At 34.3% G+C, this 55,075-nt stretch carries 68 protein-coding genes, 6 tRNA genes and 1 rRNA gene (2 of these 75 only partly in view); 34 read left to right on the top strand and 41 right to left on the bottom strand.

The features are described 5' to 3' along the window. The 5 genes in view from ACQY2P_RS09535 to ACQY2P_RS09515 are tightly spaced (at most 56 nt apart) and all read left to right on the top strand, a layout consistent with a single transcriptional unit that may run on beyond the window. Window positions 1-303, top strand: partial view of a Rieske (2Fe-2S) protein gene (locus tag ACQY2P_RS09535; protein ID WP_428326368.1) — the 3' portion only. Its footprint begins 6 nt before the window's first position; 303 of the gene's 309 nt are visible here — the last part of the coding sequence; its start codon lies off the left edge, out of view; its stop codon occupies window positions 301-303. A 34-nt stretch (window positions 304-337) separates the two neighbouring features. After that, on the top strand, window positions 338-607 hold the full coding sequence (locus tag ACQY2P_RS09530; RefSeq protein ID WP_428326367.1) for a UPF0147 family protein: 270 nt from the start codon (window positions 338-340) through the stop codon (window positions 605-607). A 25-nt stretch (window positions 608-632) separates the two neighbouring features. Then, a complete protein-coding gene (locus ACQY2P_RS09525) occupies window positions 633-1,394 on the top strand; it encodes an SAM-dependent methyltransferase (protein ID WP_428326366.1) in 762 nt (253 codons plus the stop codon). 40 nt (window positions 1,395-1,434) lie between these two features. Continuing rightward, window positions 1,435-1,782, top strand: coding sequence for a hypothetical protein (locus tag ACQY2P_RS09520; RefSeq protein WP_048069737.1), 348 nt, complete (start codon window positions 1,435-1,437; stop codon window positions 1,780-1,782). Between the two features lie 56 nt (window positions 1,783-1,838). Further along, complete coding sequence (locus ACQY2P_RS09515; protein WP_428326365.1) at window positions 1,839-2,225, top strand: hypothetical protein; 387 nt, start codon at window positions 1,839-1,841, stop codon at window positions 2,223-2,225. Window positions 2,226-2,282: 57 nt separating this feature from the next. On the opposite strand, the gene ACQY2P_RS09510 is transcribed toward ACQY2P_RS09515, so the two are convergent. Beyond that, window positions 2,283-2,354: transfer RNA gene (locus ACQY2P_RS09510), tRNA-His, on the bottom strand. Window positions 2,355-2,635: 281 nt separating this feature from the next. On the opposite strand from ACQY2P_RS09510, the gene ACQY2P_RS09505 reads away from it, so the two are divergent. Then, complete coding sequence (locus ACQY2P_RS09505) at window positions 2,636-3,658, top strand: magnesium transporter CorA family protein (RefSeq protein ID WP_428326364.1); 1,023 nt, start codon at window positions 2,636-2,638, stop codon at window positions 3,656-3,658. A gap of 66 nt (window positions 3,659-3,724) precedes the next feature. After that, the gene (locus ACQY2P_RS09500) at window positions 3,725-3,985 is read left to right on the top strand and encodes a hypothetical protein (protein WP_428326363.1); all 261 of its coding nucleotides are present in this window, start codon (window positions 3,725-3,727) and stop codon (window positions 3,983-3,985) included. A gap of 54 nt (window positions 3,986-4,039) precedes the next feature. Here the strand turns inward: ACQY2P_RS09500 and fsa are convergent, their stop codons facing one another. From fsa to ACQY2P_RS09485, 3 genes are read right to left on the bottom strand one after another with little or no spacing between them, the layout of a single operon-like run. Then, complete coding sequence (gene fsa, locus ACQY2P_RS09495) at window positions 4,040-4,708, bottom strand: fructose-6-phosphate aldolase (protein ID WP_428326362.1); 669 nt, start codon at window positions 4,706-4,708, stop codon at window positions 4,040-4,042. After that, entirely contained in the window at window positions 4,705-5,679 is a 975-nt protein-coding gene (locus tag ACQY2P_RS09490) for a transketolase family protein (protein ID WP_428326361.1), read from the bottom strand. Before ACQY2P_RS09490 ends, fsa begins: the two co-directional genes overlap by 4 nt. Continuing rightward, entirely contained in the window at window positions 5,676-7,343 is a 1,668-nt protein-coding gene (locus ACQY2P_RS09485) for a ribulose-phosphate 3-epimerase (RefSeq protein WP_428326360.1), read from the bottom strand. Before ACQY2P_RS09485 ends, ACQY2P_RS09490 begins: the two co-directional genes overlap by 4 nt. A gap of 163 nt (window positions 7,344-7,506) precedes the next feature. Here ACQY2P_RS09485 and ACQY2P_RS09480 point away from each other — a divergent pair, with 163 nt between their 5' ends. The 4 genes from ACQY2P_RS09480 to ACQY2P_RS09465 are packed head-to-tail and all read left to right on the top strand — an operon-like array spanning window position 7,507 to window position 9,946. Beyond that, window positions 7,507-7,818 carry a CxxC-x17-CxxC domain-containing protein gene (locus ACQY2P_RS09480; RefSeq protein WP_428325559.1) on the top strand — a complete coding sequence of 104 codons (312 nt, stop codon included), beginning with the start codon at window positions 7,507-7,509 and terminating at the stop codon, window positions 7,816-7,818. 41 nt (window positions 7,819-7,859) lie between these two features. Then, window positions 7,860-8,255, top strand: coding sequence for a hypothetical protein (locus tag ACQY2P_RS09475; protein WP_428326359.1), 396 nt, complete (start codon window positions 7,860-7,862; stop codon window positions 8,253-8,255). A 44-nt stretch (window positions 8,256-8,299) separates the two neighbouring features. Then, complete coding sequence (locus tag ACQY2P_RS09470) at window positions 8,300-8,446, top strand: hypothetical protein (RefSeq protein ID WP_428326358.1); 147 nt, start codon at window positions 8,300-8,302, stop codon at window positions 8,444-8,446. Between the two features lie 33 nt (window positions 8,447-8,479). Beyond that, window positions 8,480-9,946: a leucyl aminopeptidase gene (locus ACQY2P_RS09465; protein ID WP_428326357.1), complete on the top strand. Its 1,467-nt coding sequence runs from the start codon at window positions 8,480-8,482 to the stop codon at window positions 9,944-9,946. Between the two features lies 1 nt (window position 9,947). On the opposite strand, the gene ACQY2P_RS09460 is transcribed toward ACQY2P_RS09465, so the two are convergent. Both ACQY2P_RS09460 and rrf read right to left on the bottom strand, forming a co-directional pair. Continuing rightward, window positions 9,948-10,076: a hypothetical protein gene (locus tag ACQY2P_RS09460; RefSeq protein ID WP_428326356.1), complete on the bottom strand. Its 129-nt coding sequence runs from the start codon at window positions 10,074-10,076 to the stop codon at window positions 9,948-9,950. A gap of 44 nt (window positions 10,077-10,120) precedes the next feature. Next, a 5S ribosomal RNA gene (rrf, locus tag ACQY2P_RS09455) occupies window positions 10,121-10,240 on the bottom strand. Window positions 10,241-10,332: 92 nt separating this feature from the next. Between rrf and ACQY2P_RS09450 the strand changes: the two genes are divergently transcribed. Next, the gene (locus tag ACQY2P_RS09450) at window positions 10,333-12,120 is read left to right on the top strand and encodes a ribosome biogenesis/translation initiation ATPase RLI (RefSeq protein ID WP_428326355.1); all 1,788 of its coding nucleotides are present in this window, start codon (window positions 10,333-10,335) and stop codon (window positions 12,118-12,120) included. A 5-nt stretch (window positions 12,121-12,125) separates the two neighbouring features. Continuing rightward, on the top strand, window positions 12,126-12,953 hold the full coding sequence (locus tag ACQY2P_RS09445; RefSeq protein ID WP_428327293.1) for a class I SAM-dependent methyltransferase: 828 nt from the start codon (window positions 12,126-12,128) through the stop codon (window positions 12,951-12,953). A 1-nt stretch (window position 12,954) separates the two neighbouring features. On the opposite strand, the gene ACQY2P_RS09440 is transcribed toward ACQY2P_RS09445, so the two are convergent. Further along, window positions 12,955-13,173, bottom strand: coding sequence for a transcriptional regulator (locus ACQY2P_RS09440; protein WP_428326354.1), 219 nt, complete (start codon window positions 13,171-13,173; stop codon window positions 12,955-12,957). 37 nt (window positions 13,174-13,210) lie between these two features. After that, on the bottom strand, window positions 13,211-13,708 hold the full coding sequence (gene rimI / locus ACQY2P_RS09435; RefSeq protein ID WP_428326353.1) for a ribosomal protein S18-alanine N-acetyltransferase: 498 nt from the start codon (window positions 13,706-13,708) through the stop codon (window positions 13,211-13,213). 73 nt (window positions 13,709-13,781) lie between these two features. Here rimI and ACQY2P_RS09430 point away from each other — a divergent pair, with 73 nt between their 5' ends. Next, window positions 13,782-14,888, top strand: a complete 1,107-nt coding sequence (locus ACQY2P_RS09430) for a site-2 protease family protein (protein ID WP_428326352.1) — start codon at window positions 13,782-13,784, stop codon at window positions 14,886-14,888. On the opposite strand, the gene ACQY2P_RS09425 is transcribed toward ACQY2P_RS09430, so the two are convergent. Next, window positions 14,880-15,962, bottom strand: coding sequence for a transcriptional regulator (locus ACQY2P_RS09425; RefSeq protein WP_428326351.1), 1,083 nt, complete (start codon window positions 15,960-15,962; stop codon window positions 14,880-14,882). The genes ACQY2P_RS09430 and ACQY2P_RS09425 overlap by 9 nt on opposite strands. 50 nt (window positions 15,963-16,012) lie before the next feature. Here ACQY2P_RS09425 and pyrE point away from each other — a divergent pair, with 50 nt between their 5' ends. Continuing rightward, window positions 16,013-16,618 carry an orotate phosphoribosyltransferase gene (gene pyrE / locus ACQY2P_RS09420; RefSeq protein WP_428326350.1) on the top strand — a complete coding sequence of 202 codons (606 nt, stop codon included), beginning with the start codon at window positions 16,013-16,015 and terminating at the stop codon, window positions 16,616-16,618. 110 nt (window positions 16,619-16,728) lie between these two features. Here the strand turns inward: pyrE and ACQY2P_RS09415 are convergent. Continuing rightward, window positions 16,729-16,802, bottom strand: a tRNA-Ile gene (locus ACQY2P_RS09415). Window positions 16,803-16,843: 41 nt separating this feature from the next. Next, entirely contained in the window at window positions 16,844-17,476 is a 633-nt protein-coding gene (locus ACQY2P_RS09410; protein WP_428326349.1) for a TenA family transcriptional regulator, read from the bottom strand. Between the two features lie 80 nt (window positions 17,477-17,556). On the opposite strand from ACQY2P_RS09410, the gene ACQY2P_RS09405 reads away from it, so the two are divergent. After that, window positions 17,557-17,650, top strand: a tRNA-Glu gene (locus tag ACQY2P_RS09405). Between the two features lie 47 nt (window positions 17,651-17,697). Next, window positions 17,698-18,549 carry a polyprenyl synthetase family protein gene (locus ACQY2P_RS09400; RefSeq protein WP_428326348.1) on the top strand — a complete coding sequence of 284 codons (852 nt, stop codon included), beginning with the start codon at window positions 17,698-17,700 and terminating at the stop codon, window positions 18,547-18,549. Here the strand turns inward: ACQY2P_RS09400 and ACQY2P_RS09395 are convergent. Genes ACQY2P_RS09395 through ACQY2P_RS09345 form a run of 11 tightly spaced genes read right to left on the bottom strand, consistent with a single transcriptional unit; the run spans window position 18,539 to window position 28,893 of the window. Then, window positions 18,539-20,023, bottom strand: coding sequence for an NADH-quinone oxidoreductase subunit N (locus tag ACQY2P_RS09395; protein ID WP_428326347.1), 1,485 nt, complete (start codon window positions 20,021-20,023; stop codon window positions 18,539-18,541). The genes ACQY2P_RS09400 and ACQY2P_RS09395 overlap by 11 nt on opposite strands. Window positions 20,024-20,035: 12 nt before the next feature. Continuing rightward, window positions 20,036-22,114 (bottom strand): NADH-quinone oxidoreductase subunit L, encoded by a 2,079-nt coding sequence (locus ACQY2P_RS09390; RefSeq protein WP_428326346.1) that lies wholly within the window; start codon window positions 22,112-22,114, stop codon window positions 20,036-20,038. 1 nt (window position 22,115) lies between these two features. Beyond that, window positions 22,116-23,669 (bottom strand): complex I subunit 4 family protein, encoded by a 1,554-nt coding sequence (locus ACQY2P_RS09385; protein WP_428326345.1) that lies wholly within the window; start codon window positions 23,667-23,669, stop codon window positions 22,116-22,118. After that, window positions 23,669-23,974: an NADH-quinone oxidoreductase subunit NuoK gene (gene nuoK, locus ACQY2P_RS09380; RefSeq protein ID WP_428326344.1), complete on the bottom strand. Its 306-nt coding sequence runs from the start codon at window positions 23,972-23,974 to the stop codon at window positions 23,669-23,671. Before nuoK ends, ACQY2P_RS09385 begins: the two co-directional genes overlap by 1 nt. Further along, the gene (locus tag ACQY2P_RS09375) at window positions 23,955-24,467 is read right to left on the bottom strand and encodes an NADH-quinone oxidoreductase subunit J family protein (protein WP_428324824.1); all 513 of its coding nucleotides are present in this window, start codon (window positions 24,465-24,467) and stop codon (window positions 23,955-23,957) included. Before ACQY2P_RS09375 ends, nuoK begins: the two co-directional genes overlap by 20 nt. Beyond that, window positions 24,460-24,957 (bottom strand): NADH-quinone oxidoreductase subunit I, encoded by a 498-nt coding sequence (locus ACQY2P_RS09370; RefSeq protein ID WP_048069014.1) that lies wholly within the window; start codon window positions 24,955-24,957, stop codon window positions 24,460-24,462. Before ACQY2P_RS09370 ends, ACQY2P_RS09375 begins: the two co-directional genes overlap by 8 nt. Then, window positions 24,957-26,255 carry an NADH-quinone oxidoreductase subunit NuoH gene (gene nuoH, locus ACQY2P_RS09365; protein WP_428326343.1) on the bottom strand — a complete coding sequence of 433 codons (1,299 nt, stop codon included), beginning with the start codon at window positions 26,253-26,255 and terminating at the stop codon, window positions 24,957-24,959. The genes ACQY2P_RS09370 and nuoH overlap by 1 nt, the downstream gene beginning before the upstream one ends. Further along, the gene (locus ACQY2P_RS09360) at window positions 26,256-27,392 is read right to left on the bottom strand and encodes an NADH-quinone oxidoreductase subunit D (RefSeq protein ID WP_428324826.1); all 1,137 of its coding nucleotides are present in this window, start codon (window positions 27,390-27,392) and stop codon (window positions 26,256-26,258) included. A 1-nt stretch (window position 27,393) separates the two neighbouring features. Further along, a complete protein-coding gene (locus ACQY2P_RS09355; RefSeq protein WP_428326342.1) occupies window positions 27,394-27,996 on the bottom strand; it encodes an NADH-quinone oxidoreductase subunit C in 603 nt (200 codons plus the stop codon). Then, complete coding sequence (locus ACQY2P_RS09350) at window positions 27,996-28,520, bottom strand: NADH-quinone oxidoreductase subunit B (RefSeq protein WP_012214660.1); 525 nt, start codon at window positions 28,518-28,520, stop codon at window positions 27,996-27,998. The genes ACQY2P_RS09355 and ACQY2P_RS09350 overlap by 1 nt, the downstream gene beginning before the upstream one ends. A gap of 40 nt (window positions 28,521-28,560) precedes the next feature. Continuing rightward, window positions 28,561-28,893, bottom strand: a complete 333-nt coding sequence (locus ACQY2P_RS09345; protein WP_428327292.1) for an NADH-quinone oxidoreductase subunit A — start codon at window positions 28,891-28,893, stop codon at window positions 28,561-28,563. Between the two features lie 156 nt (window positions 28,894-29,049). Between ACQY2P_RS09345 and ACQY2P_RS09340 the strand changes: the two genes are divergently transcribed. Then, window positions 29,050-29,514, top strand: coding sequence for a redoxin domain-containing protein (locus tag ACQY2P_RS09340; protein ID WP_428326341.1), 465 nt, complete (start codon window positions 29,050-29,052; stop codon window positions 29,512-29,514). Window positions 29,515-29,528: 14 nt separating this feature from the next. Here ACQY2P_RS09340 and ACQY2P_RS09335 read toward each other — a convergent pair whose 3' ends face one another. The 6 genes from ACQY2P_RS09335 to ACQY2P_RS09310 all read right to left on the bottom strand — a co-directional run bounded on the left by ACQY2P_RS09335 (window position 29,529) and on the right by ACQY2P_RS09310 (window position 35,790). Then, window positions 29,529-30,041, bottom strand: a complete 513-nt coding sequence (locus ACQY2P_RS09335) for an acetyl-CoA carboxylase biotin carboxyl carrier protein subunit (RefSeq protein ID WP_428326340.1) — start codon at window positions 30,039-30,041, stop codon at window positions 29,529-29,531. A gap of 6 nt (window positions 30,042-30,047) precedes the next feature. Continuing rightward, window positions 30,048-31,535: an acetyl-CoA carboxylase biotin carboxylase subunit gene (locus ACQY2P_RS09330; protein WP_428326339.1), complete on the bottom strand. Its 1,488-nt coding sequence runs from the start codon at window positions 31,533-31,535 to the stop codon at window positions 30,048-30,050. Between the two features lie 5 nt (window positions 31,536-31,540). Further along, window positions 31,541-33,088 carry an acyl-CoA carboxylase subunit beta gene (locus ACQY2P_RS09325; RefSeq protein ID WP_428326338.1) on the bottom strand — a complete coding sequence of 516 codons (1,548 nt, stop codon included), beginning with the start codon at window positions 33,086-33,088 and terminating at the stop codon, window positions 31,541-31,543. Between the two features lie 106 nt (window positions 33,089-33,194). Beyond that, the gene (locus tag ACQY2P_RS09320) at window positions 33,195-33,506 is read right to left on the bottom strand and encodes a hypothetical protein (RefSeq protein ID WP_428326337.1); all 312 of its coding nucleotides are present in this window, start codon (window positions 33,504-33,506) and stop codon (window positions 33,195-33,197) included. Continuing rightward, entirely contained in the window at window positions 33,503-34,660 is a 1,158-nt protein-coding gene (locus ACQY2P_RS09315; RefSeq protein ID WP_428326336.1) for an AAA family ATPase, read from the bottom strand. Before ACQY2P_RS09315 ends, ACQY2P_RS09320 begins: the two co-directional genes overlap by 4 nt. Before the next feature lie 8 nt (window positions 34,661-34,668). Beyond that, entirely contained in the window at window positions 34,669-35,790 is a 1,122-nt protein-coding gene (locus ACQY2P_RS09310) for a hypothetical protein (RefSeq protein ID WP_428326335.1), read from the bottom strand. A gap of 82 nt (window positions 35,791-35,872) precedes the next feature. Here ACQY2P_RS09310 and ACQY2P_RS09305 point away from each other — a divergent pair, with 82 nt between their 5' ends. The 3 genes from ACQY2P_RS09305 (at window position 35,873) to ACQY2P_RS09295 (ending at window position 37,858) form a co-directional block, all read left to right on the top strand. Further along, window positions 35,873-36,673: an inositol monophosphatase family protein gene (locus ACQY2P_RS09305; RefSeq protein WP_428326334.1), complete on the top strand. Its 801-nt coding sequence runs from the start codon at window positions 35,873-35,875 to the stop codon at window positions 36,671-36,673. Window positions 36,674-36,758: 85 nt separating this feature from the next. Then, a complete protein-coding gene (locus tag ACQY2P_RS09300) occupies window positions 36,759-37,601 on the top strand; it encodes an FAD-binding oxidoreductase (RefSeq protein WP_428326333.1) in 843 nt (280 codons plus the stop codon). 89 nt (window positions 37,602-37,690) lie between these two features. Continuing rightward, window positions 37,691-37,858, top strand: coding sequence for a DUF1059 domain-containing protein (locus tag ACQY2P_RS09295; protein ID WP_428326332.1), 168 nt, complete (start codon window positions 37,691-37,693; stop codon window positions 37,856-37,858). Between the two features lie 5 nt (window positions 37,859-37,863). Here the strand turns inward: ACQY2P_RS09295 and ACQY2P_RS09290 are convergent, their stop codons facing one another. From ACQY2P_RS09290 to ACQY2P_RS09280, 3 genes are all read right to left on the bottom strand, one after another. Beyond that, entirely contained in the window at window positions 37,864-38,940 is a 1,077-nt protein-coding gene (locus ACQY2P_RS09290; protein WP_428326331.1) for a glutamyl-tRNA reductase, read from the bottom strand. A gap of 12 nt (window positions 38,941-38,952) precedes the next feature. Then, complete coding sequence (locus ACQY2P_RS09285) at window positions 38,953-39,672, bottom strand: hypothetical protein (protein ID WP_428326330.1); 720 nt, start codon at window positions 39,670-39,672, stop codon at window positions 38,953-38,955. A gap of 126 nt (window positions 39,673-39,798) precedes the next feature. Beyond that, window positions 39,799-39,876, bottom strand: a tRNA-Asp gene (locus ACQY2P_RS09280). 96 nt (window positions 39,877-39,972) lie between these two features. Between ACQY2P_RS09280 and ACQY2P_RS09275 the strand changes: the two genes are divergently transcribed. After that, a tRNA-Lys gene (locus ACQY2P_RS09275) sits at window positions 39,973-40,046 on the top strand. Window positions 40,047-40,063: 17 nt separating this feature from the next. On the opposite strand, the gene argH is transcribed toward ACQY2P_RS09275, so the two are convergent. Beyond that, window positions 40,064-41,521 (bottom strand): argininosuccinate lyase, encoded by a 1,458-nt coding sequence (gene argH / locus ACQY2P_RS09270; protein WP_428326329.1) that lies wholly within the window; start codon window positions 41,519-41,521, stop codon window positions 40,064-40,066. A 49-nt stretch (window positions 41,522-41,570) separates the two neighbouring features. Between argH and ACQY2P_RS09265 the strand changes: the two genes are divergently transcribed. Beyond that, entirely contained in the window at window positions 41,571-41,894 is a 324-nt protein-coding gene (locus ACQY2P_RS09265) for an iron-sulfur cluster assembly protein (protein WP_048069465.1), read from the top strand. Here ACQY2P_RS09265 and ACQY2P_RS09260 read toward each other — a convergent pair. Genes ACQY2P_RS09260 through ACQY2P_RS09245 form a run of 4 tightly spaced genes read right to left on the bottom strand, consistent with a single transcriptional unit; the run spans window position 41,891 to window position 45,133 of the window. Then, the gene (locus tag ACQY2P_RS09260) at window positions 41,891-42,640 is read right to left on the bottom strand and encodes a succinate dehydrogenase/fumarate reductase iron-sulfur subunit (RefSeq protein WP_428326328.1); all 750 of its coding nucleotides are present in this window, start codon (window positions 42,638-42,640) and stop codon (window positions 41,891-41,893) included. The genes ACQY2P_RS09265 and ACQY2P_RS09260 overlap by 4 nt on opposite strands. Before the next feature lie 2 nt (window positions 42,641-42,642). Continuing rightward, window positions 42,643-42,987: a succinate dehydrogenase gene (locus ACQY2P_RS09255; RefSeq protein ID WP_428326327.1), complete on the bottom strand. Its 345-nt coding sequence runs from the start codon at window positions 42,985-42,987 to the stop codon at window positions 42,643-42,645. 1 nt (window position 42,988) lies between these two features. Continuing rightward, entirely contained in the window at window positions 42,989-43,420 is a 432-nt protein-coding gene (locus ACQY2P_RS09250) for a succinate dehydrogenase (protein WP_428326326.1), read from the bottom strand. Beyond that, window positions 43,421-45,133, bottom strand: coding sequence for a succinate dehydrogenase/fumarate reductase flavoprotein subunit (locus ACQY2P_RS09245; protein WP_428326325.1), 1,713 nt, complete (start codon window positions 45,131-45,133; stop codon window positions 43,421-43,423). Between the two features lie 94 nt (window positions 45,134-45,227). Between ACQY2P_RS09245 and ACQY2P_RS09240 the strand changes: the two genes are divergently transcribed. Both ACQY2P_RS09240 and ACQY2P_RS09235 read left to right on the top strand, forming a co-directional pair. Continuing rightward, complete coding sequence (locus ACQY2P_RS09240; protein WP_428327291.1) at window positions 45,228-45,737, top strand: PadR family transcriptional regulator; 510 nt, start codon at window positions 45,228-45,230, stop codon at window positions 45,735-45,737. 80 nt (window positions 45,738-45,817) lie between these two features. Then, a complete protein-coding gene (locus tag ACQY2P_RS09235) occupies window positions 45,818-46,666 on the top strand; it encodes an isocitrate lyase/PEP mutase family protein (RefSeq protein WP_428327290.1) in 849 nt (282 codons plus the stop codon). Window positions 46,667-46,691: 25 nt separating this feature from the next. Here ACQY2P_RS09235 and ACQY2P_RS09230 read toward each other — a convergent pair whose 3' ends face one another. Further along, a complete protein-coding gene (locus tag ACQY2P_RS09230; protein WP_016939700.1) occupies window positions 46,692-46,979 on the bottom strand; it encodes a DNA-binding protein in 288 nt (95 codons plus the stop codon). A 115-nt stretch (window positions 46,980-47,094) separates the two neighbouring features. On the opposite strand from ACQY2P_RS09230, the gene ACQY2P_RS09225 reads away from it, so the two are divergent. After that, window positions 47,095-47,634, top strand: a complete 540-nt coding sequence (locus ACQY2P_RS09225; protein ID WP_428326324.1) for a HEAT repeat domain-containing protein — start codon at window positions 47,095-47,097, stop codon at window positions 47,632-47,634. Here the strand turns inward: ACQY2P_RS09225 and ACQY2P_RS09220 are convergent. After that, window positions 47,635-47,708, bottom strand: a tRNA-Ala gene (locus ACQY2P_RS09220). Window positions 47,709-47,832: 124 nt separating this feature from the next. Here ACQY2P_RS09220 and ACQY2P_RS09215 point away from each other — a divergent pair. Together ACQY2P_RS09215 and ACQY2P_RS09210 are read left to right on the top strand one after the other, a co-directional pair. Next, window positions 47,833-48,678, top strand: coding sequence for a ferredoxin--NADP reductase (locus ACQY2P_RS09215; protein ID WP_428326323.1), 846 nt, complete (start codon window positions 47,833-47,835; stop codon window positions 48,676-48,678). Window positions 48,679-48,729: 51 nt separating this feature from the next. Further along, window positions 48,730-49,335, top strand: a complete 606-nt coding sequence (locus tag ACQY2P_RS09210; protein WP_428326322.1) for a hypothetical protein — start codon at window positions 48,730-48,732, stop codon at window positions 49,333-49,335. Here the strand turns inward: ACQY2P_RS09210 and ACQY2P_RS09205 are convergent. After that, on the bottom strand, window positions 49,332-49,712 hold the full coding sequence (locus ACQY2P_RS09205) for a response regulator (RefSeq protein ID WP_428326321.1): 381 nt from the start codon (window positions 49,710-49,712) through the stop codon (window positions 49,332-49,334). The genes ACQY2P_RS09210 and ACQY2P_RS09205 overlap by 4 nt on opposite strands. A gap of 52 nt (window positions 49,713-49,764) precedes the next feature. On the opposite strand from ACQY2P_RS09205, the gene ACQY2P_RS09200 reads away from it, so the two are divergent. From ACQY2P_RS09200 to ACQY2P_RS09175, 6 genes are read left to right on the top strand one after another with little or no spacing between them, the layout of a single operon-like run. Then, entirely contained in the window at window positions 49,765-50,694 is a 930-nt protein-coding gene (locus ACQY2P_RS09200; protein ID WP_428326320.1) for a phosphate/phosphite/phosphonate ABC transporter substrate-binding protein, read from the top strand. A gap of 1 nt (window position 50,695) precedes the next feature. After that, window positions 50,696-52,075 carry an ATP-binding protein gene (locus tag ACQY2P_RS09195; RefSeq protein WP_428326319.1) on the top strand — a complete coding sequence of 460 codons (1,380 nt, stop codon included), beginning with the start codon at window positions 50,696-50,698 and terminating at the stop codon, window positions 52,073-52,075. A 39-nt stretch (window positions 52,076-52,114) separates the two neighbouring features. Then, complete coding sequence (locus ACQY2P_RS09190; RefSeq protein ID WP_428326318.1) at window positions 52,115-53,032, top strand: branched-chain amino acid transaminase; 918 nt, start codon at window positions 52,115-52,117, stop codon at window positions 53,030-53,032. Continuing rightward, window positions 53,033-53,968, top strand: coding sequence for a Gfo/Idh/MocA family protein (locus ACQY2P_RS09185; protein WP_428326317.1), 936 nt, complete (start codon window positions 53,033-53,035; stop codon window positions 53,966-53,968). It abuts the gene before it with no gap. Next, window positions 53,965-54,234, top strand: coding sequence for a Trm112 family protein (locus tag ACQY2P_RS09180; protein WP_428326316.1), 270 nt, complete (start codon window positions 53,965-53,967; stop codon window positions 54,232-54,234). The genes ACQY2P_RS09185 and ACQY2P_RS09180 overlap by 4 nt, the downstream gene beginning before the upstream one ends. Before the next feature lie 3 nt (window positions 54,235-54,237). After that, complete coding sequence (locus tag ACQY2P_RS09175) at window positions 54,238-54,714, top strand: acyltransferase (protein ID WP_428326315.1); 477 nt, start codon at window positions 54,238-54,240, stop codon at window positions 54,712-54,714. Here the strand turns inward: ACQY2P_RS09175 and ACQY2P_RS09170 are convergent. Next, on the bottom strand, window positions 54,711-54,941 hold the full coding sequence (locus ACQY2P_RS09170) for a hypothetical protein (RefSeq protein ID WP_428326314.1): 231 nt from the start codon (window positions 54,939-54,941) through the stop codon (window positions 54,711-54,713). The genes ACQY2P_RS09175 and ACQY2P_RS09170 overlap by 4 nt on opposite strands. Then, window positions 54,938-55,075 carry the 3' end of an MraY family glycosyltransferase gene (locus ACQY2P_RS09165; RefSeq protein WP_428326313.1) on the bottom strand. Its footprint extends 855 nt past the window's final position, so the window shows 138 of its 993 coding nt (coding positions 856-993); its start codon lies beyond the right edge, outside the window; it ends in the stop codon at window positions 54,938-54,940. The genes ACQY2P_RS09170 and ACQY2P_RS09165 overlap by 4 nt, the downstream gene beginning before the upstream one ends.

Raw genomic sequence — 55,075 nt, 5'->3', positions numbered from 1 at the left:
AAAATTATTGCAGGAAAAACATCAGACATCCCTCCTGGAAAAATGGTCAAAGTATCTATTGATGGAAGAGACATACTAGTTGCAAATATTGATGGAGAGTATTGTGCAACAGATGATTCATGTACACATTCTGGTGCAAGTCTTTCAGAAGGAAAATTAGATGGATGTGTTGTCACATGTGGATGGCATGCTGCAGAATTTGATTGTAAGACAGGGAAACTAGTAAAATTCCCAGCAAAAATTAGGGATTTAACATCATACAATGTTACAGTTGAATCAGATAGTGTATTTGTAGAGATGTAACTATATACTTCTAATTTTTAAGAAAAGGTGGAAAATGGCTGACGAGACACAAAACAAAGAAGCAATGAAAGAAGCAATCGATACATTGAATCAGATTATTGCCAGTAGTTCAACCCCTAAAACAATAAAAAAATCCATTACAGATTTGATTGCTGATTTGAATAATGATGAATATTCATTGTCAGTAAGAGCTGCAAACACAATTAGTTTGCTTGATGATGTAACCCAAGATCCCAATATGCCTTCATATGTAAGAACCCAGTTATGGCAGGCAGTTTCCAAATTAGAAAGCATAAGAGAATAAATTCTCGTTTTTAAAACAAATATTATTGAAAATTGATGAATATCTAGAAACACTTCCTGAAAATTTACTAAGTGGGGAGGATGTACAATTACCAGAAAAATCTCTAAGAGAAATTTTCAAATTTGTAGGATTAGAGAAAGATGATATTTTTTATCATTTAGGATGTGGAAATGAAAAAGGAATTGAAATTGCAGTAAAAGAGTTTCAGGTAAAAAAAGCTGTAGGGATAGATAATAATAGTGAAAAAATTGAAAATGCCAAAAAGAATATGGTAAAAAAACAAATTCAAGCAGAATTAAAATGTCAAGATGTTTTGGATTCAGATATTTCTGAGGCAACAATAATTTTGTTTTGGTTTACAGATGAAAATATTACAAATCAGATGTTAAAAAAATTTGAAGGTCTAAAGTCAGATACAAAAGTAATTACTATTTGGGGACCTTTACCAGATTGTATTCCAGATAAAGTAGACTTTCCATACATCATAAACAAAGTACCATTTACAAAAGCAAAAAACATGCAAGAGCAATTGCTAGCAATATTTGGTGTAAAATGTGTGGATTTTGTTACAGCATGGGAATTTGCAGAAAGATACACAAAGGCAATTGGATCACCTGAAATCAAAAACGATCGATTTCTTACAATTATTCAGACTCTAGTAATATGGATTAATGCAAAAAAATTAGGAGTTGCGTGTGGAGATGAAATTCCAGAGTCTATTCAGACATACATAAAACTCATGAAAATGAATTTTGACATAGATTTTGAACCCATGTTAAAAGAATAATTCGTGTAATCCTTTTATTTTGTTTTTACATAAATCAACCATGGATGGAAGAATGCACATTAATGTATCAGCAGTAGATTACGACAAAACCAGTAAAGCTCTAACTAGACAATTATCACTATTAGAAGAAATGGTTCATAGTGAAGAAGATTTTGTCATGACAGATTCAGAATTTGCGTTTGGGTGGCATTTTTTTGTACTAAGTGTGAATAAATCACTCATTCAAAAGTTAGTAGATATGATGGGACCTGATTTTGAAAAATTAAAGGGTAAAGGTACTGAAAAGAAGTTTCTAACATGGTTAACCAATAATTTAGAGAACAAGTCACCCAGATTCAAGTTAGCCATAAAGGAAGAAATGGAATCAAGCAAATTTGGAATATTCTAAAATTGTCTAAAATGGGAAATTCAAGATATGTATTTTAGGGATCAAAGGGGAAAAAGATGGTGGAAGATTACAAGAGCTTTTTAGAAGTTTTAATGGTGTCAAACAAAAATATCAGATTTTCAGCCATTTGTAGTTTAGAGGGAGAGTTATTATTTCAAAAACGCCGTGATGATATTAGACAATTATTTTCTCTAGAAGAAACTAAAGAACAATTGAATCGAACAATAGAATCATGGAAATCACGTGTAGAAATCAAAGACAGAGTTGGAAGTCCTCTATACTCAGTTACATCATACGAGAAGATTAAGAGGATGACCATTCCTATTGATGAAGAGCATTTACTCTTCATTAGTATGGATAACAAAGATGACGAAGTAGAGATGTTCAAAAATATCAATATGAAAAATATCTCAGCTCTGTTAGGTATTGGACCTACAAAATGATAGTTCTGTTATTAATAATCCGTTTAGAAATAATCTAAGATCATAAAATAAAAGGAGGGCCCTCGAGGGGAATCGAACTCCTGTCCGAGGATCCACAATCCTCTATACTAACCACTGTACTACGAAGGCCACAAATTAGAAAAAGAGATTATCCAGTAATAATCTTTGATTTTTTATGAAAATCAGACTGTAGATTTATTATTAACTATGTGAAATTTCTATTATGAGATTTTGGTGGGTTGCAATGGCCATTACAATCGGACTAACATATTACGGCGGAATGTACTTACTTCCATACAAGTAATAAAAGCCTAAAATTTTAGCATAATTCTTTATTTCATATCCACTATAGATTTTGTGTAGGCTCTTAACGATCGCTTTAAATTTGTTGTATCAGAGTACTTTTCGACATGAGAAAAGGATTCATCTCTAATAGATTACGTTCAGGTAGAAAAACCATAGAGAATTCTATTGAGAGAAAAATTAAGACCATACATGCAGAGAAATTTGCATGGGTTGATCTACAGAATCCAGATAGAAATGATGTTGAAGAATTAGCTAAAAAGTACAATTTCAATGCTTTAAACATTGAAGACTGTATGACAAAATTTGAGCTTCCAAAATTAGATAGTTATGATGATCATTTTTTCGTAATTCTTCATTTTCCACCACTTACTCAGAAAGTTGGAATTTCAAAAAATAGTCAATTATCAATATTCATAGGAAAGGATTTCCTAGTAACAGTTCATCAAGGAGATCTCAAACCACTTGTAGAATTAGTAGATATTTGCAAATCAAATTCAGATGAGCAGAGAAAAAATAGAATATTACAAAAATCTTCAGGGTTTTTGCTTCACGAAATCATAGATGTGTTAGTAGACGATCTTTTACATACTTCAAGAAAAATTATTGCAAATTTGGATGAAATCGAAGACAGAGTGTTTGATGAAACAAAGCCAGTAGCAAGAAGTATTGCATTACTTAGAAGAGAAATTAACAGACTAAGAAGAATAGCCACACCATTAAAGAAATTTGTTTTGGAAATTACAAAAAATGTAAAGAAATTCTCTGAGAGAGACGAAGAGGATCTTTCATTGTATTTTGATGACGTAATTGACCATATTGACAAAGTAATTGAAACCTTGGAAGAGTCAAGAGAAACAATGGAAATTTACAAAGATACAGATTTTGTGTTAAGTACAGAAAAAACAAACAAAGTACTTGCAGTTTTGACGATCATATTCACATTAGCCATTCCAGCAACAGTGATTGGAACATTTTATGGAATGAACGTAAATTTGCCAGGAGGAGTTGGAGAAAATCCAATGTTCTTAGGACCATTTACAACTTTCATAATTGTAATTCTTGCATCAGCTATTCCAGCAATTATGATGTTTACATATTTCAAAAAATTAGGCTGGATCAATAACTAAAGATAGTAAAATCAGATCTTATTCAAAAATGAGCTTAGATAAATACCAGATAATTTAACTAATTTCATGGGCAAAATCAGAATACGAACTGGAAGGGGAACAGGAACTATTGAAGTTGATAACGATCCCAAAAAATGGTCCGGTGACGAATTTAAAAAAATTCAAGAGGCAAGAAAGAAAGCTGCAGGAAATACTAGAGTGACATCTGGTAGAGGAACCGGCACAAGAAAACTTAGCGATATGCCTGATCCAAAATCTCGTCCAGATACAAAAGGAATGACTAGAAGTACGGGTAGAGGAACTGGTTCAAGAAAAAGTAGAGGTTAATAAATTCCTCTCAAAATTTCATTTTTGTAATTTTATTTGTATAAAATATCAGTTTTAGATTTTGACGTCAGGATTTTCAGATTTAACTTTTTCCCAATCTTTTAGGAAATTTTCTAAACCAATTTTTGTTAATGGATGTTGAAGCATTTTATCTAAAACACCAGGTGGCAAAGTTACCACATCGGCTCCAATCTTTGCAGCTTCAACTACATGCATCGGATGGCGAACACTTGCCACCAAAATTTCAGTTTTTAGATGAGGATAGTTTTTGAAGATATCTTTAATGTCTTGAATTAGATTCATGCCATCTTGACCAATATCATCTAATCTTCCAATAAAGGGACTAACATATTTTGCACCAGATTTTGCAGCAAGTAAAGCTTGATTTGGTGAAAAAACCAACGTAACATTTACGGGAATGCCTTCTGAAGAAAGTGACTTACAAGCTTTTAATCCATCAGGAGTCATAGGAACTTTAACAACAACATTATCTCCATATTCACGTAGTCGTTTTCCTTCTTCTATCATTCCAGAAAATTCAGTGCTAACAACTTCTAGACTTACATCACCTTTGATAATTTTTGTAATCTCTTCCATCGCATCTTTAGGATTACCTTTTTCTTTTGACATGAGGGAAGGATTTGTAGTAATTCCGTCAAGTAATCCCATGTCATTGAATTTTTTTATTGATTCTAAATTGGCAGTATCAAGAAATATTTTCATAGTTTTTTGCTCCTAATTTCCTTGACTTGTTTTACCATATTAAAAGATGTTATTCCATGCTTTTCTAAAAGTAAAGGAATTTCCTTGTCTCTAGCAGATTCACCAAACATATCTTGAGCACCGATTCTCTTTATGGGCACAGGGTATGATTCAGAAACAGATTCAGCAACTGCAGAACCCATTCCACCAACAATATTATGTTCTTCAGTAGTAACAATACATCCAGTTTCACGAGCGGCTTTTTCTAAAATTTCATGATCAATTGGTTTTATAGAAAACATATCCAAAACTCTACAAGAAATTCCTTCTTCTTGAAGTGTTTCGGCAGCTTCTAATGCCATTCTGACAGTAATTCCACATGCAGCAATTGTACAATCAGAACCATCTCTCAAAGTTATTCCTTTTCCGATTTCAAAGTTTTGAGAGTCTGAATGAACCAAAGGTGTTTTGGATCTTGCCATTCTCATGTAAAATGGTCCATATTCATTTGCCATTAAAGATGTTAATTTAGAAACTGCAATTGTATCTGCAGGAATAAAAACTCGGAAATTTGGAATTACTCTCATTATTGCAATATCTTCAATCTGTTGATGCGAACCACCATCAGGTCCAACTGAAAGACCACCATGTGAAACAACAAATTTTACATTAAGACCTTTTTTTCCAGGAGGGGAAGGATAAGCTACATTATTTCGGATTTGATCAACTGCTCTACCAGGTAAAAATATCGCATAAGTACTTGCAAAAGGTATTTTCCCAGATACTGCTAATCCAGCAGAAGTTGTGACAAGATTGGCTTCGGCAATTCCAACATTAAAAAATCTATTTGGAAATTCTTTTCCAAAACTAGACGTTTTTAGTGAATCAGTAGTATCAGCTCCCAATACAACAATGTTTGGATTTTCTTTTCCAAGTTGAATTAAAGATTTTGAGTATTCTGAACGCATGTCAGTCATTACGGGTTCATTCAAAGATACCCTCTCTCCTGTGCAATTTTTTTAATTTGTTCTTGTTTTTCACCAACAACATGTAATCCAATCCATTTATTCACTAATTCAGTTCCACCTAGTTCATTTGCTTTATCAAGCAATTGTTGTCTTCGAGAAGATAGTACCTCAGTTCTGAAATCTCTAATTGCAGCACGTACATCTTGTTGTCCAATTATGGCACCTCCACCAACAAATGCACGAGCACCATCTGCAAAAATTGAGCCGATATTTTCAAGATTAACACCTCCATCAGCCTCAATATATCCTGAGAAATTATGTTCTCTTAGTATAGTATTCAGTCTAGTCATTTTTGCATGTGTTTCTTCAATGTATTTTTGACCAGATTTTCCAGGAACTACAGACATTACAATAAGTTGATCAAGGGAAGACAAGAATTTGTAAGACCATTCAGGTAATTCAGTATCAGGGTTTATTGCAAAACCAACACCAACTTGATTTTGTTTTAACACATCATGAATTTCTCCGAAACTTGATTCATCAGTTACTTCTGCATGTACAGTGACAATATCACTTCCAGTATCAATGTAATCCCTAACATGTTTTACAGGATCATTAATCATCAAATGGGAATCAAATGGTATTACAGTAAGCGATCGTAGTTCTTTGATTTTGGTATGATCAAATGTTTTGTTTGGAACAAATTGACCATCCATAACATCTAGATGAATATAATCGGCTCTTCCAGAAACACATCTTTTAACTTCATTTTCAAGATTTGTCATGTCACCGGCAATAATCGATGGTGCAATCATAAACTGAGAATCTAATTCCATATTGATAATTGGAACAACATCAGAGTCTGGTGCTTTTCCATGCCATGCAGGATTGTCTTCCATATGCTCAACAGCTTTTCCTTTGACTGTTCTGGAGATAATTATGGTAGGCACACCTTTTGTTGCGTTTGCTTTTTTAATAGCTGAATCAATCTGTTCAACTCTATGACCATCAATTTCAATTACATTCCAACCAAAGGATCTCCATTTATCACCAGTTTTCCATCTAGAAGCATCTTTCCACATTTCAGAAAGATTATCATTGTCTAATTTTTTGTCAAGAGGCATAATTTTTTCAGTATAGGAATCTTGTTGGATAAAGTTTCTATCAAGAAAAACAGTAAGATTATCAACCTTGTATTTTGCCGCAGTCATAGCAGCTTCCCATACTTGACCCTCATCAGATTCACCATCACCAATAATTGTGTAAACATGGAAATCTTTTGAATCAATTTTTCCTGCAAGTGCAATTCCAACAGAATAGGATAAACCAGTGCCTAACGAGCCACCACAAAATTCAACTCCAGGACATTTCAAATCAGGATGGCCTTGCAATTTACTACCAAATTTTCTCAAAGTTTCAAGTTCTGATTCTGGAAAATATCCTGCAACAGCCATGTTTGAAAACAAACCTGGAGCTGCATGGCCTTTTGATAACACTAATCGATCTCTATCTTCCCATTGTGGATTTTTAGGATCAAATTTTAGATATTTGTTAAATAGACAACCCAAAATCTCGGCCATTGAAAATGAACCACCAGGATGACCAGAACCAGCAGTATTTGTTGCTTTGATAACTAATTTTCGAGCTCTAAGAATATTCTTCTTAATTTGATAATAATTGAGCCCCATATCGATCGTTTTGACTTCAAATTTAATAAAAATCTACTTCTAAAACACATTTACAAAAAATTCTGGAGATAATCAAATAATATCAAAATTTGAACAGTCATAAAAATTTCATAGAATTTACAATAGTTTAATTACAGTATAATCTTTCAAAATTTTGAAAGATATGTCCTTTGGCGAAGAAAAAGAGATGCACACAGCAACATGCGGTGATTGTGGAAATGAATGCCAAGTACCATTCAAGCCTAAAGAGGACAGACCTGTTTATTGTAGAGAATGCTTCCCAAATCACAGACCTCAAAGACGTAGTGGAGACAGATTTGGGGGAAGATCAAGATTCAACAGACAAAGAGAGATGCACACAGCAACATGCGGTGATTGTGGAAATGAATGCCAAGTACCATTCAAGCCTAAAGAGGACAGACCTGTTTATTGTAGAGAATGCTTCCCAAATCACAGACAAACCCCTAGTGTTTAGAATTAGGAAGAATTTTTAATTAAATTTAACGTAAATACAGTATGAAAATTGATTTGGATTTTCCAATAGTTGTTTTTGATAATCAATGTTATTTGTGCGTAAAATTTGCAAAAGTTGTAGATTTTTTTGCTAGAGGTAAAATGAAGATGATAGGGCATTATACGAAAGAGGGTGAAAACATCAGAGAGAAAATTCTGAATGAATCTGCACTAGAAATGTTTTGGTTTATTGATCAAAAAAAAGCATACGGAGGGAGATCTGCGTTACTACCATTGGTAAAAACAATTCTTTTAAACAAATCAAAAAAATTTCCAAAAGTGGAAACAGATAATCAATGCACGCAAGATTGTAAATCAGTTAAAGCAGTTTTTCTTAGATCAGCAAGTTTGATTTCCAAAAGTGGAATCATAAAACATTGTGATGAAAATAATATTTGAATACTAAAAATAGACTTTTAAACACAATATTTGGAATTCATACCATGGCAGAACGTAGAACAATTATGATTGATGATGATGTTGCAAAAAAAGTAAGGAATCTTCAAGCAAAAAAAATCAAAGAAACTGCCGGAACTGTAAGCTTCTCTGCAGTAATTAATGAAATGTTAAGAGAATACAATAAATCATAAATCTAAATAAGACTATGAAAATCATACATACGTATGAAGATCAAAATACAAAATACTCCAAAGAAAACACAATTACTTTGTGGATTTGCATTAGAGAAATCAGATAAAGTTTTAGGATTACCAAAATTAGATGCCAAAACATCATTTGCAATTAACCAATCTCTCAAAGATATAGAAGGTAAATCAGGCAAATTAATAGTCATTCCATCTATAGGGAAAAAACAATTTCAGAGAATCCTGATTGCAGGAATTGGTAAAAAAGAAGACATTACAAATGATCTTTTTAGACAAATTTCAGGCAGAATTGCTCAAAAAGCACGTGAACTAAAATTAAAAGAATTTTCGATAATCACACCTCCTACGTTTGTTATTGATCAGGTTTCATCAACATCACAAATTGTGGAAGGAGTAAAGATGGCATTATACAAATTTGAAAAATTCAAGGCTGAAAAAGAAGAAAACTCTCCAGATATGACAATAATTGTTCCAAAATCAAACAAGGTTTTACAAGCAATAAAGACAGCAGAAGTTGTTGCAGAGGGGGCAATATTCACAAAAAGTATCGCCAATTTACCTCCAAACGAATGTACACCATCAACATTAGCAAATTTTGCAAAAACTATTTCCAAGAATAAAATGAAATGTAAAATCATTTCAAAACCAGAACTGAAAAAGAAAGGTTTTGGAGGCATTACTGCAGTAGGACAAGGAAGTAAGAACGAACCAAAACTGATCATTATGGAACACAATCGTGGTTCAAGAAACGAAAAACCAATTGTGCTTGTTGGAAAAGCCGTAACATTTGACACTGGAGGAATTTCATTAAAACCTGGAACAAATATGGATGAAATGAAATTTGACAAATGTGGAGGGTGTACAGTATTAGGAATTATGAAGGCAGTTTCAGAATTAAAATTGCCAATTAATGTAATCGGAATTGTCCCATCTGTTGAAAATATGCCAGGTGGGGAATCATATAGACCAGGAGACATAATCAAACTATACAATGGAAAAACAGCAGAAATTCTCAATACAGATGCAGAAGGAAGATTGATTTTAGCTGATGCGTTAGCATATGGGGAAAAACATTACTCACCTAAAACAATAATTGATTTTGCAACATTAACAGGAGCTTGTATCATTGCATTAGGTACCAATGTAGCAGGAATGGTTTCAAATAATGAAAAATTATCAAAGAAAATTTTTGAATCATCAAAAAATACTACAGAACAAATTTGGGAACTCCCATTAAATCAAGAATTTATGGACATGATAAAATCAGATGTGGCAGATATGAAAAACATGGGCATAGGAAGAGCAGCTGGAACAATAACTGCTGCAGCATTTTTGAGAAATGCAATAGAAGACACTCCATGGACGCATTTGGATATTGCAGGCGTAGCTTGGACACAAACAGCAACAAAAGAAAAATCATACAATCCAAAAGGAGCAACAGGTTTTGGAGTCAGATTGATTTTAGATTATTTACAAAAGTTGTAAATTAGTAACCTCTGCTGTTTCTGTCAGGTTTTCCAACATTTGGATTTCTCCAACCATGTTTTTCCATCATGTGATTCATCAATCGAATGTCATTATCACACATTTCTCCACAAACAGAGCAATTTGGCATGTAATATTTTGATTAATTTCATTATTAATAGATTGTAAATTAGAAAATGCCAGCACTGTTGCTTCCCAAGGGCTCTCGCATCTTAGTAGCACAACAGCGACGTCAGGTTTGACTTCCAAGTTCGGAAAGGGATTGGGTCGCACCCTAACGCTATGGCCGGCTTGAAAATCAATGTTAAAATCTCAATTATTAACGTAACGAAATCGGATAATGGCTTCAAAATAGGTATAAAACGAAGAGATTACCGCTCTAGCACATGACGCATAGAGTCGGGGTTTTAGATCATGAGCTCTGTCAGCCTAAAAAATGTGGTTTAGAGTGCATAAAATACTGCCCAGTAAACAAATCGGGTGCAGATTGTATCGTACTAAATGAGGAATCAAAAAAGGCTCAGATCGACGAGGATATTTGCAATGGATGTGGAATATGTGTTAAAGTATGTCCATTTGATGCAATTACAATAGTAAATTTAGCAAGTGAATTAGCTACTGACAAAATTCATCAATATGGGCCAAATTCATTTCGATTATACAAATTACCAACACCAAAAAAAGGAGAAGTTGTAGGTTTGCTTGGAAGAAACGGTATGGGGAAAAGTACTGTTGTAAATATCCTGTCAGGGAATCTAAAACCAAATCTTGGAAGATATGAAGAACCTCCTGTATGGGATGAGATTCTAAAATACTATAGTGGGACTGAATTAAAACAACATTTTGAAAAAATTAAGCAAAATCAAATTCGTGCATCAATTAAACCTCAACAAGTACATCATATTGCACAAGCATTTGACGGAACGGGAAAAGAACTAATTGAGAAATACGATGAGCGAGGAGTATCAAGAGAACTAATCAAAGAGTTAGGATTACAAAATTCTGTTGATCAAAGTTTAAAGGAGTTAAGTGGGGGAGAACTACAAAGAATTGCAGTAGCTGCTGCAGCTTCTAAAGATACAGAATTTTACTTTTTTGATGAACCATCATCATACAATGATGTTTTTCAAAGAACGGGTGTTGCACGAGTGATTCAAAGTCTTGCAAAACTTGGAAAAAGTGTAATGGTTGTAGAGCATGACTTGACATTACTTGATTTTCTCAGTGACTATATTGAAGTACTATATGGAGAACCATCAGCATATGGCATTGTATCAAATATTCTTTCAACCAAAGTTGGAATCAATGTTTTTCTTGATGGATACCTGCCAAATGAAAATGTGAGATTCAGAGACAAGGCATTTTCCTTTGACGTATCATCTACATCTACAGATGAATTTCAAGAAGGAAGTGAAATTGTAAACTATCCAAAATTAACAAGAAAATATCCTTCATTTTCAGTTGAAATTGAGCCTGGCAGGGTAAGAAAAGGAGAGGTTTTAGGTATTATGGGTGCAAATGCACTTGGAAAAACTACAATGATGAAAATGATTGCAGGTGTAGAAAAACCAGATTCTGGAGAAATTGATAAAAAAATCAAAATAGCATACAAACCACAATATCTTCAAAATGATATTGATGTAGAAGTTGTCGCATTACTTGACAAAGCAAATGGAAGTCCAGTAGAAGGAAGTCTTGAAGAAGAACAAATTCTTGACCCACTAAAAATTAAGAAACTCTACAACAAATCAGTAAAGAATCTTTCAGGAGGAGAACTACAAAAAGTAGCAGTTGCATCTTGTCTTTTACAAAAAGTAGACTTGTATGCACTTGATGAACCATCAGCATTTTTGGATGTTGAAGACAGAATTGCTATTGCAAAATTCTTACAGAAATTTGTTCGCTCTTTTGGCAAGTCGGCAATTGTAATTGACCATGATTTACAGTTAATGGATTTAATTTCAGACACCATGGTAATTTTTGAAGGAGAATCAGGTGCTGCAGGAAAAGCTACATCGCCACTACCAAAAGCAGATGCAATGAACAAATTCCTAAGATCACTAGACATGTCATTTAGACGAGATGAAAAGAGTCTTAGACCAAGAGTAAACAAATTAGAGAGTAGATTAGATAAAAACCAAAAATCATCTGGAAATTTCTATTACAAGAATTGACTCGAATGCTAAAAAAATCACTTGAAAGTGTACTATCTCCAAAAGAAAGTGAAGAATTAATTTCAGCTTTTGATCAGATTGGAGAAATAATTATTGTAAGAATCCCAGATTCACTTTTAGATAAGAAAAAAATTATCGGGGAAGCCCTGTTGAATGATGTAAAGATTGTCAGAAGTGTATTTTATCAGGCATCAGCAGTAGAAGGAGATTTTCGTACACGAAATCTGGAAATTATTGCAGGAGAAGACAATACTGAGACAGAATATAGAGAATTTGGTTGTAAATTCATCGTAGATGTAGAAAATGCATTTTTTTCACCTAGATTATCTACCGAAAGAGACAGAATTGCAAATCTCATTCAAGAAGGAGAAATTATGACAAACATGTTTGCAGGTGTTGGAATGTTTTCTATAATAGCTGCAAAAAAGAAAAAATGTACAGTTTACAGTCTTGATATCAATCCAATTGCATCAAAATTATGTGAAAGAAACATCAAACTAAACAAACTTGCAGGAGAAGTGGTTTCAATTAATGGTGACGCAACACAAATAATCAATGAGCAACTAGTAGACAAATCAGATAGAACGTTAATGTTACTACCAGAAAGATCTGACGAATTTTTAGAATCTGCAATTAAAACAACTAAAGACGAAGGGGTAATCCATTACTATTCGCACATACATGCAGATAAGAAATCAGACGCAGGGAAACTTTCTGAAGAACACTATCTACAGGTAACACCAGTGAAATCAGAAATACTAGGATCAAAAATTGTAAGACCAGTAGGTCCTAGATATTATCAAACAGTTGTAGATGTGAAAATTTTCAAGTAAACTAATCATCGGATGTAATAGATGCAGGAGAAGGTTTTGTTGTTGCCATTACATATCCTATCCAAGCAACAACTCCGAGAATTCCACCTGCAATCATCAACACAGATAATTGCAGTACGATAGGACTCCACTCAGAAAGCATGAGCAAATAAGCATAAAGGAAGAATCCACCAATACAAAGAAGGAAGATGGTAATGCCCATTCCCTTACGTTTGTCCATGGCGGAGAATTTTTCGGGAGTTATTTATTGGTTTTAACTAATTTAGTTCAATGGCCATAAGATATGCATCTTCACCATCACGATAATAGGCGTTAAGTTGTTGTCTAATTACAAATCCAAGTTTTTCATACAATCGTACAGCCTCATTATTACTACATCTTACTTCTAAATAGAATTCATCACATTTTCTAGATTGTACTCCTTTTACTGATTCTTCAACTAGTGCGTTTCCAATTCCTTTCTTTCTATAATCATCAAGAACTGCAATCGATACAACATGACCTTTCTTTACAAAACCTAGTTTCTTAAAATTTGAAAATCCATATTCTGTTTTACACATTATGTATCCAACATGTTTTCCGCCTATCTCAGCTACAATAAACGCCTCCGGAAGTTCTGCAAGTAAACTCTCATAGAAATAATCAGAATAATGTTCAGGGAGTGTTTTTAGATTAATCTCCATAACAGGAATAAGATCGCTTGGTTCAGCCCTTCTAATATTACAATCACCTAATTGTCTTAGAATTACTTGCATACTTGAGATTAAAACTATCAATATTTAATTTTAAACCAAAAGACCATTTAATGGAAAGAGTTAGTCATAAAGAATGGAAGAGCATTCTCAAGATGACATAATTTCTTTAGTGAATTCCATATTTGATGTAAGTGATTTTATAAAAACAGAATTTTCCATGGAGTTTCGAATTGAGGATTTTGAATTCAAATCGAAATTTGAGCAGTTAGCAAGAAAATTAGAAGGCATGAGTTTTGCATGCAGGTTAGAACAAAAAGATGGCGGAAAATTTGTTATTATTCAAAAATTTGCAATAAAAAAACAAAGAAGATGGATGAAGTCGTCATGGACTCCTAGAGCTTTATTTGCAATTGTAATTACATTTGTTATGATTGATGGCTACCATAGAACATCTGGAACAAATTCAATTGTCGAAATTGGAGATCCTCTTGAAATGGCTGCAGTCTATACATTATCACTGTTAGGAATTTTGGGAATTCATGAGCTTGGACATATTGTTGCTGCCAAAGTTCACAGATTAAAAACAACATGGCCATACTTTATTCCAGGTTTACCAGTCATAGGAATTCCAACATTTGGAGCATTTATTCAATCCAGAGGATTAACCATCAATAGAGAGATTTTATTCGATGTTGCAATAGCAGGACCAATTGCAGGATTAGTTATTGCAATAATTGTTTCAATTTATGGAGCATATACTGCACCAGTTTTAGAGGCAGATGTTGTTGCCGAATTTATTGATGATCCTAGATTTAATGAATGGAGTATGGGAGAACCATTGTTAATGACTGCAAGTCTTGCAATGTTTGGTAAAGGCGGTCCTGGACATGAGGTAATTATGACTCCAATAATGTTTGCATCGTGGATTGGATTTCTAATCACATTTTTGAATTTACTTCCTGCATGGCAATTAGATGGAGGACACATGGCAAGAACATTACTTGGTCCAAAATTACACAGATATGCAACTTTTGGAAGCATAGCAATTCTAGTTTTGTTAAATTATTGGCTAATGGCAATTTTAATTCTAATAATGAGTTCAAAAAATCCTAGTGCAATGCCATTAGACGATATTTCACCACTTTCACGAAATAGAAAACTAGCATACATTGGGATTATTGGATTAGCAATTTTATGTGCGCCGCTACCATCAGATTTTTTGCCTAGTTTTCTACCTTAGTAAAAGTCTAGCACCATCTGAAACTACAGCAACTTTTTGTCTTGCACCTTGGGTCTTTAAGATATAATCCATAGAATATTTTATTCCAGGTAATGAAATCATGTTTAGTTTTTTTGCATAAAATTCAGGCAAAATAGAAACGAGTCCAATTTGAAAATTCTTTTGTATTTCTGAAAGAAACAAGAGATCCTCCATACCAGTAATGTATTTTGTGGGATTTCGTAATTGTTCCAAAGTTAATCGATCTTCAATGTATTGTTGAATTGCATCAGAACCTAATCCTCCCTTACATTCAGCAACTAAAATTGCAAGACCATCTTTTTTGATTGCATTAGAACAATTCCATAATGAAGAGAAAGATTTTCCAAGATTATCATTACTTGCATCTTTACCAGTACTAATTATCATTGTTTTATGTTGACCGACATCTTTGATTGAGTTTGACTCTAGAATTTTTGTATTTGAGATAGTTTCTGATGGATGTCCAACTGAAAAATCAATTATACCCTGAGAATTTGCAACAATTTCAATTCCTTGAATTTCAAAGTTATCAGAAAATTTCTTTGCTTCTTGAAGACTTTCAGGATATTGTCCTGGAACAGGAAGATTGCCTTGTCTTTTTGCATATGCTGAAAGCATAGATTCTAAACCGAATTTTTTGATAAGTCTAGTAGAAATGGTCTCATAACCAAAAAGACCATCAAACTCCATTTCACTCATAAATACAAGATTTGAGTTTGGGTTTTCCATATTATCAAATTCATTAATTGAGCTGCCTTCTGGAAGTCCTGCTTTGACTTGATTTAGGATTTTTTTATCAGTAAGAATTTTTGGGAAGGGTTTGGATTTTTGTTCACATAATGTAAACAAAGATGAAATTATTTTTTGAATAGATTTTGAATTATGTAAAACCACAAGTTCCATTGGTTTTGACAAATCGATGGTACTGAGTTTTTCATTGATCGCTGAATCATCTAAAACTTTACCATCAGAATCGATTTTTTGCTCTAAATTCTCGGCTCTTATGTCCAATACAACGTCTGTAATACCATAATTTAACCAAATTTCAGGCATAATTCATTCATAATACAAACCAAAATAAATCCAGTGTAGTTAATTTTGGTATGGAATTTGTAAAAGAGTTTGCAACCTTTTTGTATCAAAAAGGCATCATAAAATTTGGAGATTTTACACTAGCCAGTGGAAAAAAGAGTTCATACTATGTAGATTTAAGACTGGTTCCAAGTTACCCCCATGAATTTAGAAAAATGGTCAAATATCTGGAAAATGAAATTGCTCAAAATATAGGATTGGGCAAATTTGATTCAATAGTTTCAGTACCCACAGGGGGTTTAGTTATTGCATCAGCATTAGCAATTGAAACTGTGAAGCCATTGATCTATGTTAGAAGTAAACCAAAAGATTATGGAACTTCAAAATCAGTTGAAGGTAAAATTCATGATGGAATGGAAGTAGTTATGATAGATGATGTTGCAACAACTGGAGGTTCGGTTGTAAATGCAATCAAATCATTAAAAGAAGTAAACATAGTGATAAAAGATGCATATGTGATTGTTAATAGAATGGAGGGAGCTGAAGAAGCCTTGGAAGAATTAGGAGTTAAAATGCATTCAATTCTAAACATTCTACAAATTACAGAATCATTGCATGAACAAAATCTAGTAGATGATGAAATTTTAGAAAAAGTGAAAAATCAAATTGGCAAATAAGTTTGGCAGCTCAGACAAATGCCTTCCAATCATCATTCAGATATAACTCTGATTCTTCATTGCAGCCAGTGAAATTTGATTTTGCTTATTTTAAAACTAATTGAAAATAATGGGCCCGAAGGGCTTCGATCCCTTGGCTCACCGGTTATGAGCCGGTTACTCTACCAAGCTGAGTTACGGGCCCTAAGCAGATGAACTTTTTCTCAGGTATAAAATGTTATGAGATTAACAGTATTCTTCAAAACAACTGTCCAATAACAAATTTTGTGCAGAAATAGATTTTTCGGCAACTTCAATTAATTTGTCATAATCAGTTGAAGATTTTTCCAGAATGTTTCTCCATGATGCTGCATGTCTAATATCAGCTTCTGTATGTAGTTTGAAATATTCAGTAGCCTCTTCACTAGTCATACCATAGAATTCTGCTAAACCATCAAGTTTTGTTTGACTGATTTTTGGAATTTCTTTTTCAAATGCGTACATTGCACATGCACCATTTTCAAAAGTATCCATTAATTCATTCAAATCAGATACAGCTTTTCTTGTTTTTGGTAAACCGGAATAAGATAGTAATTCTTCTTCAGAAATTCCAAGTTCACCGGCAAAAGCAATCCATGGTTTGATATGATCAGATTCTTCTTGTTGATTTTCAACTAATTCTTTTACAACTGATTCTGGGGCTTGTTCTATAATTGGAGCCATGAAAGATGGAACCTCTTTTACTAATTGGAAATATTCTTTTGAATATCCAGTTAGAGATTCTTTTGTTAATTTTCCATCAGACCATGCTTGGTAAAAAGGATGTTTTAGTAAACTTCTTTCTTCAATCATTTCATCAATTTTTTTAATTATGTTCATGATTTGACTCCAAATCTGCCAATAAAAAAATCTTTGTGGTTTACAAAAGATTTTATGGTCAAAATACAGAATTTTCTTGGGTTCCAGTGGTGTAGACCGGTCAAGCATACTGCCCTTTCAAGGCAGTGATCCCGGGTTCAAAATCAAACGATGAAAATCCCGGCTGGAGCACCAAGATTTAATTAACAATGAGAAAATTTTTTCAATAGAGGCCCAGCATCTTGGACAGAAAAAATATCGAGATTAATCCTTTACTTGAAACATACGGAGAATATATCAAAAAGATTGATCAGGCATTAGATAAAGAACTAGATCTCTATTCAGAGTCAGAATTCATCGAGCCTTTGAAATATTCACTAGAGGGAGGAAAACGAATCAGACCCATTATTCTCACTTTATCAGCTGAAAGTATTGGAAAAACTGATGATAATACATTTGCAGCGTCTTGCGCAGTAGAATTTTTGCATATGGAATCTATAATTCATGATGATATTATTGATAACGAAACAATGAGAAGGCAAAAAGATCCATTCCATATCAAATATGGGTACAATACCAGTGTACTTACAGGAGATTTTGTTTTAGGATTGATTTTAGCAATATGTTCTAGATTGGATAATCCTAGAATAACAAAAGATTTGGCAACTACTGCAATGTTAATGAGTGAAGGTGAGATGATTGAAAGCAGACTAGAAACAAGTGAAGATGTTACATTTGATGATTATCTCAAAGTAATTGAATACAAAACTGCAACTGCATTTGAAGTAGCAGCTAGAACAGGTGCAATCATTGCAAATGGTACAGAAGAGCAAATTGAAGGATTAACTGAATATGGAAAAAATATTGGAATTGCTTATCAAATTAGAGATGATTTGTTAGATTGGAAAAATGAAGATAAGTTGTTTAACACATTGATTAAGAAAAGTTCAGACCCAAGAGATGTTTTTAACAAAATGGAAGAATTACTAAAAGAATATTCTGAAAAAGCCAGAACTAGTTTAAGAAAAATTCCAGATAACGATGCAAAAATAAATCTAGATAATTTGATAAAATTTACTTCGTTTAAGGCATAAGTCCTAAACTAACTATTGGTGTTGCAAATTCTACAAACTTGAGAAGTGGTTCTGGATACACACCGAATCCTACCAAGAAGATTATAGAGAATATCATTACTGCTACAATGGATTTTGGTTCTGAGACTCTCTTTTCTGTTTCACCTTCAAAGTACATCTTTCTAGTAATCCAACCATAGTAAGCAAGTGATAATGCACTGTTAAGAACACCTGCAATTGCAAGCCATGGAGCCCACCATAATGCAGAACCAGCATCTAATGCACTTCCAAATAACATCAATTTACTCCAAAATCCTGAAAGTGGAGGAACACCTGCAAGGGCAAATAATGAAATCACCATGCCTAAAGCAGTGATAGGCATTCTTCTTCCAAGTCCTTTTAATTTATCAATATGAGTCACTGCAAGAGTGGTTACAATTCCTGCAATTGCAATAAAGGCAGCACCTTTCATCACTGCGTGATTGAATATTTGATACAAAGAGCCTTGCAAGCCAAGAGAACTGTATGGGGCAACTGCCAATCCAATCAAAATGTATCCAGCATGTGCAATACTAGAATAAGCCAGCATTCTTGAGAGATTCTTTTGCATAATTGCTGCAACGTTACCAATTGTCATGGTCATCACTGCAATAATTCCTAGAGCTAAAGTCCAATCAAGGTTAAGAGCAACCATTCCAAGAACTATAATTCTAATGGCAGCAGCAAATCCTGCTTTTTTAGTTGCTGCAGCAAGAAGTGCAGTTACTGGAGAGGGTGCACCTTCATAAGTATCTGGAAGCCATTGATGGAAAGGAACAAGTCCCATCTTGAATCCAAATCCTGCAATAAACATTCCAACTGAAAGTAATGCTAATGGCAATAGTGAAGGGTCAAGTGTTGAATAGCCTTCAATAACTTCGCCAATGTTTGTAGAACCAGTTAATCCATAAGATATTGCAATTCCGTAAACGATTATTGCAGAAGATAATGCACCAAATAAGAAGTACTTTAATGCGGCTTCATTTGAACTTGGGTTCTTTTTCATAAATCCAACCAAGATGTAAGTTGGAATACTCATGAGTTCCCAAGCGACAAACAGCATCACAAGATCAGTTGAATATGCAACAAGAATCATACCAATTGTTGCAAGTAAGATTAACGAATAGTAAACAGCAGGAGAGTTGTGTTTTCGCATATAGTTGAAGGAGCCAACTGTTGTGAACAATGCAACAATTAACATTGCAATTGCAAAGAATCCACCAAATGCATCATCTACAAGTACATCATCAGAGAAGAGAGCCGATGCAGCGACATTATCATTGATGAATTCATAGCCAACATAGGCCATAGAGACGATTAATGCAGCAAATGCAATTACGGCATAAAATGAGTTAGAGCCTTTTTCTTTTCTTGCAATACTGATTATTGGAAGAAGAACTCCAACAGTTCCTAAAATTGCAATTAGTATTAATGGTGTGGAAGTGATTTCTAACATTTCATATCTCTCCTACATCAACAATATCAGAACTACGAATAGTAATCCTGCTCCAAATACGAATAGATATGATTGGGAAACACCAGTCTGAGTTCCTTGGACAACTTTTGCACCCCAGGCAGTTGCTTTCTGGAATCCATCATTCATACCATAATCGATAGCTGTCTTTTCAAAGTATCTGAATACACCTCTAGCTAACCATAATGGTGCTACTACAAAGCACCAATACACTATTGCATTGAGATACCATCTGCTTAAGATAACTTTGTGAATTGCGTAAAAGAAAATGTTAGAGTTTACAAATTTGACAGGATCAACCCATCTACCAATATAGAATATGTATCCTAATCCAATTCCTATTGCAAATGCAACAAGTGAAGCACCAAGTGCCACTGGGTTGATACCTTGTAAGAAGTCTGGCAATATTGAGGATTCAGCTTTTACATGTTCGGTGTGAATACCAAATGAATCTTCAAGATATACTTCAAACATATGATGTAAGCCATGTTCTGTAGATAATCCAATTAATCCAATTCCGATAGTCAAAACTGCAAGAATTCCGTATGGAACCCACATTGATAGTGATGCTTCATGTATATGATGTCCTTCTTCTTCCATCTTTTGGATGTGTTTACTCTTGTTTCCAAAGAATACCATACCAATCATTCTTGTGGTATAGAATGCTGTAATTATTGCAGTTAATACTGCAATTGCAAATAGTGGTAATGCCCATTCATTTCCTGATGTATAAACTGCTGCAAAGATTGCATCTTTACTCCAGAAACCTGTTGTGATAAATGGTGCTCCCATTAAACCAAGACCTGCAGCCCACATGAAAGCATACGTCTTTTTCATTTGTTTTCGTAAACCACCCATATCAGTCATAAATCGAGAACCAACAATATGCAGCAAAGAACCTGCTGCCATGAATAATGATGCTTTGAACATTGCGTGAGAAATTAAGTGGAAGAATCCAGCAGTATAACCATCAACATATTGATGAGATAGTCCTGCAACACCTAATGCCATCATCATGTAACCAATTTGTGAACCAGTTGAATATGCAAGGACTTTCTTAATTTCTGGATTAACCATGCCTTGTGTTGCAAGTAACAATGCAGTTATCGCACCAACCCATGCAACAATCTCAAAGAATTGATCTGCCATAATTCCTGCTGCACCTAATGCAAAAACAATTGGACCTATTCTTGCAACCAAGAACACACCAGCTTTAACCATTGTTGCTGCGTGAATCAATGCAGAAACGGCAGTTGGACCAGTCATTGCTTCTAAGAGCCATTCGTTTAATGGGAATTGTGCAGATTTACCTACTGCACCACCAAATAACAACACAAAGGCAGGAACCAATAGACCCTGAGCATTCATAGCAATAGCCCATTCATGATCTCCCATCAGTTCCTTGAAACCAAATGTTCCAGCGAATAAGAATATCAAAAGCATACCAGCAATCATCATCACATCACCAACTTTGGTCATGATGAATGCCTTCATACCAGCGTGTGTTGGAGCATAGTAATCTAACAGACCAAGAACAGTACGCCCTTCTTGTCCAACATGATCTTTCTTTTTATCACGATACCAGAAGCTGATTAATGCATAAGATGCAAGACCTACACCTTCCCATCCAAAGAAGACTTGTAGTAAGTTATCAGATAACACAATTAATTGCATTGAACCAATAAAGAACATCATCCAGAACCAAAATCTTGTAATATCTTTATCGCCTTTCATATATCCAGTACTGTAAATCATAATCAAGAATGAAATCCAAGCAACAACATTTGCCATAATTACTGAAAGGGGATCAGCTAATACACCGCCCTTCAGACCAATTGCTTCAATCCACATAACCTGTTTGTGAATTTCACTTCCTTCAACTGCAAGAGGTAACAAAGATGCTGCAGATAATGCACTCATTAATGCAAATCCAACTGCAACGTATCCTGTTGTTCGTTTTGAGAATTTTCCAATACCTGGCATAATTAGTGCGGCAGCAAATGGTAAAATCCAAACAAGCCATGCGGCGGCAGATGTTGCTTCAAATGGTAAACCAATAGCTTCAGTTGCCATATTAAACTCCCAACACTCCATTCATGTAAGGCATAATTGTGTTCAAGAAGATGTCTGGATAAATTCCAAGTACGACAGTAAATCCAGCTAGTACCATCATTGGTGCTGTCATGTACCAACTTCCTTCTTTGACTTTCTCTAGATGTTCTGGTGTTTTACCAAAGAATATTCGTTTCAGCATCCATAACATGTAAGACATTGTAAGTGCAGTTGCTACAAGTCCAAGACCAAATGTTACTGCTCTAACTGTGGAACCTTCTTCAATTGCAGTTTCTAATGCACCGTAAAAGAGAATCCATTCTCCCATAAATCCACTGGTTGGTGGAACACCCATAATTGTAAGTGCACCAATAACTGCACATACTGCAGTAATTGGCATTTTTCCAGCAAGACCACCAAGTTTTGAGATACTACGTGTACCTACTTTAACAATAATAATTCCAGCCATCATGAAGAGAATACCTTTTCCAAGTCCGTGAGTGATATACATCATCTCAGCACCTGCAAGACCCATTGCAGACATTGAACCGATACCAAATAGTAAATAGCCCATCTGGCTGATACTAGAATAAGCAAGTAGACGTTTTATGTCATCTTGCATTAATGCCATCGCACCACCATAGATCATTGTAACAAGACCCCAAATGTGGAACCAAATTGAAAGTTCTGCAAAAGTAGATGGTAAGAATTCAACAATTAATCTAAAGATACCATATGCACCAATTCCGATCATTGCAGGAGACAAAAGTGCACTAATTGGAGTAGGTGCTGAACCGTGGACATAAGGTAACCAAACATGGAACATAAAGACAGCCAGTTTTACTCCAAGACCAATCGCAATTGCAATTGCCGAGATCATTACAATATCTTGAGGAATTTCAGATTCTTTGATATCAGCAAAGTCAAAGCTGCCAATAGTCAATCCAATCATCAAGAATCCTAATAGTAAAATAACTGCACCAGCATGAGTCCAAAAGAGGAACATTAAACCAATCTTTCTTCTTGGACCATCACCCCAAAGAGCAACTAAGAAGAAACCAGGAATTAACATAACTTCAAAGAATATGTAAAATTCTATCAGATTTGTTGACATGACGGTTCCAAGCATTCCCATTGCAAATACAAGATAAAGTGCAAAGTAAAGACCAGATTTTGCATTTACATAATTAGAAAGAGCAGATGATTCAACAACAGAACTTTGTCCACTTGAAGAAGAATTGATTTTTTGTTCTTCTTCAAATTGTTCATGGAATTTGTGAATCATGTATGGTTTTGAATAGAGTACCAAAATTGTGGACAATACATAGATGATTATTGCAAATGGAGATGCTAAACCATCTAGTAAGAAACCAAATTCACCAAATTGTTCTGTCCATGGATAGTGTTCTTCAACAGTTCCAGATAATGCTGCATTAACTACAAGAATTGTGGTATAAAGTAAGATTGCAAATGTGAACCACATAGCAGGAGTTGGTCCTACTTTTCTTCCTAAGATGTAGGCTATTGGAGATAAGAGTAGTGGCAAGAAAACTGCCTGTAATAATGCGTATTCCATTATCCTTTCAAACTCCTGAAGTCTGCAATATCGACATTTTGATACATACGATATGCTACAATAATTAATGACAATCCAACTGCTACTTCGGCAGCTGCAATTGCTATAGAGAATAATGCCATGGTTTGACCACCGCTATGTGGTAAGAATCTACCAAATGCAACCAAACTGAGATTAGCAGCATTAATGATAATTTCAACTGCAAATAGCATTCTAATGAAATTACGTTTAACAGCAAGACCATAGATTCCTATTCCTAATAGGGCTACAGATACAAGTGTAAAATCAATTAGTTCGTTGGTCATCCTCTACATCCTCTCGTTTTGCTAATACAAGTGCACCAGTAACAGAACCGGCTAAAATCAATCCCATCAAAATTAATGCAGGCCAATAATATGTTACAAAGTCTGTACCAATATCTCTAAAGTCAACAGGTGGTTCATCAGTAGTGATTGTTTTAATTCCAGAATCTAAAAAGACTGCACCTAATCCTACCATTACAACCATCATCAAACCAATTCCGGCAAACTTTCTTCTTTTATCTTCAATTTTTTTGAATATGAGTTCTCTTTTTACCAACATGACAGTAAATAAGATAAGAACAGCGATAGAGCCAACATAAACTGCAAGTTGGAATAATGCAACAAATGGAGCATCTAACAAAAAGAAGAATCCGGCAATACCACCAAGAGTTCCCATTAATGCGATGGAACCATAAATTAATGATCTTAATTCAAGTGCTGCAATTGCAGAACCAATTGTGATTACAGTAAGAGCTAAGAATGCAGCATCAGCCATGTGTTGCACCTCTATCAGTGATTTGGATTTCACTATCTTGTGTAAGATATGGTTTTACTGCAAGTTGTGCAGGAGTGTAAATTAGACCTTCTTTAGTAAATGAAGATAATTCATAATCATTTGTCATGTAAAGTGCATAAAATGGACAAGCATCAACACAAAGACCACAGAAAACACATTTTCCATAATCAATTTGAGGCATGATAGATTTTTTATTTTGTTTTTGTTCCTCAGGGACTTTTACCATTGCAATTGCTTCAGCAACACCTTCACAAGCAATTGAACATAATTGACATCCAGTACAGTGATCATGGAATAGCATATGTCTTCCTTTCAGTCCAGCTATACCAACACCAGTTGAAGGATCAAATTGATAACCATCACCAACAAATTTTAGTTTCTCTTCAGGATAACGAAGTGTAAATCGTTTAATGGCAAGATGTTTAATTCCTGAATTTAATGCACGAATAATTCCAGTTGCAGTGCCCATTATTGTAATCCTCCTGGTCCCAAGACTCCAGCGTAAAGCAAGCCTAGTGCAATAAAGATGTTAACGAATGCTAATCCAATTAATTTAGTCCAACCAAGACTCAATAACATATCAATTCTGATTCTTGGGAACACACCTCTAGGTAACAGTATGAAGAAAATCACACCAACTGTTTTTAGAACAAACCAGAGAGTTCCATTTAGCATTTCTTGATCAAATAATGGCATTCCAGGGAATGGACCTATAGTAAGAGGACCCATTTCAACTCCAGTAAGTAATTCTTCTGGGAATGGAGGTACAACCATTGGACCGTTCCATCCACCTAAGAACAAAACAACAAACAATCCTGCAAATGCGTAAAGTTTCAGATATGTTCCTAATTGAACTAAACCATACATCATTCCAGAGAATTCAGTTAACCAACCAGCAACAATTTCACTTTCTGCTTCTGGCAAGTCAAATGGAATTCTCTCTAATTCTGCAAGCATTGTGATAAAGAAGACAATTGCCCCAACTGGCAAAAAGATAATCCATGGGAAGTTTGATTGACTAGCTGCAATTTCAGACAAGTTGAGTGTACCAGTTAGAATTACAACTCCTAACAAAGACAAGATTAACGGAATTTCAAATGAAACCATTTGGAATAGAGCTCTAATACCACCAATGAATGGGAATTTACTGTTAGCAGACCATGCTGAAAGAATTGTTATGATTGGGAAGAAACCAATTACTGCAAAGACACCAAGTAATCCCAAGTCTACATCTGCAACTACCCAACCAGGAGCTACAGGAATTAATGCAACAAATGCAGCAGCTGTTGCAACAAATATCACAGGAGCTGCCCAGAATATTGGCTTGTCAGCTTTCGCAGGAATAATAATCTCTTTAGAAATTAGTTTTAGGCCATCGCCTGCTAATTGTAAAATACCTTCAATTTTTCCACAGTAAAAAGGACCTACTCTTAATTGTAACTTGGCAAGCATCTTTCTTTCAACAAAAATTGTAGCGGCAGCAATAAGAGCAGCAAATCCAAATCCTGGAAATGCCATCACTCTAAACATATCAGTTGCCATGAATGCTTTTAGAATTGGTAGACTACGTGAAGGGTCCGCTAACCAAGTCATGGCAAGGAATGGTGTAAGTAATTCACCATTAATTACAGGCATTTCAATGTAGAACAAGAGTACTTGAATTGCAGGCAATCCAATTAGTGACACAAGTAGAACAATCCAAAATGCATTATCAAGAAGAGATTTGATAAACTCACTTAGTTTGAATTTTGGTGCTAAAGCTGACATTTACCTATCTGCCTCCACTGGCCAATAATTAAGACTCCAATAAACAGATGGCATGTTACCAAGTTTTTCGCCAATCAGAAGATTAGGCAATGCTAGTAAGTTTCTAAATGAAGGAACACTCATCTTTACTCTGTAAGGTTCAGTTTTACCATCAGATACAATATAACAACCAAGAGAACCTCTGCCAGATTCAACGCGTTTGTAAACAGTTGCAGGGCCTTTAGTCTTAGGATTTGGCTTTAGTTTTGTTCTGACAGAACCAGACTTTGGCATTTTCTGTAATGCTTGTCTAATGATATTACAACTTTCCATCATGTCAAGCCATGGAACTCTAGATCTTGCATAAGAATCTCCTTCTTTCATTACGTTAGTATGAACGTCTAATTCATCATAGACATCATAAGGTGCTTTTACTCTCAAATCATAATCTACACCACTTGCTCTAAGTACTGAACCAGTGGTTCCATATCTAATTGCATTTTCACGTGACAGTACACCAGTGTCTTGTGTTCTTGAAATCAAGATAGGATTATCATAAAACACGGCAGCGTATTCTTTGATACGTTTCTCAAAGTAATTCACTTGACGTAAACATACATCTTCAAAGTTTGCAGGCAAATCGTTTCTTACTCCACCGGGGATAAAGTGTGCATGTGTTACTCTAGCGCCAGATACTTTTTCCATAAGATCAATTAAGAGTTCTCTGTCACCTGCAGGCCACATGAACATTGTAGAGTGGCCTAAGAAAATTCCATAAATTGCAAGCCAATACATTGTGTAGATACAACGATTTAGTTCTGAACAAATTACTCTAACATATTTTGCACGTTCTGGAACTTCAATTCCAAGAATTTCTTCTGCACCTAAAACATACGGATAAAGAACATTACAAGAATCATGAATTACTGGTCTTTCCAAGTGAGGAACATTAGTGATGTAGTTTCTATATTCTGCCATCTTTTCTTCTCCACGATGAACATATCCCGGATCAGGATCACATGCAACAATATAATCACCATCAATTTGAACAACAATTCTCATGTGACCAGAACCCGGATGTTGGGGTCCAACATTGAGAGTCATAATTCTCTCATCTACTTTTTTGAGTGCTAACCCTGGTGGCATTATATCAGTCATATCATCTACCCTTTATTGCAAAGTCCTTTCGAAGTGGTGGTAAGTCTGCCCAATCTTCAGGCAAAAGTAATCGTCTATTATCTGGATGACCATCAAAGTAAACACCTAACATTTCAAAAACTTCTCTTTCACCAAATTCTACACTGTAAAACACATCTCTAAGAGTAGGGAGTTTTGTAGAGTCTTGTCCAGGAATTGGGTGTGATTCTCTAGGAGCACGAGTGGTTAATGTAAGAACTTGTCTTGCAAGAGAGGATTCAGAATAAGAGCCAAGATGATAAACTACTTCAATTTCATTATCTGCAGGATAATCTACGCCTGAGACAGATTCAGCATGGTCATAATGCAAATCATCACGAATGAATTGGGCTACATCATGAACGTTTTCTTTACTTGTTTTAATTCCAATTCGGTCTTCTTTTACAAAGTCTACTTCTACTTTATCTCCAAATTTTTCTACTAGTTTATCTGAAATACCTTTTTCAAATGCTGGAAGTTCTACGGGTTTTTCTTCAGCCTTTGCGGGGGGTTTTGGTGTAGGTTTAGGAGGAGATGGTTTCTCTTCAGGTTTTGCTGCTGCTGGTTTTTCAGAATCACTACTCATTATACAAACTTCCTAGCCTTCATTCTCTTAATTTTCTCTTGTAACAAAATACATCCTTGTATGAGAGTTTCAGGTCTAGGTGGGCAACCTGGAACATAGACATCAACTGGAATTACTCCGTCAATTCCTGGAAGTACATTGTATGAATCAAAATACAATCCTCCAGTAATTGCACAAGCTCCCATAGCAATTACATACTTTGGTTCCGGCATTTGATCATAAACTAATCTGAGACGTGGTGCCATCTTTCTTGTAATAGTTCCTTGAACAACAACTAGATCACATTGTCTAAGTGATCCAAATGCTTCGATGATACCAAATCTTTCAACATCATATCTTGGACTTGATGCTGCGCCAAATTCTACACTGCAACAAGCTGTTTCAATGTGGACAGGCCAGAGTGACCAAATTCTACCCCAATTGATGGCGTAGCCCAATGGTTTGTCGATTGCTTTTTCTAAAATGTCTCCGAGTTTTCCTACAAAGACATTTGCATTTTCTGGTGTTACTAAGTCTTTAAGCAATCTTATCTCCTATCCCCGTTAATTTGATTTGTATAAAAAACTACCATATTTTTCGTCTCCCTGATTGATACAATGCAAATGCCATTGCACCAAACATTATAGCTAAGAATCCCATCATCGGTAAAGTTGCACTCTTTGGAAGTTCCAAAAGAGCACTTCCCCATGCATACAAGAAAATTGCCATTACATCAAAAACTACGAACATGAGAATATACGGATAATATTGCATCATGAAATGCGTTCGTCCTTCTCCAGATGGAACTTGACCACATTCCATCGGCAAAAATTTTACTGGATTACTACGTTTTCGAGGAGAAACCATTCGAGAAATGATCAATGCAGGTGCCATTGCTGCTATACCAAAGGCAAACATCAATACCACAGTACTGTAATTGCCCGCTAATTCCCCGACCAATTTAGCTTTTCACCCTGATTTTTGTATAAAAAGGTATGTTTCAGATTTTGGGGCTTTGATCGAAAAAAAATATTTTTTCTAAACTACTTTATAGAACATTAGCAAAATGCGATCATGTCATTGAATGTCGGGGATACCGCTCCAAATTTTGAGCTTCCAGATACAGAACTAAAATTGCGGACTTTGGATGAATTCAAAGGAAAAAAGATCGTTCTTACATTCATTGTGGCAGCAAGTTCTCCTGTCTGTGAGACAGAACTATGTACACTTAGAGATTCTTGGCAAGAAATTGCAGATACAGGTGCACAAATAGTTGCAATTAGTAACGATGGTCCTTTTGCAAATAAAGCATTTGCAGAAAAACATAACTTCAATTTTCCATTATTGGGAGATTACAACAGCAAAACAATTAGTGACTACGACATTTTGATGAAAGACTTGCTTCACATTAAGGACTACAACGCAGCAAAACGTTCTGTATTCATAATTACGGAAGACGGAAAAATTGGTTACAAATGGGTTTCAGAAGATCCATTAAAGGAACCAAACTATGAAGAGATTAAAAATTTCCTCAAGTAGGAAAAAATTCTTTTTTATTCTAAATCTGTGATGACGTCGCCTTTTGCGACAGTTGCGCCCTCTTTAATTTTGAGGTTTTTAACAGCACCATCTTTGTGTGCTTTTACTGCAACCTGCATCTTCATGGACTCCAGAGTACATACAACATCACCTTTCTTAACTGAATCACCTTCAGCAACTGCGATGGATACAACTTTTCCTGGAATTTGACTTTTGAGTGCTAATTGAGCACCACCTGAACCACCACCACCAGAGTTTTTGAAAACAATTTCATCAAAATGAGTATTCATGTTTAGTGTAACTGGAACATTATCAATTACAAGATTCATTTCATTAGTTGCATTCTCAAGATATTTTGCTTTATGATATTGTTGATCTAAAATGAATTCTATTCCTTTCGCATCCATAGAAAGAATTCTCAGTTGGTGTTCTTTGTCATTTATCTTAATTACATAATCATTGTTGCCCAAGTTTTCAATAATTTTTCCTTCAAATGATTTCTCAACATCAGATACTTTATAGTCCATTAATCATCAATCCAATTTATTTTTCCAAGTTGCACTACTTGCGTTGTTGTTTTGCACTCTGTTCTTAAAGTATTCAGAATGAATGATAGCAGCAGCTAAAGCTGCTTCACTCTTGTCTTCTTTTTCTTTCTTAAGATCTTCACTTAACTTATCAATCATATCATAACGTTTCAAAAAGTCAGTCGATAGTTCTCCTTTTTTGTATTCTTCAGAATTTAGGATTGTTTTGTATAGTGGAATTGATGTTTCTACACCTTGAACATACATATCATTTAATGCAGTAAGCATTCTTGTTCTAGATTCTTCAAATGTAGGTCCCCAAGTACAGAGTTTTGCCATTAATGAATCGTAAAATGGAGATACTGTACATCCAGGATAAAGATAAGTGTCACATCTAACATTAGGTCCTGCAGGAATTGTTACATCTGGAACAGGTCCAGTTGAAGGTGCAAAGTCCAAAAATGTGTCTTCAGCATTAATTCTACATTCAATAGCATAGCCATTCATCTTTAGATCTTTTTGTTTGAATGGAAGTGGTTCTCCGTTCGCAATATCAATTTGTAATTTAACAAAGTCTAATCCTGAAACCATTTCACTGATAGGATGCTCTACTTGAAGTCTTGCGTTAATCTCAATAAAATAAAATTCGCCATTATCAGCTCTTAGAAATTCTGCGGTACCAAGATTGGTGTAATCAACAGCTTCTGCTGCTTTGACAACTAATTCACCAATTTCTTCTCTTTTTGCTTCATCTACAACAGGAGATGGAGTTTGTTCAATTAATTTTTGATTTCTTCTTTGAATAGAACATTCTCTCTCAAAGAGATGTACGGCATTGCCATGATGATCTCTACACATTTGATATTCAATATGTCTAGTTTTTTCTAGGAATTTTTCAACAATGATTGCAGATTTTCCAACTGCTGCAATAGATTCTGAAGTTACTGTTTCAAAACCTTCACGTAATTCTTTATCAGTAGTAACTAATCTAATTCCACGACCTCCACCACCATACACAGATTTCAAAAGTACAGGATAACCAATTTCATTTGCAATTTTTTCTGCTTCGTCTGCATCAGCTACTAATCCTGGACTTCCAGGTACTGTTGGAACTTGAGCTTTTAGCATTGCAGCTTTACATTCCATCTTATCACCACATAGGTTCATGGAATCAGCAGATGGACCGATGAATGTAATTTTATTTTTTTCACACAATCTTGCAAAGTCATCGTTTTCAGAAAGGAAACCATAACCTGGATGAACAGCATTTGCACCAGAAGACAACATCACTTCAAGAATTTTTTCTTGATTAAGATATGATTTTGCAGGAGCTGCTTCCCCAATATGATAAGATTCATCAGCTTTCTTTACATGTAAAGAATTGTAATCTTCATCAGAATATACTGCAACAGTTTTGATGCCTAATGCATTACATGTTCTAATTACTCTAAGAGCAATTTCTCCTCTGTTTGCAATAAGTACTTTCTCAATCATTTTAATCACAAATTGATATTTCCATGTTTTCTAGGAAGTTGTTTGTCTCTTTTGTTTGCAAGCATTTTGAGTGCTTTAATCAACATAGGTCTTGTTTCTGCAGGATCAATTACATTATCAACAGTTCCGTGAGATGCGGCAACGTATGGGTTTTCAAATTTCTCTGTAAACTCATCAATCAATTTCTTCTTGAGTTCTTCAGGGTTGTCTGCGTCTGCCAAATCTTTTCTGTTCATGATTTTTACAGCAGCTTCTCCACCTAATACAGCACAACGGGCAGTTGGCCATGCATAATTAATGTCAGTTCTAAGATTCTTACTTCCCATTGCAATGTATGCACCACCATATGCCTTTCCAATTACAAGTGTAATTCTTGGAACAGTTGCTTCACAATATGCATAGAGTAGTTTACTACCATGTCTAATGATACCGTTATGTTCTTGATTAGAACCTGGCATGTAACCTGGTGTGTCTACTAGTGTGATAATGGGGATGTTAAATGCATCACAGAATCTAATAAAACGAGCAGATTTGTTTGATGAATCAATGTCAAGTGCTCCTGCCAAATGCATTGGATTGTTTGCAATAATTCCAACTACTTGACCATCCATTCTACCATAACCTACAACAATGTTTGGTGCAAACAATTCATGAACTTCAAAGAACTCATGATTATCTACAATAGAGTTGATAATTTCTTTCATATCATAAGGTTGTAATGGGTTTTCTGGGATAACATTAATGAGATTATGATCTAATCTGTTTGGATCATCATCAGTTTTTATTTTTGGAGGTTCTTCAGAATTATTTTGTGGAAGAAATGAGATTAATTTTTTGATGTAATCCATACATTCGTATTCATTTTGTGCAACAAAGTGTGCAACTCCACTTTTTGAACCATGTGTCATAGCTCCACCGAGATCATCCATTGAAATTTCTTCACCTAAAACGGTCTTTACAACATCAGGACCAGTAACAAACATTGATCCTGCTTTTTCTACCATTACTACAAAGTCTGTCATAGCTGGTGAATACACTGAACCACCAGCAGAAGGACCAATACTTGCTGTAATTTGAGGAATAACTCCTGAAGCTAATTGATTATGATAAAAGATATCTGCAAATCCATCAAGACTCATTATCCCTTCTTGAATTCTTGCACCACCAGAATCCATAATTCCGATAACTGGACATCCAGTTCTAACTGCATGATCCATTAGTTTAGTAATTTTTTTGGCTCCCATTTGACTTAGAGTTCCACCAAGAACTGTAAAATCATAAGCAAATACGAAGATTTGTCTACCATTAACATTTCCATATCCGCCAACTACACCATCAGTAAAGAACTTCTTTTTCTGCATATCATATTCATGATAATGATGAGTTACCATTGGATCGATTTCGGTAAAGCTGCCCTCATCTAACAAAAGATCGATTCTCTCTCGTGCAGTTAATTTGCCTTTATCATGCTGGGCTTTGATCCTATCTTGACCACCACCTTGTTGAGAAGTTTTGTGTTTGTTACTATAATTTTCCAGTTTTTCTGAATGCATGATAGTGATCTAGTCCAAAACGATTTCCTATATTAATTTAGTTTGAAGAAATTTCTGTCGAATTTTTTTAGGAAATACCATATAGAATATTGAGAATTTTAGGAAATTATGAGTTAATAATTGGAAATTTTTTGTTGGTGGCTTTTTGGTAGGAGACAAAGGTGTCGTTTTTTTCACTGCAGTTTTTACATATACAAAATTGAGAGACATTTGCAATATCACATATTTCTTGGAATTCACATTGTTCACATCCAGCGGGACCACCACAAACTATACACTGTAGTTCATGAACTTCAGCACATTTTTCATGTTTTACACCTAGCCCTTTTGCCCAGAGACCAATTTCATTGATTTCAATTTTTTCATTGCATACAATACAAGTTCCAGGGAACTTCATAGGTATTTTTCTCCAACTCATTGTATCAGTTCAATCTCCTTTTCAATAATATCACCAAACGTTTCTTCTAGTTCCAACTCCAATGTTTTGTTTTTAATACAAAATAAAACAAAAGGTAATCCAAAGGTAACAAATGCACTAGATGACAAATGTAATTTTTTTGCCATAACAGAAGAAAGTGATTTTATTTTTGCACCATCCCAACGAATTCTATTAAGTAAAGGCCATGAAAGATTGTATTGAGCATATCTAACTCTATCATCATTTTGATAAAGTTTGATCAATATATCATTAAGATATCTTAACAATCGCCAATTTTGTGTTCTAACAATTTTTCCATAAAGCATATCAGCTTCAGAAATTATTTCTAAATACTTTGCAAATGTATCAGCATCCAGATTACTTGTAACTATACTAGAATAAAATGCGTTAATTTTTTCTCTCGGATCAATTTGCATAGAATACAAAACACTTCGAGCTTCTTCAACAGATTTTGATTTAAAAAATGCGTTAACACCATCTTCAACATCAATATTTTCAAATTTTGTTTCTGTTTGAGGATTAAATCCTGTAACCATTGATTGTGTTAAATTGATCATTGAACGAATATCACCTTGAGATTTGTCAATTACTTTGATTAATGAACCGGGACTAAGTTTTGCACTTTCTTTTTTCAAAATATTTTCCAAATAAACTCGAAGAAGACGTGGAGGTATTTTTTTGAAAGAAATTATTTTTACAACTTTTTTAATATTTTTCATTTTATCAGAAGAGTCATCATTCGCAGCAAGAATTATTGGAACGGTTGGTTCTTTTAGTATATCAACAAGTGCTGCAACACCACCATAGTCTCCACGGCCATGAATTCCATCTACCTCATCAACAAATATCATCGGAGTTCCAAGAACGCTTACATTTCCCAATACAGGAGTAAGAATCTCATTAATTCTAGATTTACTTCTAACGTCACTTGCGTTAAGTCCAATCATATCATAGCCAAATTGTTTGGCTACGAGAAATGCCATAGTTGTTTTTCCTATTCCCGGAGGGCCAACCAGGAGTAGAGGTTTTGTGCCTTTTTTCCATTTTGCAAACCATTCCATAATTGCAGAACGAGATTCTTCATTTCCAACCATGTCGGAAATATTCTGAGGTCGATATTTTTCAGACCACATCAATTTTATCACTTTCTTGGAAGATTTTTGTTCAAATCTGACCAGATGTTTGCTTCTTGTAGTTTCTTATACCAAAATTGATTATAATGCTCTACAGTAAGAAATAGAAATTCTAAAAATTTGGTATGGGAAAAATTATCAGGTAATTTTTCTAGAGCATCTCTTGCTTCTCTCAAATAAGATTCGCTATGGTTCATTGTTTCTTCAAATCCACGTTTTGCATCATTCATTTTTAATGAATAAAATAATGGCCAAGAAGGAATTTTTGCAGCTCTATCCCTAATGCTATCTTCAATTTCATTTCCACACCCTACAGATTCAGCAGCTTTTGCCATTCCAGTGTAAAAAATATCAGCTAAAGGTGCACGATTTAGAGCCATGTTTCTACCGGCAGTTCCCATAACAGAACGATATTTTTTGTAACTTTCAATTAGTTCTTCTTCAGTAATTTCAGTAGGTTTATCTTTTAATTTTGTATCAAGGTATTGTCCAATTCTTGCTTGTTTAAAACCCTCTTCAAATTCTTTGAGTACATCTTCGCCACCTTTTGAAATTTTTTCTCTTGCAAGTTTCAAAATATATGGATTCATCAATTTGTAATCGTCTAAGTATTCCAAGTCTTCATCTTTATCTACAATTCTATCCATTGGTTCACTAAGATCAATTGCAATAATGTGACCGTCAACAATATCTTCCCTCATTGTAGTGTTTTTATCATCTTTGAAATAATCTGTAGATGCGTCAAAAAGACCATTAAAAACAGGGAATGTCATTTTGACAAAATTAGAATTTAAAATTCTAAGTACTCTATCGTGTAAGGTGTCAAAATCTTGTAGTTTAGACTTTATAGGCTCAATTTCAGATGCATTCAAAATAATTTCAGTAGAACCCACTTCTTCAGCGAATTGTTGTTGTGTGGTGTTTGGGGATTGATCAGCATTAATTTGGTCAAATAGATTTTTTGCAAATCTTTGAGCAAATGTAGGGAATGTATCTTCAGCCTCTTGCTTATATTGATTAAATAATTTGAATCCCTTGGATTTGAATAAACCCTGTTTGATGATTTGTTTTCCAGGTTTTGTTCCCATTAAAGCACTTTTGCTAAAAATTGATTCGTCTTTTCCACTCACATTCAAAATTCAATGTGTTGTTATTTATGCTTTCAAAACAAAAATTTTCTTCACTTAAATTACGAAGCAAAAAATATTGTTTGTGGAAGTTATCGAAATTCTTCGTGAGGTTTCAAATAGAATTTATGAAAATGTAAAAGATCTTGCAGGTACTGAACATGCTGCAGGGGATTTTGGGAGAGGAGCTGGTGGAGATATTTCAAGAAACATAGACATTATTGCTGAAAAAACAGTTCTTGATTTTCTGAAAGAAATTAATTTTCCATGTGTAGTTTTAGGTGAAGAATGTGGCAGAGTGGAATTATCAAAAGAGCCTAAAGGTTATGTGATTATGGATGCAATTGATGGTTCTGCAAATGCAGTAAGAGGAGTTCCTTTCTTTTGTAGTTCACTAGCTTTTGCAACAGAAGACAAACTTAGTTCTATAACAGATGGAGTCATCACAAATCTTGACAATGGTGAGATGTATTGGGCATCAAAAGACAAGGGTTCGTTTTTCAATCAAGAGCAAATGAAGGTACATAACAAAGATCCTGTATACAAGATTGTAGGAATTAACACATCAGGAGCATCAACAGAGTTAATGAAGAAGCTTCACCCAATATTTGAGAATCACAACCATACAAGACATTTTGGTGCTAATGCTCTTGAGATGGCATTATTTGCAAGAGGATTAATGGATATTTTTATGGATTTACGAGACAAGATCAGAATTCAAGATATTGCAGCAGGTTACTTGATTGTCAAAGAAGCTGGAGGATTATTGTTGGATGCAGATTTGAATCCATTGGATGCAGATCTAAGCTATGACACAAGAGTTTCTTTTATTGCAGCTGCAAATCAGAAAATTCTAGATGAGATAATGTCACAAATCAATGAATAAAATTTCAAATTTTCGTTAAGAAATTAATTTTTTCATCAAGTTTAACAGAAATATATTTATCCAAAGTAGCGAAAAAACTTGTGGTATGGTTAGTGAGACAAAAGCCAAAGTCATTTACAGAGAATTATTAAAAGAAGATCTTGTAATTATCAGATTACTTCCAGAAGGTGGAATGCCAGAATACAAAACAGGTCAATTTCTGACAATTGGGGTTCCAATACCAGCAGAAAAAAAAATTGTTAGAAGGGCATATTCAATTGCATCACATGCCGAAAATAGAGATTATTTTGAATTTGTAATTAGATGGGTAAGAAAACCACTTCCCGGTAGAGTTACTACAGAATTATTCTATGCAAGTGTTGGTGATGAAGTTTGGTTAGGAGATCCTAGTGGAACTGCATTACAGATTAGTGACGTACTTCCAAACGGACAAGAGGATAAAAGAAGAGTGGTTTGTGTTGGTGGTGGTACAGGTATTGCACCATTTGTTGCTTTTGCAAAACATTTCCATGATACAAATGACAAAAGAGAAGTGGTTGTTTTACACGGTGCTAGCTATGTTGATGAATTAAGTTACAAACGTCTCTTTACAGACTTGGAATTGGAAAGTGAAAGAAGGGGAAGAGATCAATGGAACTTTAGATACAGAGCAGCTGTTAGTAGACCAAAAGAATTTTTCAATAGATCTTGGAATGGTCATGTAGGTAGAGTTGAATCATTTTTTGCACCAGATAAAAAAACAGGAATGTCACCTGTAGAAGAGATGGTAGGCGAAAAGATAACTCCAGAAAATACAATTATCTACATTTGTGGTTACCAAGGTACCATTGATGGAGTCATTGATTCTTTAGGTCCACAAGGCTTTGTTACAGAACATGAAAAGAAACCAGACGGAAGCTTTGGCATCAAGTTTGAATCCTACGGATAGACAAGTATTCAAATTTAATTTTTAGGATCTGTTACCCCTATACAATTACTACCTGTGGATTTTTATAGTGAGGCTTTTTTTTCAAAAGTATGACAGAACTGAAGTGTAGAGATTATGGTTTTGAATGTGATTTTGTAGCTAACGGAGATACAGAAGAAGTTATTGAAAACTTTAGAAACCACACTGAAGAAGAGCATGGAATTGATTATTCCAAAGAAGCCATTATGCAGTTTCTATTAAGAAAACAAGGTCTTTAAGAAAATTAATTTTCTAGTTTTTGCATTCTAATTGATAATACAGGTAGTTCTTTATCTATGATTTTTTCAACTGCAGGAACAATACCTTTTCTAGCTTTAACACTTTCTTCATAGAGTTCAGCAATTTGATCTCTAAACAACAATTTGATTCCTGGAAGAGAGGTAATATCCTCGTTAACAGCTCTTGGTTCTGAGATATCCATGATAAGAGTACCTTTCTTCTTTTCTTCCATAACTAATCTAATTCTTTCATGAGTGATAATGAAATAGTCGGCAGTAGTTGCAACAAATACAATATCATACTTGTCTAAACCTGCCAATGCATCTTCAAAGTTTACAGGATTTCCACCTACTACTGTTGAAAAACCAGTAGCCCTATCAAGAGTTCTACTTGCAACATCATATTGAATTTCTTTCTTATTGAGAGTCTTTGCAATTTGTGCTGCAGACTCACCGGTTCCCATCAACAATACTTTCTTTTTAGCATCTAAACCAGCTTTTTCATCAACTAATTTTACTGCAATATCACCAAGAGAGATAACATCCTTTTCAATTCCAGTGGCATCTCTCATTTTTGTGGCTAATCGAATAACACTATCAAATAATTTGTTCAAAATTTTGCCTGAAGTTCCTGCTTGTTTTGCATGTTCTAGAGACTGAGATATTTCATCATAGACTTCTCTCTTTCCAACAACAAAAGAATCAAGTCCCGCAGCTAAACGTAACAAATGAAGGTAAACATCATTACCTTTGTAGACTTCAATGGTTTGATCAAAATGATCAATATCTATTTGTTCTAAAGAAGATAACGCTACCCAAGTATCTTTGACTTGATTTAAGATAAGACCTTTTGCTTCATCTCTTCTTGCATCAGGAGAATCTTCATCTTCAACATTACTTACAGTAAAAATTTCAACTCTGCTTGCAGTTTGAATAATAATACATTCATCAACACCAGGGATTTTTTTAAATTCTTCACATGCAGCAGGTACATTTTTGAATTCAAATTTGGATAAAGAATGAATTGGTACATTTTTGAAAGTAACTCGTGCATTCATTACATCAAAACTAACGTTACCCAAATCACATCATCCTCATTTAGCTGCTATTTTGTTTCGTCCACCATGAGCTGTTCTAAACACGTTCATACCAATAAAGTAATTTTCATGTAATGATTCTAAATAAGTAATTTCATCTTCTAAATCTTTGATTTCTTTTTCAGTTGCATCAGGATCACTCTTTAATGTTTCAAGTTTTAATTTTGCAACTTCTAAAATTTCACCAACACCACGTTCATAATTTGATTTTCCTTCAAATTCTGGACTAAGTACATTTTCAGGATTATATGCAGGAGTTTGATCTTGAGGAGTTTCTGCTTTTAATGTAAGTGATTCTTGTTGTTCTGCAGTAAGAATTGGTCGTGGGAAACGATCCTCTTTTTCTAACCAAAATTCAGGTTCACCCATTTCACGTCTAAAGATTTCCTCACCTTGTCGCTTAAAGGTATAGTCTGGTGCTTTTGCAGCATCTGCTTTTACTTCAGCTGCAATTGCTTTGTATTCTTCTTCTGCTGCAGCTTCAGCTTCTGCTTTTGCAGCTTCTGCTTTTGCAATTGCTTCTTTTACAGCATTCTCAGCTTCTTCTGCAGCTTTTGCAGCAGCTTCAGCTTTTGCAATTGCGTCAGATGCTTGTTTTGCTTCTTCAACTGCTTTTGCAGCTTCTGCTTTTGCAGCGTCTTCAGCAGATGGTTTCTCTGATGTAGGATCTTCAGTAGGTTTTGCTTCTACTTCAGATTCTTTTTTCTCTTCAGACAACAAAATAATCACAAATTTGCCTGAATTTTAATATTCTTGTGACAAAGACTGTAAATCATTAGTTTTAGAACGATAAACTACGAAAAAACAATTTTGATCGGTTTTCAAATGAAAAAATGAAAATAATGGCGCCCTCGGCGGGATTTGAACACGCGTCTCAGCCGTGACAGGGCCGAATTCTAGACCGGGCTATACTACAAGGGCACAAGTTCAATGAATCAGATTGCCAGATTAAAAGTTTCTGTCACAACAATAACTTTTGTAAAAGACTAAATTATACACGTAAAGCATTTTTCGTGAGGGTCTATGGCGCAGCCAGGTAGCGCACCGGACTTTTAATCCGGTTGTCAAGGGTCCGAATCCCTTTAGACCCGCTACTTTTCTTTTTTCATTAAATTATTTCATCAATTTGTTTTTTCAAATCTTCAATACAAGAACTGATTTTGTTTTCTCTGTGAGTAAGATCAGTTCTAAAATCATTAATTTTTTTGAGCCTATCAGAAATCATTCGTTTTTGTTCATCATATCCTGAAGAGCCATAAGATTTTCTCTCCTTTAGAGAAGATATCACAGTTGTGGAAGAGATGATTTTAGAAACTAGTTTAGGATCAACTTTTGTGCCATCTACAGATTTTTTGAGGTCAGATGGCGTTAATTTCGAAATTGGTTTTTTTGAAATGTGTGCTAGTTGAACTAATGAACCAGCAATTTTATGAGTTACACGAAATGGAACTCCTTCTTGAACCAATTTTTCTGCAATGTCTAAAGCAATCAGATTGCTAGATTCGGTCACTTTTTTCATTTGTTTTTCATTTACTTTCAAAGTAAGAAGCACTGATTTCAAAATTAGAAGTGCGTTGATTGAAATTTTTGATGTTGACCAAATTGAAGATTTTATCTGTTGTAAATCACGTCCATAACCAGATGCTAATCCTTTGATGGTAGATAAAATTGCAGTAAGGTTTCCAATTACTTCGGCTGTTTTTCCACGAGTCAATTCCAAAATATCAGGATTTTTCTTTTGTGGCATTACACTTGAAGGAGATGTAAATTCATCAGATAATTCAATAAAAGAGAATTCAGATGTTGACCAAATTACAAAGTCTTCAGCAATTTTACTTAGATTAGTCATTAAAATTGAGACCATCGAGACATATTCTGCTACAAAGTCACGTGTACTAGTTGCATCAATTGAGTTTTCAACTAGATCATCAAATCCTAGCATCTTTGCAGTACTATGTCTATCAATTGGAATACTTGTGCCACCAACAGGTCCAGCACCCAATGGACTTTGATTTATTCTATCAAAAGTTCCATAGAGTCTTTGAAAATCTCTTGACAAAACATCTGCATGTGCAAGAAGATAATGAGAAAATAGACCAGCTTGAGCTTGTTGAAGATGCGTGTAAAGTGGCATGATTGTTTTTTGGTGGTTTTTAGCCACGGAAACTAGTGCTTCAATAGTATCTAGGAGACAATTGCAAATGATGTTGATGTCATCTCTAATTTTCATTCTGATATCTAAAACAACTTGATCATTTCTTGAACGTGCAGTATGCATTTTTCCACCACTTGCCATACCAGCTCGTTTGATTACTAACGTCTCGATTAATTCATGAATATCCTCAGCGCCAGATGATGAATCAAATGTTTCATCTTTCAAACTCTCCAAAGAAGAGAGAATTTTTTTTGCATCAGTTTTTGTTATAATGTTTTGTTGGTATAACATCAAAACATGAGCTTGGCTTCCAAGAATGTCATAGAAAGCAATTACAGAATCATCATCAATTGATGAGACATAATCCAAAGTAATATCACTCAAATCATTTCCAAGACGTGAACGATACATTACCTAAGGTTCTAGAATGGTTATATATAGCATCGACGCTTTTGCCCACATGAGTCAAGATATCAAACAGCTTCGGGTAAAACTATTCGATGAGTTATCAAAGATCGTAGATCCAGAAATTAACACATCAATTGTAGAACTAGAATTAATTGATGAAGTTGATATCAATGATAGCAATGTTAAAGTTGATTTGCATTTAACAAGTCCATTCTGTCCAGCAGTGTTTGGTTTTAAAATTTGTCAAGACATACATGACAACCTGTTGAAAGTGGATGGGGTTGAAGATGTTAAAGTAAATGTCTCAAATCACTTTATGGCAGAACAGATCAACAATCAAGTTAACAATAGTCCAAATCCAAAAAAACTTGGTTAGCTTCTAAAACCAAGCATGTATCCTCTAAGAAGCTGAATTCCCATTGCGGGGTCAACACCTTTTGGACATACTTGGCTACAAGAACCTGCAAAATGACATCTCCAAATTCCATGAGAGTCATCAATAATTTTTAGTCTAGAATCTTTTCCTTTATCTCTACTATCTGCCACATAACGGTATGCTTGAGCAAGAGCTTGTGGACCTACAAACGAAGAATCAGTAGCCATTGTAGGACATGCAGAATTACATAAACCACATTTGATGCAGTTTGCAAACTGAATGTATTGTTCTAATTCTTCAGGAGATTGTAAAAATTCTTTTGCATCTGATTCTAATTCAGTATCATCTCTATCTAAGTAAGGTTTGATTTTATGATGAGTATCAAACAATCTTTCAAACTTTACTGCCAAATCACGGATGATTGGGAAATTGTTCATTGGTTCTACAGTTACAACATTTGAATCAAGCTCACTAATTTTTGTAAAACATGCGAGTCTTGGTTTTCCATTAATTATCATTCCACATGAACCACATGTTGCTTGTCTGCACGAATAACGTACAGCAACTGAATGATCAAAATGTTTCTTTACGTCAAGAATTGCTTCAAGTACAGTAGTCCATTTTTCATATGGAACAGTAAATTCCATGAATTGTCTTTCATTGTCTTTTTCAGGATTGTATCTTGCAATTCTAAGGGTGATTGATTTAGAAGATTGATCATCTGCAATACTAGAAACTTGTGCCATTTCTATACCATCCCCATGTTAGTCATAATAATTGTTCGTGAACCATATGCAATTAATCCAAACATTGCTGCAAGACATCCATAAGATACTGCTTTTTCATATACACGTCCTTGTTTAAGTTCCAATAAGATTACACGTAGTCCATTAAATCCATGGATTGAAAGCAAAACTAAGATTAATTCCAACATTATTGCATAAGGAATGAACTTGTAATTTGCAAGAACAGTCTCATATTCTAAAGAGTCAGCAAAATTCATAGTCATACGCATCAAAATGTGAACTGCAACCAAAGCAACTGCTGCCAAAGCAGTTCCATAGTGGATTTTCATAATTGTGCTTTCTCTCATCTTACTCACCAAACATTACGGCTAATCCGTACATCATAGCAATTGCAGCAAGGATTATTGCAGAATAGATTCCTATCTTGTGTCTGTAATTTTGAGATGCTGGGTCATATGGATAATCAGGTCTTGCAGGTTTTCCGACACCAACTCCACCATGTCCTAACATGACTCTAATTCCATTAACAGTATGGAACACACACATTGCAATTACAATTGCCAAAACAATATGTCCTTCAGTAGTTTGAGTTAATTCTAAAAACTCATTCCATCCTACTCGTCCTCGTAAAATATTACTAGTTTCATAAATGTGACCGATAAAATATGCCAATAGTCCTAAGCCGCTTAATCTCATTAACCAGTAAGCTACTCTTTCAATTCCGTAACGACTAGGATTAGCCATTCCTTTGAAGCCTTCTTTATGTTCATCCTGAGCCATCTAATACTTCCTCTCCACAGGCTGATACTTAGTGATTGTTACTGGATGTGTCTTCATGATGGGTTCATTTGGATCATAATAGGCCAATGTGTGATGCAAAAAGTTTGCATCATCTCTTTTGGTGTAATCAGTTCTTGCATGAGCGCCACGGGATTCTTTTCTATTAATTGCACCAATCAATACAATTTCAGCTACTCTGAACATAGAATCAAGTTCCATAACATTTGAAAAGTTAGTGTTGTACTCTTTTGCTTTATCATCAACGTGTTTCCATGTTTGTGCTTTAAGTTCACGAATTCTCTTAAGACCTGCAACAAGATCAGTTTCGTTTCTGTAAACGTATGCTTTCTCATTCATGGTATCAGTTAATTCTTGTCTAATTTCATATGGATTTGCATCTCCATTTCCTCTAAAGATTCCATCATAGATTCTCTTCTCTTCTGCTGCAACCAAATGATGTGGCCATTGATCTGCAGTAGTGTTGTTCATTGCATATTCTGCTGCAAGTTCACCTGTAATTTTACCCCAAACAATGCATTCAGAAGTAGAATTTGCACCTAGTCGATTTGAGCCATGAACACTGTTACATGCAGCCTCACCTGCGGCCCAAACACCTTGGATTTCTGTAGCACCATCAATATCAGTATGAAGTCCTCCCATCATGTAATGGCAAACAGGTCTAATGTCAAGTAATTCTTCAGCAGGATCAATTCCCGAAAATTTGATTGAGATTTCTCTAATTCCACCGAGTTTTTCTTTAATTTTTTCATCACCAATATGTCTTAAGTCAAGTTTCATACAATCAACTCCAGTTTCATGTTTAAAACCACGACCTTCTTGAATTTCTGTCATAATAGAACGAGAAACAATGTCACGTGGAGCTAATTCCATTTTTCCAGATGCATAAGTTTTCATGAATCTTTCACCTTTGTTGTTTAGAAGATAACCACCTTCACCTCTTGCACCTTCAGTAATCAAAATACCAGATGGTAAGATACCAGTAGGATGAAATTGAACAAATTCCATATCTTTGAGTGCCATACCTGCACGCAATCCCATATCCAAACCATCAGGAGTTGAAGATAATGCATATGTTGAAAAACTGTACAGTCTTCCTGCACCACCAGTTGCAATGATGAGAGCTTTTCCTTTGATTGTGTAAAATGTTCCAGAACCTAATTCAATCGCAGTAAGACCCATGAATTTTTTTCCGTCATGAACAATAGATGTTGCAAACCATTCGTTAAGATATTCAATATTTTCATGTTTTTGACATGTGTCATACAATGTTTGCATTTCAAAGAAACCAACTTTGTCTGATGCATAAGTTGCTCTTGGAAAACTATAACCACCAAAGTTTCTTTGATCAATTCTTCCATCTTCTTTTCTAGACCAGGGCATACCCCAATGATCTAATTGATGAATCTCTTGTGGCATTTCAACACATAGTCTTTCTGCAACGTCTTGATCTGCAAGAAAGTCACTGCCCTTCACAGTATCATAAACATGAGATTCAATTGTGTCTCCTGCATCTTCTTGAATAACTGCAGCAGTTCCACCTTCTGCGGAAACTGAGTGAGAACGCATTACTTGTAATTTTGAGACAATGCCGATTTTCAGATTAGGGCCCTTTTTTGCAGCTGCAATTGCGGCTCTAAGGCCGGCTAATCCAGAACCACAAATTATCAAATCAAACTCAATTGAATCGACCATTTTAAGACAAACTTGCTTAGGGCGGGATAAATATGTAGTAATTGCTAGGCGTGATCCAAAATATTCAAATATATCACTAGTGATATCACTAGTGATGATTTCTGAATGGTTTCAGAGGGTAGGAAGTTCAGTTCCAAGAGGGTTTTCTAGATATTTCATACTAGAATTGTTAAAGAAAAAGGAACAGACAGGAAAAGAGATCATAGATTATGCAGTAGAACAAAGCAACGGAATTTGGAAACCATCACCAGGTTTGATCTATCCTTTGTTAGGACGACTACTAGATGAAGGATTAATCCAAGAAACAAAAGATGGAAAATACCAATTAACTGAAAAAGGTGCAGAAACTGCACAGGATGTTGACAAAGTTAATGATATTGTAAAAAAGCAGTTAGATGTTCTTTTCAGATTGGGAAATGTTGGAAGATTTGTAGCAATGGATTTGCTAGAAAAAATATCTTCGATGGGAGCAATTTTGAGTTCAAATGTTGCAAATATGACTACTGAAGAAACTGAAAAATACAGAAAATTTCTTCAAGAAGAACTAAAAAAGATTGATGCAAAAAATGTTGAAGAGAAGGGTAAGGAAATCAAAATAGACTAATTCTTAGAATTACGTAAATTACTTGCTTAAAATCATAAATAATTAAGAAAAAAAGTAAATTCATGAAAAACTTACGCAGTATGCTAAAATCTAACAAACCCATAGTAATTCCAGGGGTCTATGATGCAATTGGTGCAAAGATTGCGGAAAAAGTAGGATTTGATGCAATGTTTCAAACAGGATATGGCACATCAGCTACCCTGTTTGGAATGCCAGATTATGGTTTCATAGGAGCAACAGAAACAGTGGATAATGCAAGGAGAATTTGCAGAGCAGTCAAAGTTCCAGTGATAGTTGATTCAGATACGGGTTATGGAAATGCACTTAGTGTTTGGAAGCTTGTAAAAGAATTAGAATCTGCAGGAGCCTCAGGAATTTTTCTAGAAGATCAAAGATGGCCAAAGAGATGTGGGCACATGCAAGGAAAAGAAGTTGTGTCACAAGAAGAATATACAGAAAAACTTGGAGCTGCAATAGATGCAAGAGAAAATAAAGATTTCATAATTGTAGCAAGAACGGATGCAAGAGCAACAGAAGGATTAGATGCTGCAATAGAAAGAGGATTACAAAATAAAAAAACAGGAGCTGATGCAGTATTCGTTGAAGCACCAAAATCAATTGAAGAGATGAAACAGATTGGAAAGTCAATAAAAGCACCACTTGTTGCAAACATGATTGAAGGAGGAGCAACTCCAATAAGTTCAGCCCAACAATTACACAAAATGGGATTCAAAATAATTTTGTATCCATTATCAGTGTTGTTTGCAAATACTTTTGCTACAATGAATATACTCCAAGAATTAAAGAAGACAGGAACAACTTCCAAATACAAAAACAAAGTAGTTAACTTTGATCAGTTCAATGATCTGGTAGAGCTCTCAAAGTTTAGAAAGATGGAAAAGAAGTACGGATTTTCAAAAAGAGAATAAAATAAAAAATTACAAGTAAAGTCAGTTATGCCTGATTTCTCTTTACTTCAATTTCTATTGTTGAAACGTTTCTTGTTCTACCGTCTTGTGACTCTAAAGATTCTGAGCCTATTTTGATTTCTCCGATAGAGTATCCTGCATTTTCTGTTTTTCGTGCAATGATTTGAGCTACATCCACAGCACGTCCAATGCTGAGTCCTCTAGCTTTGATGTTGACGGATGGTAAGTTTGCCAATTGAATTAGCGTTGATGTAACATATGCCATCAATGGTTTCTTACCAATGAATATGGTGTCTCTTGCTTCGGTTGACATGGGGATTTTGGTATTTAAGGATAATTTAAAGCTAAAAGTGTTTTTTCCAGTCTGAGTAAATTTTTTTAAAAGATTTGAAGCATTATTAACTAGAAATCAAGATTTTATTTAGAATTTGGAAAATATTGTAAAAGTTTTAGAATTTGGAAGCAGTGAAGAAAAAATCAAAATTTTAGAGACATTAGATAAAACAGACAATCCTGAAATTTTAGAAAAAATTATTTTAAAATTAGATGATGACGATATCAAAGTAAGGGGAGAAGCATTTAGTTCACTTGTATTGAATAAAAATAAAATTTCAAATTTTTTAGTTCAAAATTTGAATTCCACTAGTAAGAATGTTAGAGGTTTTGCAGCACTAGTATTAGCAAACAGAAATGAAACATCCTCAATCCCTAAAATAGCAAAACTTGCAAATGATGAACGTTCTATGGTAAGATCATGTGCAATTGGGGCACTAGGTTATCTGAAAGCTAAAGAAAAAAAAGAAATTTTTCTAGATTCAACAGCAGATTCAAACATCGAAGTAAGAAAAAGTGCATTACATGCAATAATTAATCTAAAATTCCCAATTTCTGAAGAAAGAATTAAAGAAATTTCCAAAGATGCAGACTCTGAATTATTAAAAATGCTTTCTAAATTAAAAAAGAAATAGTGGACCGGAAGGGATTTGAACCCTTGATCCGATGCATGCCATGCACCTATCCTACCAGACTAGACGACCGGCCCATATTCAGAATTCTGAATCAATAATATTTTTCAAATTGGTTATTAACGTTTAGCGGTCAAACAGAAAATCGATGTATGAAATTAACACAATATATTTAACCGTCAATATTATGATTGAATCGTTATGGTAGTAGATAACAAAGCAACTATCACATATGTTCAGTTATTAAAAGAAGATCTTGTAATTATTAGATTAGTTCCAAAAGAAGGCCCAGTTCCAGAGTACAAAGCTGGTCAATTCATCACATTAGGATTACCAAATCCTGTTGAAGGAGGAAAGATTGTTAGAAGAGCATACTCAATTGCATCACATCCAGAAAATAGAGAATACATTGAGCTTGTAATTAGATGGGTAAGAAAGCCACTTCCAGGAAGATTAACTACACAATTGTTTAATGCAAAAGAGGGAGATGAAATTCTCTGGCTCAAACCAACTGGAAGAGCATTATTAATCAACGAGGATCTTCCAAACGGAGAAAAAGATAACAGAAGAATAATCTGCATTGGTGGAGGAACAGGTCTGGCACCTTTTGTTAGTTTTGCACAACATCTACATGATTCAGGAGATAAACGAGAGATTGTTGTATTACATGGTGCCAGTTATGTTGATGAATTAAGTTACAAAGATCTGTTAACTGAGTTAGAAAACGAGAGCATCAAAAGAGGAAAAGATGAATGGAATTTCAAATACAGAGCAGCAATCAGTAGACCTCAGGAATGGTTTAACAGATCATGGGCAGGTCAAATTGGCAGAGTTGAAACATTTCTAAGACCAAGAGATAATGGAATGTCACCATTAGAAGAATTAATTGGAGATAAAATTACCAAAGAAAATACAATATTCTATGTTTGTGGTTGGCAAGGCACAATTGACGGAGTAATGGATTTCTTAAAACCAAAAGGCTTTGTTACAGAACATGATAAACGTGAAGACGGAAGCTTTGAAGTCAAATACGAATCATACGGATAGAATTTTTAAAAAATCAATCATTGAAATATGAGATTTGTTTAGGGAATCTAATTGATTACTGCATTATATCTTGCACATCTAAATCCTGTAACAAAAGCTCATGTAGAAATTATTGAGGAATTAAAAAAAGATGCAGATATTGTAAAAGTAATGCCTGTTGTTTTCAAATATGGGGAAAAAGAAATCAACAGTAAAAGTTTTCCATTTAATTTTGAAACTAGAAAGAAGATGTTAGAATCAGTATTTGGAGATTCTATCCAAATAACTGATGATTATGCATTTTTTGCACCATTCAAAAAATACATGCCACCATTACTCTCACCAAAATCATGGAAGTTAAGAAAACAAATTTTACGTGGAGTTGAAGGGGATTTTTTTTCATATACAGGAGACAAAGCTGAAGGATACATGCTGAAGATTTACAGATTAAAACCAAAGATAGGGGAGAGAAGATCTCTTTCAGCATCATCAGTTAAAGAAAAAATGTATGATGCTGTATCTGGAAAAGACACATCATGGAAAGATGATGTAACTGAAAATATTGCAAATATTATTGAAGATAATTGGGAGACAGTAGAAGAATTTGCAAATATGGAAGATGCAACAAGAAGAGTTGCAGGAATGAAATTTCCTAAAGAAGGTTGGTCAACAGATTAATCTGATTGAATTTTTAAATCTAGATTATCTTCTATGATATGGATTATAGTTGCAACTTCATAGGGTTTGTGAATTACAGCATTTGGTTGTAATTTTTTGAGAATGGTTTCACTTTCGGATGAAGTATCAGCTGTTACCATTACTACTTTAGCGGATGGATCAATTTTTTTAATATTTTCTAACGCATATAGACCATCAAAATCAGGCATCATAATATCTAGAAATATAATATCAGGTCTTTTTGATTTAAAAGAATCTACAGCTTCTTTGCCATTAACAACTTTGGATAATATAGTAATGTTATTTAGTTCAAGTATTTCTGAAAACAATTCTAGATTTGCTTCATCATCTTCTGCAACAATTGCAGTTATTGCCATCAAGTGAAATTAGGAGAGTCTTTTTAAAACATTATTGGTGAGATTGTTCGAAGTGAAAATTCCAATAATTTTAGCAATAATAGGAGTGGGAGTTATTTCAGTTGCAATGGTTTTTTCTTTAGAATCAAATGAAATAACAAATTCTGATGAAATAACAGTTCAAGATGATGCCATTTTACAGAATTTGTCACTTGAATTTGGTGATACAATTACTGTTGGGACAATTCACAGAGATTCAGTAAAAATGACTAAGAGATATCAGCCATTAGCAGATTATGTGGCTGAAAAACTAAGTGATGAGAATACCACATACAAGGGAATTGTAAAAATTATTGGAACCGAAGAGCAAATGGTAAACAGTATAATCAATGAAAAAATGGATATCTTCTTTGATAGTCCTCTAATTGGAATGAAAGTGGCAGAGCAAACGGACATGAATCCATTGTTATTGTCATGGAAGGAAGGTAATAGAGAATATCACTCTGTGTTCATAGTACCGATAGAATCAGAAATTACTTTTGATGATCTAAATGGGAAAACTATTGTTTTTGAAGATGAAGAATCTACATCAGGATATTTGTTGCCATTAACACACCTTCAGAATGCAGGTTATGTGGTGGATACTTCATCAGAAAACATCACACCAGTTTTTAGTTTAGATGATGAAAATACTCCAATATGGATTCTAGAAGGTAAAGGGGATGTTGGTGCCACATCTAATTTAGATTTTGAAGACATCCCAATCAACATTAAAGAAAAAGTCAAAGTGATTGAAAAAACAGGTTCCGTACCTAGACAGATGGTTTTTGTTGGAAATCATATTGAAGATCAAGAAAATTTGAAAACAATTTTATTGGAAATGAATGATAGTCCTGAAACAATAGAAATTCTTGGAAAAATTTCACGAACATCACAATTTTCTGAGATAGACTTGGAAAAAGATCTAGAACAAGTCAAAAAAATACTGGAATCATTGAGATAAAATGAAGTTAACTCAGAGGATTATACTAATAGTAATTTTACCATTAATTATTTCTACATTAGTTTCAGCAGCAATAATTTCAGAAATAACAAGTGAACAGTTTTTTAAATTGACAATATCAAAAGTTCAAGCACTAAGTAAATTGACTGAAAGTGAGATGCGAAATCCAATGGATCAATTAGATGTTGATGCACTAAATGAAATAGTAGATAATTTAGAAGAAGATCAAAGTGTTCTTCAAGTTTTAGTCCTATTTCCTGATGGGCGTTTACTAACTGATGGAACTGACTATGATTTCAATTATGGAACAACTTTTGAAGATGAATTTATTCAAAATGCAATTACAAGTAATGAAGAAGAAATTATGATTGAAAATGATATGATTCGTATATCAAATTCAATAATTCTTAATGAAAGAATTGGGATTTTGATTATAGATTATTCAACAAACAGCATAGAAAACAGCATTCAAGAAACAATTATTGAAATTATTGCGGTAGCAGGAATAATTGTTGGAATATCTATTTTTGTTGCAGTGATTCTTAGTCGTTCAATTAGCAATCCAATTCTAAAAATTAAGGAAAATGTAAACAACATTACACGGGGAAATTTACAAAGAACAAAAATTCAAACAAAAATTCCTGAAATCAATAATCTTTATGATGAGATTCTCAGTATGGGAGACAAAATTGAAAAATATCAAAATGAACTAGTAAAAAGAGAAAGACTCATCACCGTAGGTGAAATGTCTGCAAGAATTACACATGATTTGAGAAATCCACTGACTGCAATAAAAAATGCAATAGTAATTATGAAAATGAAAAATCCTGGAAAAATTAAAGAGAATCAGCAATATTTTGACATGATACAAGATGCAGTAACTCGAATGAACCACCAAATTGATGAAGTGTTAGCATTTGTGAAGGCAAAAGAACCTGAAAGAAATTTTGTAGAGTTTTCTGAGATAATAAACGATGTTTTAAAAACAATTTCAACTCCAAAAAATATCAAAATATCAATTTTAGATAATAATGAAAAAATTTGGTGTGATAAAATTCAATTACAAAATGTTTTGATTAATATAATTTCAAACTCGATTCAAGCAATTGGAAATAATGAGGGCAAGATAACAATTAATTTCAAAGTTGAAGATAAATTTGACAAAATCACAGTAAAAGATAACGGACATGGAATTCCAGAAAACTTACTTGATACAATATTTGAACCACTGTACACTACAAAACAAGATGGTACAGGTCTAGGATTAGTCAGTTGTAAAAATACTATTGAGGCTCATAATGGCAGAATTTACGCTCAAAATTCTGAAGAAGGGGGGGCAATTTTCACAATTTTGCTACCTAAAATCAAAGAAACAAAATGAATTGAAAATAGATTAATACACATCCAGTAAAAATTTTCTATGAAACTTCCACTTTCAAAATATGTTTGGTTTGATGGAAAATATGTTATAATAGAAAAAGCACAAGTTCCAATTACAACACATGCAATACACTATGGAACATCAATTTTTGAAGGCATTAGAGCATATTGGAATGGAAAAAATCTTCATGTGTTTAGACTAGATGAACATGTAAAACGATTTCGAAGATCAGGACAATTTTATAATATTTCATTAAATTTTTCAGACAAAGAAATTTCAGATGCAATAATAGGAATATGTAAAAAAAATAAACTCAAAAAATCATGTTACATTAGACCATTTTATTTTGTTGGAGATTATGGAATAAATCTTCATGTTACTGAAAAAGCTCCAACAAATGTTGCAGTTTTCACATTTCCGTTTGGAGATTTGTTTAACAAAAATGGAATTTCAGCAGAGGTTGTTTCTTGGAGAAAATTCTCAGACATGTCAACCCCACCTCAAGCAAAGATGGGTGGAAATTATCTAAATTCAATCATTGCAACACAAGAAGCAAAAAGAAATGGTGTGGATGAGGCAATTCTACTTGACCAAAATGGAAATGTCAGTGAAGCACCTGGTGAGAACATCTTTATCGTTAGAGAAGGTCAGATTGCAACACCTTCATTAGCATCAGCTGCATTAGAAGGGATTACTCGTGATGCAGTAATCAAGATTGCAAAAGATTTGGATATAGATATGGTTGAAAGAGACATCACAAGAAGTGAACTAGCAATGTCTGATGAGATATTTTTAACAGGAACTGCAGCTGAGATCACACCAATAATTTCACTTGATGGAAAGAAAATAGGTAATGGCAAACCAGGAGACATTACAAAGAAGATGATGGAAGAATATACAGACATAGTAATGGACAAAAATAATGATTATTCCCATTGGTTAACTGCGGTGTATTAGATGAAAATTGTACAAATTGGTACAGGTGGATGGGGCAAGAATCATGCCAGAGTATTATCAGAATTAGGAGTTCTCAGCGCAATTTGTGATACTGATAGAAAACGTAGTCAAGAATTTGGGGAAAAGTATTCTGTGAATCATTATGAATCACTTGAAGATATGATATCATCTGAAGAGTTTGACGGGGCATTTATTGTCACACCAACATCTACTCATGCAAGTATAGCAAAAAAATTACTTGAAGCAAAAAAACATGTCTTTGTTGAAAAACCTCTTACATACAAAACTGAAGAAGGTGAAGAACTTGTAAAACTTGCAGAAAAAAATAAAGTAATTCTAACTTGTGGATATATCGAGAGATTTAATCCTGCAGTAGGAGTTGTAAAAAATTTTGTTAAAGATAAAAAATATGGAGAATTAATCATGCTTGAATTTCATCGTGAAAATAGAATGCCACTCCACATTAAAGATGTAGGGATTATTTATGACACATCAGTTCACGACATTGATACTGCAAACTGGTTATTTGATGAAATGCCAAATGTGGTATTTGCAAGATCAGGACAGATTAAACATGAACATGAAGATTTTGCAACTATCATGTTAGGATACAAAGATAACAAAGTTGCAATCATTACATCAAATTGGATTACACCAAAAAGAATTAGAAAGTTTCATGCAATTTGTAATGATGCAAGAATTTCATCAGACTTTATAACACAAGAAATCAAAATAGAAAAACGAGAAGAATCAGAAAATATAGAAAATGAAAAACAAGAACCTTTGTTAATAGAAATTCAAAGTTTTCTTAATGCAATTGAAGGTAAAAAGGAACATATTGTAACAGCACAACAAGCAGTAAATGTTTCAAAGATTGCCGAAGCTGCACTTTTATCTAGTCAGAAAGGAGTTCCAATATACTTAGATCTAAAATGAACAAAACAATGATTGACATTTTGGCATGTCCAATTGACAAAAATCACCCTTTAGAATTGTTTGAGGTAAAAGAAAAAGACAACATAGTTTCAGAAGGAGTTTTGTTTTGCACTAAATGCTCTAGATTTTATCCCATTATTGAAGAAATTCCAATTATGCTTCCTGATGAACTCCGAGATAAAAAACAAGAAATAGGATTTTTAGAGAATTTCAAAGATAAATTACCTGAAAAAATTATTACAAAGGCAAATCCATGGCATTTGTAGAAAATGGTAACTAATTTTATCTCAGATAAAGCAAAAATTGGGCAAAATGTATCAATTTGGCATTTTACCTATGTTGGAGATGATGTAGAAATTGGAGATAATGTCAAAATCGGTTCCCTTGTCCATATTGATTACGACGTAAAGATTGGAAACAATACAAAGATAGAAGGTTCAGCTTACATTCCACCACTTTCAAGAATTGGAAAAAATGCTTTCATTGGACCTGCTGCAGTTTTAACAAATGATCCATACCCAATGTGCGATAAAATGACAGGGGTTACAATAGAAGATGGTGCAATAATTGGAGCACGAGCAGTAATAAAAGCTGGAGTTACTGTTGGAAAAAATAGTGTTGTTGCAATGGGAGCAGTTGTAACTAGAGATGTTCCTGAAAATGTTGTTGTCATGGGTTCGCCTGCCACAATTAGAAAAACCAGAGAAGAATATGACAAAAAACAAAAAGAATGGTTAGAAAGTTAAGATTTTATCTCTTTTCTGAATATCCAATTCTTCATCTTAGATAGAATTAAAATCCAAATAATAATTAAAATCATTGCAATTACAACTTTGATACCTGATGCAACCATCCAATTAAATTCTCCAAATTGTTGAATTGTGAATGGACCCAAAACAGATACCATAATTCCACCTCCAACTAAAATTAAAATCCACATTGCAAACAAAAATCCGTAAATTCCAGCCTTCAAAGAGAACCCCCCATCATGAAGGCCGTAATGACAGCCAAGATTCCTGAAAATATTGCCAGTTTAAAGATTGCAAACCCTATTTGTTTTTCGGACATAGGTCCTCCTGCAAGAATTAATCTTACCAAAGTAACAGG

The sequence above is a fragment of the Candidatus Nitrosopumilus sp. genome (assembly GCF_965262695.1).
GTDB lineage: Archaea > Thermoproteota > Nitrososphaeria > Nitrososphaerales > Nitrosopumilaceae > Nitrosopumilus.
This window is presented reverse-complemented; position numbering and strand designations above follow the sequence as displayed.

Bases quoted from the DNA above. Each gene is read 5' to 3' on its own strand.
- ACQY2P_RS09530 (WP_428326367.1), top strand. From the start codon at position 338: ATGGCTGACGAGACACAAAACAAAGAAGCAATGAAAGAAGCAATCGAT.
- ACQY2P_RS09520 (WP_048069737.1), top strand. From the start codon at position 1,435: ATGGATGGAAGAATGCACATTAATGTATCAGCAGTAGATTACGACAAA.
- ACQY2P_RS09515 (WP_428326365.1), top strand. From the start codon at position 1,839: ATGGTGGAAGATTACAAGAGCTTTTTAGAAGTTTTAATGGTGTCAAAC.
- ACQY2P_RS09505 (WP_428326364.1), top strand. From the start codon at position 2,636: ATGAGAAAAGGATTCATCTCTAATAGATTACGTTCAGGTAGAAAAACC.
- ACQY2P_RS09500 (WP_428326363.1), top strand. From the start codon at position 3,725: ATGGGCAAAATCAGAATACGAACTGGAAGGGGAACAGGAACTATTGAA.
- fsa (WP_428326362.1), bottom strand. From the start codon at position 4,708: ATGAAAATATTTCTTGATACTGCCAATTTAGAATCAATAAAAAAATTC.
- ACQY2P_RS09485 (WP_428326360.1), bottom strand. From the start codon at position 7,343: ATGGGGCTCAATTATTATCAAATTAAGAAGAATATTCTTAGAGCTCGA.
- ACQY2P_RS09480 (WP_428325559.1), top strand. From the start codon at position 7,507: ATGTCCTTTGGCGAAGAAAAAGAGATGCACACAGCAACATGCGGTGAT.
- ACQY2P_RS09475 (WP_428326359.1), top strand. From the start codon at position 7,860: ATGAAAATTGATTTGGATTTTCCAATAGTTGTTTTTGATAATCAATGT.
- ACQY2P_RS09470 (WP_428326358.1), top strand. From the start codon at position 8,300: ATGGCAGAACGTAGAACAATTATGATTGATGATGATGTTGCAAAAAAA.
- ACQY2P_RS09465 (WP_428326357.1), top strand. From the start codon at position 8,480: ATGAAGATCAAAATACAAAATACTCCAAAGAAAACACAATTACTTTGT.
- ACQY2P_RS09460 (WP_428326356.1), bottom strand. From the start codon at position 10,076: ATGCCAAATTGCTCTGTTTGTGGAGAAATGTGTGATAATGACATTCGA.
- ACQY2P_RS09450 (WP_428326355.1), top strand. From the start codon at position 10,333: ATGACGCATAGAGTCGGGGTTTTAGATCATGAGCTCTGTCAGCCTAAA.
- ACQY2P_RS09445 (WP_428327293.1), top strand. From the start codon at position 12,126: ATGCTAAAAAAATCACTTGAAAGTGTACTATCTCCAAAAGAAAGTGAA.
- ACQY2P_RS09440 (WP_428326354.1), bottom strand. From the start codon at position 13,173: ATGGACAAACGTAAGGGAATGGGCATTACCATCTTCCTTCTTTGTATT.
- rimI (WP_428326353.1), bottom strand. From the start codon at position 13,708: ATGCAAGTAATTCTAAGACAATTAGGTGATTGTAATATTAGAAGGGCT.
- ACQY2P_RS09430 (WP_428326352.1), top strand. From the start codon at position 13,782: ATGGAAGAGCATTCTCAAGATGACATAATTTCTTTAGTGAATTCCATA.
- ACQY2P_RS09425 (WP_428326351.1), bottom strand. From the start codon at position 15,962: ATGCCTGAAATTTGGTTAAATTATGGTATTACAGACGTTGTATTGGAC.
- pyrE (WP_428326350.1), top strand. From the start codon at position 16,013: ATGGAATTTGTAAAAGAGTTTGCAACCTTTTTGTATCAAAAAGGCATC.
- ACQY2P_RS09410 (WP_428326349.1), bottom strand. From the start codon at position 17,476: ATGAACATAATTAAAAAAATTGATGAAATGATTGAAGAAAGAAGTTTA.
- ACQY2P_RS09395 (WP_428326347.1), bottom strand. From the start codon at position 20,023: ATGTTAGAAATCACTTCCACACCATTAATACTAATTGCAATTTTAGGA.
- ACQY2P_RS09390 (WP_428326346.1), bottom strand. From the start codon at position 22,114: ATGGCAACTGAAGCTATTGGTTTACCATTTGAAGCAACATCTGCCGCC.
- ACQY2P_RS09385 (WP_428326345.1), bottom strand. From the start codon at position 23,669: ATGGAATACGCATTATTACAGGCAGTTTTCTTGCCACTACTCTTATCT.
- nuoK (WP_428326344.1), bottom strand. From the start codon at position 23,974: ATGACCAACGAACTAATTGATTTTACACTTGTATCTGTAGCCCTATTA.
- ACQY2P_RS09375 (WP_428324824.1), bottom strand. From the start codon at position 24,467: ATGGCTGATGCTGCATTCTTAGCTCTTACTGTAATCACAATTGGTTCT.
- ACQY2P_RS09370 (WP_048069014.1), bottom strand. From the start codon at position 24,957: ATGGGCACTGCAACTGGAATTATTCGTGCATTAAATTCAGGAATTAAA.
- nuoH (WP_428326343.1), bottom strand. From the start codon at position 26,255: ATGTCAGCTTTAGCACCAAAATTCAAACTAAGTGAGTTTATCAAATCT.
- ACQY2P_RS09360 (WP_428324826.1), bottom strand. From the start codon at position 27,392: ATGACTGATATAATGCCACCAGGGTTAGCACTCAAAAAAGTAGATGAG.
- ACQY2P_RS09355 (WP_428326342.1), bottom strand. From the start codon at position 27,996: ATGAGTAGTGATTCTGAAAAACCAGCAGCAGCAAAACCTGAAGAGAAA.
- ACQY2P_RS09345 (WP_428327292.1), bottom strand. From the start codon at position 28,893: ATGTTTGCCTTTGGTATAGCAGCAATGGCACCTGCATTGATCATTTCT.
- ACQY2P_RS09340 (WP_428326341.1), top strand. From the start codon at position 29,050: ATGTCATTGAATGTCGGGGATACCGCTCCAAATTTTGAGCTTCCAGAT.
- ACQY2P_RS09335 (WP_428326340.1), bottom strand. From the start codon at position 30,041: ATGGACTATAAAGTATCTGATGTTGAGAAATCATTTGAAGGAAAAATT.
- ACQY2P_RS09330 (WP_428326339.1), bottom strand. From the start codon at position 31,535: ATGATTGAGAAAGTACTTATTGCAAACAGAGGAGAAATTGCTCTTAGA.
- ACQY2P_RS09325 (WP_428326338.1), bottom strand. From the start codon at position 33,088: ATGCATTCAGAAAAACTGGAAAATTATAGTAACAAACACAAAACTTCT.
- ACQY2P_RS09320 (WP_428326337.1), bottom strand. From the start codon at position 33,506: ATGAGTTGGAGAAAAATACCTATGAAGTTCCCTGGAACTTGTATTGTA.
- ACQY2P_RS09315 (WP_428326336.1), bottom strand. From the start codon at position 34,660: ATGTGGTCTGAAAAATATCGACCTCAGAATATTTCCGACATGGTTGGA.
- ACQY2P_RS09300 (WP_428326333.1), top strand. From the start codon at position 36,759: ATGGTTAGTGAGACAAAAGCCAAAGTCATTTACAGAGAATTATTAAAA.
- ACQY2P_RS09295 (WP_428326332.1), top strand. From the start codon at position 37,691: ATGACAGAACTGAAGTGTAGAGATTATGGTTTTGAATGTGATTTTGTA.
- argH (WP_428326329.1), bottom strand. From the start codon at position 41,521: ATGTATCGTTCACGTCTTGGAAATGATTTGAGTGATATTACTTTGGAT.
- ACQY2P_RS09265 (WP_048069465.1), top strand. From the start codon at position 41,571: ATGAGTCAAGATATCAAACAGCTTCGGGTAAAACTATTCGATGAGTTA.
- ACQY2P_RS09260 (WP_428326328.1), bottom strand. From the start codon at position 42,640: ATGGCACAAGTTTCTAGTATTGCAGATGATCAATCTTCTAAATCAATC.
- ACQY2P_RS09255 (WP_428326327.1), bottom strand. From the start codon at position 42,987: ATGAGAGAAAGCACAATTATGAAAATCCACTATGGAACTGCTTTGGCA.
- ACQY2P_RS09250 (WP_428326326.1), bottom strand. From the start codon at position 43,420: ATGGCTCAGGATGAACATAAAGAAGGCTTCAAAGGAATGGCTAATCCT.
- ACQY2P_RS09245 (WP_428326325.1), bottom strand. From the start codon at position 45,133: ATGGTCGATTCAATTGAGTTTGATTTGATAATTTGTGGTTCTGGATTA.
- ACQY2P_RS09240 (WP_428327291.1), top strand. From the start codon at position 45,228: ATGATTTCTGAATGGTTTCAGAGGGTAGGAAGTTCAGTTCCAAGAGGG.
- ACQY2P_RS09235 (WP_428327290.1), top strand. From the start codon at position 45,818: ATGCTAAAATCTAACAAACCCATAGTAATTCCAGGGGTCTATGATGCA.
- ACQY2P_RS09230 (WP_016939700.1), bottom strand. From the start codon at position 46,979: ATGTCAACCGAAGCAAGAGACACCATATTCATTGGTAAGAAACCATTG.
- ACQY2P_RS09215 (WP_428326323.1), top strand. From the start codon at position 47,833: ATGGTAGTAGATAACAAAGCAACTATCACATATGTTCAGTTATTAAAA.
- ACQY2P_RS09205 (WP_428326321.1), bottom strand. From the start codon at position 49,712: ATGGCAATAACTGCAATTGTTGCAGAAGATGATGAAGCAAATCTAGAA.
- ACQY2P_RS09195 (WP_428326319.1), top strand. From the start codon at position 50,696: ATGAAGTTAACTCAGAGGATTATACTAATAGTAATTTTACCATTAATT.
- ACQY2P_RS09190 (WP_428326318.1), top strand. From the start codon at position 52,115: ATGAAACTTCCACTTTCAAAATATGTTTGGTTTGATGGAAAATATGTT.
- ACQY2P_RS09185 (WP_428326317.1), top strand. From the start codon at position 53,033: ATGAAAATTGTACAAATTGGTACAGGTGGATGGGGCAAGAATCATGCC.
- ACQY2P_RS09180 (WP_428326316.1), top strand. From the start codon at position 53,965: ATGAACAAAACAATGATTGACATTTTGGCATGTCCAATTGACAAAAAT.
- ACQY2P_RS09175 (WP_428326315.1), top strand. From the start codon at position 54,238: ATGGTAACTAATTTTATCTCAGATAAAGCAAAAATTGGGCAAAATGTA.